Below are 57,671 nucleotides of genomic sequence, written 5' to 3'. Positions count from 1 at the left end.
CCTTCAGCGCTTCCAGATGCGCCTCGACCGCGTGCGTACGCTGGGTCAGCCCGCAATCGTTGGCAATCTGGATATTCAGCCCTGGTCGCGCATTCAGCTCGAGAATCAGCGGGCCTTTTTCCTGGTCCAGGACCATGTCCACGCCGATGTAACCCAGCCCGCACAGCTCATAACAGCCGGCGGCGAGTTTCATGAAACCGTCCCAGTAGGGCAGTTGCACGCCGTCCACCGCGTTGGTGGTGTCGGGGTGTTTGTTGATGATGTTGTTCAGCCAGGTACCGCGCAGGGTCAGGCCGGTGGCCAGATCGACACCGACACCAATCGCGCCCTGGTGCAGGTTGGCCTTGCCGCCGGACTGACGGGTCGGCAGGCGCAGCATGGCCATCACCGGGTAACCCATCAGCACGATGATGCGGATGTCTGGCACGCCTTCGTAGCTGATGCTCTTGAAGATCTGATCCGGGGTCACCCGGTATTCGATCAGTGCGCGGTCGCGGTGACCGCCCAGCGAATACAGGCCGGTGAGGATGCTCGAGATGTGGTGCTCGAGTTCTTCGTGGGCGAGGATCTTGCCCGAGACCGTGCGATAGCGGCCCTCGAAGCGGTCGGCGATGACGATGATGCCGTCACCGCCGGCGCCCTGGGCCGGCTTGATCACGAAGTCGTTGTGCCCGCCGATGATCGCGTCGAGCTTGTCGATTTCCTTCTCCGTGGAGATCACGCCGTACAGCTCCGGCACGTGAATGCCGGCAGCGATGGCGCGCTCCTTTGTGATGATCTTGTCATCGACGATCGGGTACAGACTGCGCTTGTTGTACTTGAGCACGTAGTCGGCGTTACGCCGATTGATGCCCATGATGCCCCGGGCTTCCAGCGCCTTCCAGGTCTTCCAGAAACCGAACATCAGGCGTCAGCCTTCTTCAGGAAAGCCTTGAAACGCACCAGTTCGGTCAGGCGATAACCGCGATAGCGACCCATGGCCAGCATGAAACCCACCAGAATCAGCAGGATTGCCGGGAAGGTGAACACGAAGTACACCAGCTCCGGCACGGTCATGATCAGGTGCGCCAGCGAGGCGGCGAACAGGGTGCCAATCGCCACTTTCATGGCATGGCTGGCGCCGCGTTCTTCCCAGGTGATCGACAGGCGTTCGATGGTCATGGTCAGAATCACCATCGGGAACAGCGCCACCGACAGACCGCGCTCCAGACCCAGCTTGTGGCTGAACAGACTGATGGCGGCAATCAGCACCACCACGAAGGTCAACACCACCGACAGACGCGGCAGCATTTGCAGCTTCAGGTGTTCCAGGTACGAACGTAATGACAGGCCCAGCGCGGTGATCACGGTAAACAGCAGGATGCCGAAGCCCAGCTGCGTTTCGCGGAAGGCCAGGGCGATCAGCACCGGGGTGAACGTGCCGAGGGTCTGCAGGCCGATCAGATTGCGCAGGATCAGAATCACCAGCACGCCGATCGGGATCATCACCATGATCATGAACGTTTGCTGGGTCTGCAGCGGCAGGCCATACAGCGAGTATTCGAGGAAGTTGGCGTCAGTGTTTTCGTCGGTCAGCTTGGCCAGACGAATCGCGTTCATCTCGCTGTTGTTCAGGCTGAAGGTCACGTTGGCTTTCTTCGCGCCCTCGATGGTGATCAGGTTTTCATCACCGGTCCACCACAGCAGGCGGTCGGTCGGCAGGCCTTGTTCGCCGGTTTCCGGGTTGAAGTACAGCCAGTCGTTGCCGTTGAAGCTGCGCAGCCACAGTTCCGGGGTTTGCGGTTGATCGGCGACGAGGCGGATGGTGTGGACTTTTTCCACCGGCACGTGAGCGATGGACAGCAGCAGCTCGACGATTTTCGCTTTGTGCGCGGTCGACGGGTCGCCGGCCAGCAGCAGTTTGACGTTGTCATCGTTGGCGTTGTTGACGCGTTTGATCGCCTCGCCGATGAAGGTTTCGACGTCGGCCGAGTGCTGGCGGATCGGCGCGAGCAGGGCTTCGGCGGCGATTTTTTCCGGGCCTTCGATGGCGATGCTGTCGCGGAAGGTCGGGCCTTTGATCTTGGATTTTTCCGCGGTGTAGCGCTTTGTCAGCACTAGACGGTAATAAAGGGTCTGGTTGCCCTTGGCCCGGCGCGCCGACCAGGTGACCTTGCGGTTGCCGTCGACGCGGTTGACCGCCACGCCGTAATTATTGGAGATAAAGCTTTCGTTGAGGCTGACGTAATCGCGGCTCAGCGGTGGCACGAACATCTGGACCTTCACCGGGTCCTTGGTACTGGCGACGAACTCGACTTTGGCGTCGATGTTCCACAGGTCGTCGGTGGCGTCTTCGGTCACCGGAATGCCGAGCACGAAAATCTGATAGGCCGTAACCGAAACGCCCAGGAGCACCAGAATGGTGATCAGGATTTTCAGGTGGAAGGTTAGAGAACGCATGGAAATTACTCGGCGGTATGAGCGGCGATGGTGCAGGCGGGTTTGCCGGCAGCGTATTTAAGACTGGGGTCGACCAGCGCATCGAAGCGTTTCAGCGCTTCGGAGCCGATCAAAAGCGGGTATTGGAACGCACTACGGTCGGTCAGGTTCACTTCGATGCTGCGCAGCGCCATGCCCATGCAGATATCCAGTTCGATCACCGGGCGGGCCGTGTATTGCTTGCCTTCTTCCGGGTCGTAGTCGCCGGCGCGGCGCTTGATCTTGCTGACCCGGGCCAGCGGCCGCTCGATCGGGTGCGAATGCGCAGCGTCGATCGCCAGGTAGAAGCGCACCCAGGACTCGCCGTTACGTTTGAAGCGTTTGATGTCGCGGGCACTCAGCGAGGCGGTCTTGGCGCCGGTGTCGAGTTTGGCCGCGACTTCCAGATTGATGCCATCAAGCGCTGCATATTCGTTGAGGCCGTACACGGTTTTTTCCCCCGCCGTGGCGAGGCCGGGCAGGCAAAACAGCGCAAAAAATGTGGGGAAGGGCTTGAGTCTCATAAATCCTGGTGCGCAGCGTTCCGTTTTCGGTTCAGGTTCCTGGCAAAACTGCGCAAGCTCCTTCGTGTGCCTATCAGCTTTTTATGACAAGCCGTACAAAAGGCCAGCAAATGCGGGCGGCATTCTAGCACGGTGGTTTTATGGCGCCAGCGCCCGCACCGGTCTATAACCCTTGGGGTAGTCAAGGAGGTTTATTAGACGATTGTCGACAATGCGTATTTATCCTTTGACTGATGTGGGCGAATTGGCTAGTTTTTGCCGCATTGGATTTAAAGGTGTCGACAATATGCTGGATCAACTCGATCCCCCGGTCATCAGCGGCGACGATTCCGAGACGCTCTCGGAAAACGTCTTCCGGCGCATCCAGGCGGCCATCGTCAAGGGCGAGATCGCCCCGGGCAGCAAGATCTCCGAGCCCGAGCTGGCGCGCACCTACGGCATCAGTCGCGGACCGTTGCGCGAAGCCATCCACCGACTCGAAGGCCAGCGTCTGCTGGTGCGCGTACCGCATGTCGGCGCGCGGGTGGTGTCGCTCAGTCACGCCGAATTGCTCGAACTCTACGAAATCCGCGAATCCCTCGAAGGCATGGCCTGTCGGCTGGCGGCCGAGCGCATGAGCGTCGAAGACATCGACGAATTGCGCCGGGTGCTGGAAACCCACGAGCGCGACGCCGCGTTCCAGGCCGGTGTCGGCTACTACCAGCAGGAAGGCGATTTCGACTTTCACTATCGGATCATCCAGGGCAGCGGCAACCGCACCTTGACCCAGATGCTCTGCGGCGAGCTGTACCAACTGGTGCGCATGTACCGCATCCAGTTTTCCACCACGCCAAACCGGCCGCGTCAGGCCTTCGCCGAACACCACCGGATTCTCGATGCCATCGCCGACCGTGACGGCGAGCTCGCGGAATTGTTGATGCGCCGCCACATCGGCGCCTCGAAACGCAACATCGCCCGTCATTACCAGGACGGCGCCGACAATAAGACAGCCACTGAACGAGGTGAGTCATGAGTTCCAAGCAGAACACTCCAGGCCAGCGTTTCCGCGATGCGGTCGCCAGCGAGCATCCATTGCAGGTGGTCGGCGCGATTAACGCCAACCATGCGCTGCTGGCCAAGCGTGCCGGGTTCAAAGCGATCTACCTGTCCGGTGGCGGGGTGGCCGCAGGTTCCCTCGGCGTGCCAGACCTGGGCATCACCGGCCTGGATGACGTGCTGACTGACGTGCGGCGCATCACCGACGTCTGCGACCTGCCGCTGCTGGTGGACGTCGACACCGGTTTCGGCGCCTCGGCGTTCAACGTGGCGCGCACTGTGAAGTCGATGATCAAGTTCGGCGCCGCGGCGATTCACATCGAAGACCAGGTCGGCGCCAAGCGCTGCGGCCACCGTCCGAACAAGGAAATCGTCACCCAGCAGGAAATGGTCGACCGCATCAAAGCCGCGGTCGATGCCCGCACCGATGACAGCTTCGTGATCATGGCGCGGACTGACGCGCTGGCGGTTGAAGGTCTGGAATCGGCACTGGATCGCGCCGCCGCGTGCATCGAGGCCGGCGCCGACATGATCTTCCCGGAAGCCATCACTGAACTTGAGATGTACAAGCTGTTCGCCAACCGGGTGAAGGCGCCGATCCTCGCCAACATCACCGAGTTCGGCTCGACGCCGCTGTACACCACCGAGCAACTGGCCGGCGCCGACGTGTCGCTGGTGCTGTACCCGCTGTCGGCGTTTCGCGCGATGAACAAGGCAGCGGAAAACGTCTACACCGCGATCCGCCGCGACGGCACCCAGCAGAATGTCATCGACACCATGCAGACGCGCATGGAGCTTTACGATCGCATCGACTACCACACCTTCGAGCAGAAGCTCGATGCGTTGTTTGCCGCTAAAAAATAAAGGCGAAGATCAAAAGATCGCAGCCTTCGGCAGCTCCTACATGAACCGCATTCCCCTGTAGGAGCTGTCGAGTGCAACGAGGCTGCGATCTTTTGCCAACAACACCGTAATTGCAGATTCCCTAACAAATTCAAGATTGGAGACAGCAATGGCCGAAGCAAAAGTACTCAGTGGCGCCGGGCTCCGGGGCCAGGTTGCCGGGCAAACCGCACTGTCCACCGTGGGCCAGGCCGGTGCCGGGCTGACCTATCGCGGCTACGACGTGCGTGAACTGGCAGCAGACGCGCAGTTCGAAGAAGTGGCTTACCTGCTGCTGTACGGCGAGCTGCCGACCCAGGCGCAACTCGACGCTTACCAGCAAAAGCTGAGCAAGCTGCGCGACCTGCCGCAAGCGCTGAAAGAAGTCCTGGAACGCATTCCCGCCGACGCCCACCCGATGGATGTGATGCGCACCGGTTGCTCGTTCCTCGGCAACATCGAGCCGGAGAAAGACTTCTCCGAACAGCGCGACAAGACCGACCGCCTGCTCGCCGCGTTCCCGGCGATCATGTGCTACTGGTATCGCTTCAGCCACGACGGCAAACGCATCAACTGCGTCAGCGACGAGCCAACCATCGGCGGTCACTTCCTGCACCTGCTGCACGACAAGAAGCCGAGCGAACTGCACGTCAAAGTGATGAACGTGTCGCTGATTCTTTACGCCGAACACGAATTCAACGCCTCGACCTTCACCGCACGGGTTTGTGCATCGACCCTGTCGGATCTGTATTCCTGCGTCACCGCAGCGATCGGCTCGCTGCGTGGCCCGCTGCATGGCGGCGCCAACGAAGCGGCGATGGAAATGATCGAGCGCTTCTCGTCGCCGGAAGAGGCGATCAAAGGCACCCTCGGCATGCTCGAGCGCAAGGACAAGATCATGGGCTTCGGCCACGCGATCTATAAGGACAACGATCCGCGCAACGAGGTGATCAAGGGCTGGTCGAAAAAACTCGCGGACGAAGTCGGGGACAAGGTGTTGTTTCCGGTTTCCGAAGCCATCGACAAGACCATGTGGGAGCAAAAGAAACTGTTCCCCAACGCCGACTTCTACCATGCCTCGGCGTACCACTTCATGGGCATCCCGACCAAGCTGTTCACGCCGATCTTCGTCTGCTCGCGCCTGACCGGCTGGGCCGCGCACGTGTTTGAACAGCGCGCCAACAACCGCATCATCCGTCCAAGCGCCGAGTACATCGGCGTTGAGCAGCGCAAGTTCGTGCCAATCGAACGTCGCTGAATGGTGGACCTGCCACCCGGGTAACTGGATAAACCGGGAACCAATGTGGGAGCGGGCTTGCTCGCGAATGCGGTGTATCAGTCAACAAATCCGTTGAATGACACTCCGCCTTCGGGAGCAAGCCCCCTCCCACAGTTGACCGAGTCCACTTCAGTGCCGGTGCCGGCCCCACCCTTTGAAACTACCGTGACCCGAGTCCTGACCCGATGAACACAGAATTCCGCAAAAACCTGCCCGGCAGTTCCCTGGATTATTTCGACGTCCGTGCGGCGGTCGAGGCGATTCAGCCCGGCAGTTACGACACCCTGCCGTACACCTCCCGCGTGCTGGCGGAAAACCTTGTGCGTCGCTGCGATCCGGCCACGCTCACCGATTCCCTTAAGCAACTGATCGAGCGCAAGCGCGACCTCGACTTCCCGTGGTTCCCGGCGCGCGTGGTGTGCCACGACATTCTCGGCCAGACCGCGCTGGTCGATCTCGCCGGCCTGCGCGATGCGATTGCCCTGCAGGGCGGTGACCCGGCGCAGGTCAATCCGGTGGTGCCGACGCAACTGATCGTCGACCACTCGCTGGCGGTAGAAGCGGGCGGTTTCGACAAGCAGGCCTTTGAGAAGAACCGCGCCATCGAAGACCGCCGTAACGAAGACCGTTTCCACTTCATCAACTGGACCAAAAAAGCCTTCAAGAACGTCGACGTGATCCCGCCGGGCAACGGCATCATGCACCAGATCAACCTGGAGAAAATGTCTCCGGTGATCCAGGTGCGCGACGGCGTGGCATTCCCCGACACCTGCGTCGGCACCGACAGCCACACCCCGCACGTCGATGCGTTGGGTGTGATCGCCATCGGCGTGGGCGGCCTTGAAGCCGAGAGCGTGATGCTCGGCCGCGCCTCGTGGATGCGCCTGCCGGAGAGCGTCGGCGTCGAACTGACCGGCAAGCTGCAACCGGGCATCACCGCCACCGACATGGTGCTGGCGCTGACCGAATATCTGCGCAAACAGAAAGTCGTCGGCGCCTGGCTGGAGTTCTTCGGCGAAGGCGCGTCCGCGCTGACCCTCGGCGACCGCGCGACCATCTCCAACATGGCCCCGGAATACGGCGCCACGGCCGCGATGTTCTACATCGACCAGCAGACCATCGACTACCTGAAACTCACCGGTCGCGAAGACCAGCAAGTGCAGCTCGTCGAGCAGTACGCCAAGCTCAACGGCCTGTGGGCCGATAGCCTGAAAGGCGCGCAATACGAGCGCGGCCTGAGCTTCGATTTGTCTTCGGTGGTGCGCAACATGGCCGGCCCGAGCAACCCGCATGCACGCGTCGCGGTGTCGGATCTGGCGGCCAAAGGCATCTCCGGGCAGTGGGATGACGTACCGGGGCAGATGCCCGACGGCGCGGTGATCATCGCCGCCATCACCAGCTGCACCAACACCAGCAACCCGCGTAACGTGATCGCCGCAGGCCTCCTGGCGCGCAATGCCAACAAGCTGGGCCTGACCCGCAAGCCGTGGGTCAAATCCTCGCTGGCGCCGGGTTCGAAAACCGTGGCGCTGTACCTTGATGAAGCGGGGCTGACCACCGAGCTGGAGCAACTTGGTTTCGGTGTCGTCGCGTTTGCCTGCACCACCTGCAACGGCATGTCCGGCGCCCTCGATCCGGTGATTCAGCAAGAGATCATCGACCGCGATCTGTATGCGACTGCCGTGCTCTCCGGCAACCGCAACTTCGACGGCCGCATTCACCCGTACGCCAAACAGGCGTTCCTCGCGTCGCCGCCGCTGGTGGTCGCGTACGCCATCGCCGGGACCATCCGTTTCGACATCGAGAAAGATGTGCTGGGCGTGGTCGACGGCAAGGAAATCCGCCTGAAAGACATCTGGCCGAGCGACGAAGAAATCGATGCGGTGGTGAAGTCGTCGGTGAAGCCTGAGCAGTTCCGTCAGGTCTACATCCCGATGTTCGCTGTCCATGAAGACACTGGCCCGAAAGTTACGCCGCTGTACGACTGGCGCGAGATGAGTACCTACATCCGCCGTCCGCCGTATTGGGAAGGTGCGCTGGCCGGCGCGCGGCCGCTCCAGGGCATGCGCCCGCTGGCGGTGCTCCCGGACAACATCACCACCGATCACCTGTCGCCCTCGAACGCGATCATGCTCGACAGCGCCGCCGGTGAATATCTGGCGAAAATGGGCCTGCCGGAAGAGGACTTCAACTCGTATGCCACACACCGTGGCGACCACTTGACCGCGCAGCGCGCCACCTTCGCCAACCCGAAACTGTTCAACGAAATGGTCCAGGAAAACGGCAAGGTCAAACAGGGTTCGCTGGCGCGGGTCGAGCCGGAAGGCAAGGTGATGCGCATGTGGGAAGCCATCGAAACCTACATGGAGCGCAAGCAGCCGCTGATCATCATTGCCGGCGCCGATTACGGTCAGGGTTCGTCCCGCGACTGGGCGGCGAAGGGCGTGCGGCTGGCGGGCGTGGAAGCGATCGTCGCCGAAGGTTTCGAGCGCATCCACCGCACCAACCTGGTGGGCATGGGCGTATTGCCGCTGGAGTTCAAACCGGGCACTGACCGGCACACGCTGGCCATCGACGGCAGCGAAACCTACGACGTGATCGGCGCCCGCACCCCGCGCGCCGACCTGACGCTGGTGATCCACCGCAAGAACGGCGAACGCGTTGAAGTGCCGGTGACCTGCCGCCTGGATACCGCTGAAGAGGTGTCGATCTACGAGGCCGGCGGCGTGTTGCAGCGCTTCGCCCAGGACTTCCTCGAAGAGTCGGCGGTTGCCGTTTAAATCAACTGATGTAGGCATGGGGTTTCACGCCCATGCCTTCGGTAAGGAGCATCATGGCTCACGCACCACAAATCAAAATCCCCGCCACCTACATGCGCGGCGGCACCAGCAAAGGCGTGTTCTTCAGCCTCAAGGATCTGCCCGAAGCCGCGCAGACTCCCGGCCCGGCCCGCGATGCCTTGCTGCTGCGGGTAATCGGCAGCCCCGACCCCTACGACAAGCAGATCGACGGCATGGGCGGTGCCTCCTCGAGCACCAGCAAAACCGTGATCCTGTCGAAAAGCAGCAAGGCCGATCACGACGTCGATTACCTGTTCGGTCAGGTCTCCATCGACAAGCCATTCGTGGACTGGAGCGGCAATTGCGGCAACCTCTCGGCGGCGGTCGGTTCGTTCGCCATCAGCAACGGTCTGGTGGATGCCAGCCGCATTCCGCACAACGGTGTGGCGGTGGTGCGCGTATGGCAGGCCAACATCGGCAAGACCATCATCGCCCACGTGCCGATCACCAACGGCGAAGTGCAGGAAACCGGTGATTTCGAACTCGACGGCGTGACCTTCCCGGCTGCCGAAGTGCAGGTCGAATTCATGGATCCGGCGGCGGAAGAAGAGGGCGGCGGCGGTTCGATGTTCCCCACCGGTAACCTGATCGACGAGCTGGAAGTGCCGGGTGTCGGCACGTTCAAGGCGACCATGATCAACGCCGGGATTCCGACGATTTTCGTCAACGCCGCAGACATCGGCTACACCGGCACCGAACTTCAGAACGCGATCAACGGCGATCCGAAAGCGCTGCAGATGTTCGAAACCATCCGCGCCTACGGCGCATTGCGCATGGGCCTGATTGCGAATCTGGACGAAGCGGCCAAGCGACAGCACACGCCGAAAGTCGCGTTCGTCGCCAAACCCGCGGATTACGTGGCGTCCAGCGGCAAGGCGATTGCCGCCGGTGATGTGGATCTGCTGGTGCGCGCATTGTCGATGGGCAAATTGCACCACGCGATGATGGGCACGGCGGCGGTGGCAATCGGCACGGCGGCAGCGATCTCCGGGACTCTGGTGAATCTCGCGGCGGGCGGTGTCGAGCGCAACGCGGTGCGCTTCGGCCATCCGTCCGGGACGCTGCGCGTAGGCGCCGAGGCCAGCCTGGAAAACGGTGAGTGGGTGGTGAAAAAAGCCATCATGAGCCGCAGTGCGCGCGTACTCATGGAAGGCTACGTACGCATCCCCGGCGACGCCTTCTGACCCAACACCGAACAAAACTGTGGGAGCGGGCTTGCTCGCGAAAGCGGCGTATCAGGCAATAGAGATATCGACTGACACGACGCCTTCGCGAGCAAGCCCGCTCCCACAATGGATTGCATTTCAACCGGGATAATCAATCCGCAAAGTAATGCTCGTGTGCCAGGCGATACTTTCTGACACTACACCGACCAAAACTGTGGGAGCGGGCTTGCTCGCGAAAGGGGCGTATCAGGCAACAGAGATATCGACTGACACGACGCCTTCGCGAGCAAGCCCGCTCCCACAGGGATTGCATTTCAATCATAAGAAAAATTAGTCCTGAACCGAGGTCCCATCAACGAACCACTGCAAGAGTGAATCGAACATGAGCGCCAACGTCGACCTGAACAACCGCCCCGACTACGACCGTGTCCTGCAGGACATCGCCGATTACGTCCTCACCTTCAACATCGAATCTGCCGAAGCCCTCGACACTGCCCGCAATTGTCTGATGGACACGTTGGGCTGTGGCCTGCTGGCGTTGCGGTTTCCCGAGTGCACCAAACACCTTGGCCCTCTCGTCGAAGGCACCGTGGTGCCGTTCGGGGCGCGGGTGCCGGGCACTTCCTATCGCCTCGACCCGGTGAAAGCCGCGTGGGACATCGGCTGCATCGTGCGCTGGCTCGACTACAACGACACCTGGCTCGCCGCCGAGTGGGGGCATCCGTCGGACAACCTCGGCGGAATTCTCGCGGTGGCCGATCACCTGTCGCAAAAACGCGTTGCCAATGGTGAGAAGCCGCTGACGATTCGCGATGTACTTGAAGCGATGATCATGGCCCACGAAATTCAAGGCGTGATCGCTCTGGAAAATTCCTTCAACCGCGTCGGGCTCGACCACGTGCTGCTGGTGAAAGTCGCTTCGACCGCCGTCACCGCCAAACTGATGGGGGCCAATCGCGAGCAGCTGCTGTCGGCGTTGTCCCATGCGTTTGCCGATGGTCAGGCGCTGCGCACCTATCGCCATGCGCCGAACGCCGGGTCGCGCAAGTCATGGGCGGCGGGGGATGCGACCAGTCGTGGCGTGCGTCTGGCCGACATCGCCCTGCGTGGCGAGATGGGTATTCCCGGGGTGTTGACGGCCAAACAGTGGGGCTTCTATGACGTGTCGTTCAGCCACACCAACAATGATCTGGCGCTCAAGCCCGAAGGCAAACGTGCCTTCAGTTTCTCGCGGCCCTACGGCAGTTACGTGATGGAAAACGTGCTGTTCAAGATCAGCTTCCCCGCCGAATTCCATGCGCAAACGGCCTGCGAAGCGGCGGTGACCTTGCATCCGTTGGTGCGCAACCGCTTGCACGAAATCGACCGCATCGTCATCACCACCCACGAGTCGGCGATTCGCATTATTTCCAAGGTCGGGCCGCTGGCCAACGCCGCCGACCGCGACCACTGCCTTCAGTACATGACCGCCGTGCCGCTGGCGTTCGGTAATCTGGTGGCCGAGCAATACGAGGACGATTTCCACGCCGCGCACCCGATCATCGATGTGTTGCGCGAGAAGATGGTCATCGTCGAAGACCCGCGTTTCACCCGCGAGTATCTGGAGGCCGACAAGCGCTCGATTGCCAACGCGGTGCAGGTGTTTTTCAAGGACGGATCGAGCACCGAGAACGTGGTGGTGGAATACCCGATCGGCCACCGTCGCCGCCGCGCCGATGGCATCCCGTTGCTGGAGGACAAGTTCAAGGCCAACCTGGCGACGCGTTTCACCGGCCAGCGCAGCAACGAGATCTTCACCCTGTGCAAGGATCAGCAAGCGCTCGAAGCCACGCCGGTCAATCGCTTTGTCGACCTGTTCGTGATCTAGGCCAACGCCAGAGGTGTCGCGGGCTACAGGCTGCCCTCGACATCCTCCAGGCTGAAGGTTTCGGTGTGGTCGTCGTAGGAGAAAATCTCCGCATAACGACCCCAGGCGATCACCACTTCCAGGGTTCTCTCGACGAACGCTTCGGTCAGCGAGTCCTGCAGTTCCTGCTCGAAACGCACCCGTGGCGCGCGGTGACCATTGCGCTCCAGCAACACCTGACGGATGCGCGCGGCCAGCGGTACGTGGCGAATCAGGTGTTCGGCGAACAGGGTTTTGCGTTCCTGGGTGCCGTAGTCGGCGAACAGTTTGCCGGCATCGGTCAGGGTGATGTCGGCGCCTTTGAGTTCAGCGAAACCGAGGTGCTCGATCATCTCGGCCACGGGGAACAGGTCATCGACTTCCAGCAGACGCCGTTCAGCCACGGTGGGCAGGCCGGCGTGGCCGTTGTAGGGTTCGGCGGCGATGGTTTCGATCAGACCGGCCATCAGGTTGGTCGAGACCTCAGGCAGCGGACTGCTCATTTTCAGCTCGGGCTTGCCGACGCTGGCATCGGCGCTGCGCCGGTCAGTCATCTGCGCGTAAATGTCGTCGACCATCTGCCGGAAAGCCGGATCCAGGCGGTTGCGTGGATGGGCGAACGGCACTTTGATTTCCGCCACCACCCGACCCGGGTTGGACGACAACACCAGAATGCGGTCGCACATCAGCACCGCTTCTTCGATGTTGTGGGTGACGATCAGGATCGATTTGATCGGCAGTTGCTTGCCGCTCCACAGGTCCAGCAGATCCGTGCGCAGGGTTTCGGCGGTCAGTACGTCCAGTGCCGAAAAGGGTTCGTCCATCAGCAACAGGGTCGGGTTGACCACCAGCGCGCGCGCGAAGCCCACGCGCTGGCGCATGCCGCCGGACAACTCGCGCGGGTAGGCGTTTTCGAAACCGTCGAGGCCGATCAGGTCGATCGCCGCCAGCGCCCGTTTACGCGCAGCCTTGCGTTCGACCTGCAAGGCTTGCAGGCCGGCCTCGACGTTTTCCAGCACCGTCAGCCACGGGAACAGGGCAAAGGTCTGGAACACCATCGCCACACCTTCGGCCGGGCCGTGCAGCGGCTGGCCGTTGTACAGGACATCGCCCGATGACGGTTCGATCAGGCCGGCAATGATCCGCAGCAAGGTGGATTTGCCGGAGCCGGAGCGGCCGAGCATGCCGACGATCTCGCCTTCGCGCAGGGTCAGATCCACCCCGCTGAGCACTTGCAGTTCTTCCTTGCCCTTGCCAAACACCCGGTTCACATCGCTGAGCGAGTAGATTTCGGGGCTGGCGGCGGTTTGTTCGGTATAGGTATTCATCGCAGCGAGTCCCATCAGTTCAGGCGCAGTTTGTTTTCGGCCACGGCGTACATCGGTCGCCAGACCAGACGATTGAAGGCCACGACAAAGATCGCCATGACCACCACGCCGAGGGTGATTTTCGGAAAGTCTCCGGCGGCGGTGGTCTGGGCGATATACGCCCCGAGACCGTGGGCAACGACTTTGTCCTGCCCCCAGGAGACGAATTCGGAGACGATGCTGGCGTTCCACGCACCGCCCGAGGCGGTAATGGCGCCGGTCACGTAGTAAGGAAAAATCCCCGGCAGCATGACCTTGCGCCACCACAACCAGCCGCGAATGCGGAAGTTGGCGGCGGCCTCCTTGTAGTCATTGGGGAAGGCGCTGGCCCCGGCGATCACGTTGAACAGGATGTACCACTGCGTGCCGAGCACGATCAGCGGGCTGAGCCAGATGTCCGGGTTCAACTGGTAGCGCAGGATCACGATGACGAATACCGGGAACAGCAGGTTCGCCGGAAACGCCGCGAGGAACTGCGCCAGCGGCTGGATCTTTTCCGCCAGCGCCGGACGCAGGCCGATCATCACTCCCAGCGGCACCCAGATCAGCGAAGCAATGAGAATCAGACCGGCCACTCGCAGCAAGGTAAAGAACCCCAGCAGCAATACATGGCCGACCTCGGCGAGCGTCACTTCTGTGCCGACATACAGGACGATGTGATAAAGCGCATAAGCCGTCAGCAGCGCGATCAATGTGCCCCAGATCCAGTCGATCATTTTCGATCTGCTCGGGTTGTCCGCGCTGAGGGTGTGACGCGCCGCGCGCGGCAGGTTCAAGCGCATGTTGCCCAGCCGGCTGATGGCGCGGCTGAACGGGCGCAGCAGGCGCTGGATCAATCGGGTGCGCTGGATCAGGTTCAGTACCCAGGATTCGGGCGCGGCGGTTTGCGAGGCGGTGTTTTCCATGCGGAACTTGTCGGCCCAGGCCACCAGCGGGCGGAACAGGAACTGGTCGTAGATCAGGATCACCACGATCATCGTCAGGATCACGTAACCCACCGCGTGCAGGTCTTTCTGCGCGATGGCCATGGCCAGATACGAGCCGATACCCGGCAGGGTGATGGTCTGGTCCCCCACCGTGATGGCTTCCGACGCCACCACGAAGAACCAGCCGCCGGACATGCTCATCATCATGTTCCACACCAGCCCGGGCATGGCGAAAGGCACGTCGAGTTTCCAGAAACTCTGCCAGCCGGACAGTTGCAGGTTGGTCGACACCTCCACCAGATCCCGCGGCAGCATGCGCAACGACTGATAGAAGCTGAAGGTCATGTTCCACGCCTGACTGGTGAAAATCGCAAAGATCGCGGCGAATTCCGCCCCGAGTACCCGGCCGGGAAACATCAGCAAAAAGAAGGTCACGGTGAACGAGATGTAGCCCAGCACTGGCACCGATTGCAGGATGTCCAGCACCGGCACCAGCAGTTTTTCGGCGCGACGGCTTTTCGCGGCCAGGGTGCCATAAAGCAGGGTGAACACCAGCGCCGCGACCATCGCCGCGAGCATGCGCAGGGTGGTGCGCATGGCGTATTCAGGCAGGTTGCTCGGGTCGAGGGAAATCACCTCGCTCTGCAAGGTGGCGATCGGTGCCCAGGTTTCCCGGGCGGTGATCGAGAAAAACAGCAAGAAGCCGATCACCAGCGGCATGGCGATCAGGTCCCAGCGATTGGGCAGCAAGCGCCGGGTCGTGGCCGGGATGTAGTGACGGAACACTTTCTTCATACGCAGTGATTCCAGCGGTGTCCAAAGGGGGCGCGGCAGTCTGAGCGTAGCTTCTGTCTGCACGACCCACCGAGAATGAGCGGATGCTCGTTCTTCAGGTTCAAGTGGGAGGTGAATGTTGCGGGCCCGCTGAATTCATCAGGCCAGGAGGGCTGGCGCATCCGGTTTGGGAACCGGATGCGCTGCTTGCGCGGATTGTATATTTCCAGATGTTACAAAGACGTAAAGACAGTGTCTGTTTTAAGTGAAGAAATTTTCATCCGGTAAATACCCGTCCGCCTGCGCGAAACGCAGGATTACCCGGCGATTGTTGCGGCTTTTCTTCTCGATTTTTTCGCAATACACCCGGCCGATTTCCCGGGTGTTGTGCACATGGGTGCCGCCACAGGGCTGGATGTCGACGCCGCTGACCTCGACCATGCGCAAGTCACCCTGAATGACGGGCGGCTTGACCGTCTTGCTGCCGGTCCTCTCCAGCAAGGCGGGGTACTCGGCGGCCGGCATCGACAGGGTATTGACCGTGCAGGCCTGTTCGATCAGCGCGTTGAGGTCGCGGGTGATGCTGTCCTTGTCGAGGGTCATTTCCGGCAGATCGAAATCCAGTCGGCCCTTGTCGGCGCTGATGCTGCACCCGGTGACCGGCGCATTGATCAGCGCACCGAGCAGATGCAGGCAGGTATGCATCTTCATGTGCTGATAGCGCCGCTCCCAGTCGAGGCTGGCGTTGACCAATGCGCCGGTACACAGCTGCGGCGGGCACTCCTGCACCTGATGCCAGATGATCGACGGCAGCAGGGGATCGCGCACCGTTCCGGTGACTTCGATCCGCGTGCCATCCACCAGACTGAAATGCCCGGTGTCACCCGGTTGCCCGCCACCGGTTGGGTAGAAAAGGGTGTGTTCCAGCACGACGGCCTGATCGACCACTGCGATGACTCGGGCACCAAAGGCGCGCCGGTAGGGTTCACTGTTAAACAGGCTGAGGGTTTCCATGGTGTGTACCGACATTTGAACCTCCGATGTTCAAAGTTGAGTGGTGTGTGAGCCCTTGTGCTCACCTCGGGTCGTGGGTTTCAGCGTTTGAGCGGTAGCTTGGTGATCGCGAAACCGGCGAGCAGGATTGCCGAGTACAGCATCAAGTCCCGCGAGATCGGTGTGCCTTCGTACCAGGCGCCGATGAGCAGGGCGAATGCCGGGAAGATGATGAACACGAACGACAGCAGCACCGGGCTCAGGCGTTTGAGCAGGATGAAATAGACGATAAAGCCGCCCACTGACGCCACCAGTCCGAGGTACAGCAGAGCGCCCCATGAGCGCGCGGTCACGTCCTTGAATACCGGTGCTTCCACGTTCAAGCCGACAATAAATAACATCAGCCCGGCGATGCCGATCGGCAGGGTGTTGTAGGTGATCACGCTGATCGCGCTGCCGTGCTTTTTGGTCACCACGTAGCACAGCGCATGCAGGATCGCTGCGCACAGAATCGCCAGCACGCCGAGCCATTCCGCCTGATCCAGATGCAGGCCCTGACTGCGAATGATCATGAACAGACTGGCGAAACCGATGGCGATACCGAGCATCTGTGTGGGGAGGATTTTCTCGCGCAGAAACAGCGCGGAAAAAATCAGGATAAACACCGGCATGCAACTGAACAGCAGCGCTGTCAGACCGGACGAAACGTGCATCTCGCCGTAGTTGAGCAGGTAGTACGGCAGGCTGAAGTATGCCAGCGTGACGAACACGAAAAACCAGCGGCTCTGTCGCGGGAACAACAGCGGTTCCCTGCGCAGCACGGCAAAGCTCAGGAACAGCGGAAAGGCGATCAGAAAGCGCAGACCGGCGGCAGTCAGTGGCGGCACGCTTTCCACGGCAATCTTGATCCCCAGCCACGTGGTGCCCCAGCTCAGGCAGACGATCAGAAACAAGGTGCTGGTGAGCAATCCGGCGAGCCAGGGTTTGCTGATGTTCAGCGGTGCGCTGATGGCAGTCGACATGCTTGGTGCTCCGCAGCAAAGGAATTGACCCGGTTGTTGAAAAGGGCTATCCCTGATTGAACCTGTTTTCAGCACGCTATTCGGGGCGACAATGACTGTCAAAGTAAGTATTGCCATGGTGTCAATCCTCCGCGACGGCCTCGCCAACGGGGTGGGGGTGAAGTACAAGCGCCTGGCGGATGCGGTGCAGCAGGCCATCGCCGAAGGCGTGATTGCGGCGGGAGCGAAATTGCCGCCGCACCGGCTGTTGGCCGATAGCCTGGGCGTGACCATCGGCACCATCAGTCGCGCCTATGGCGAACTGGAGCGGGTCGGTCTGGTGGTGGCCCGGGTCGGCGATGGCACTTATGTGCGTGAGCGCGGGATGGAGCGGCCGCAGGACAAGGGCTTTCGCAATGTCAGCGATGAGCCGCGTGCCTGTTTCGACATGAGCCGCAATCAGCCGATCCCCGGGCAGGAAGCGGCGTTCATGAGCCAGACCCTGCACAGCCTCGCCAGTGATCCGCGCGGCTTGCAGCAGTTGACCGGTTACACCGTCGAAAGCGGTTTGCTGCAGCATCGGCAGGCGGGGGCGCGCTGGTTGAGTCATGGCGCGTTTCAGCCGCACGCCGATCAGGTGTTGTGCGTCAATGGCGGCCAGCATGGCTTGCTGTGCGCCTTGATGGGCCTGCTCAAGGCCGGCGACACGTTGGTTACCGAGCATCTGACTTACCCGGGGCTGATCAGCGTCGCGCGCCAGTTGGGGATCAAACTCATCGGTGTTGCAATGGATGACGAAGGGCTGCTGCCGGCAGCGCTGGACGACGTCTGCCGGCAGCACCGTGTCTCGGCGCTGTACTGCACGCCGACGATTCAGAACCCGACGGCGGCAGTCATGTCGGTGCCACGGCGCGAGGCGATTGCCGACATCTGTCGCCAACACAATCTGCTGATTTTCGAAGACGACGCACATGCGGTGCTGGCCCGCCAGCGACCGTTGCCGCTGAGCCATTTCGCCGCCGAGCGTGCGGTGTTGATCGGCAGTCTGAGCAAGGCCGTTTCAGCCGGTCTGCGGGTCGGTTATCTGCATGCACCGCAAGCGCTGATCGGACGCCTGAGTGCGGCCATTCGTGGCACCTGCTGGATGGCCAATCCGCTGGCGATGGAGTTGGCGAGCCGCTGGATCGACAACGGCATGGCCGAGCGTTTGCTGGATGAGCAGATCAGCGAAATCGGCCGGCGCAAGGCGCTGGTCGCGCCGGTGTTGGCGGGGCTCAATTACAAGGCGGATGCGCATAGCCCGCACTTCTGGATCGAGGTGCCGGAGCTGTGGCGCGCATCGCAGATTGCGGCGGAGCTGAAGGAAAACAACTACTTGGTGGCCACCGCCGAAGCATTCGCGGTCGGGCATGCGGCGGTGCCGCAGTTCATTCGAGCCAGTGTGTGCAATGCGGTGGGGGATGACCGGTTGTTGCTGTCCGGGTTCGAGGCTCTGGCAAACGCCCTGATACAACATCATCCCCTGTAGGAGCTGCCGCAGGCTGCGATCTTTTGATTTTGATCGTTAACAGCAAGAGCAAAAGATCGCAGCCTGCGGCAGCTCCTACAGGAGGGGAGTGGTGTTATTTGAACCGCCGCTCCACGCCTTTCTCCACCAGAATCTTCGCCGAAATCTCTTCCACCGAAAAATGCGTGGAGTTGATGTGCGGGATGTTCTCGCGGCGGAACAGGTTTTCCACTTCACGCACTTCGAATTCGCACTGGGCGTAGCTCGAATAACGGCTGTTGGGCTTGCGCTCGTTGCGGATCGCGGTGAGGCGATCCGGGTCGATGGTCAGGCCGAACAGCTTGTGCTGATGCGCGCGCAGGGCGGTCGGCAGGGTCAGGCGCTCCATGTCGTCTTCGGTCAGCGGGTAGTTGGCCGCGCGAATGCCGAATTGCATCGCCATGTACAGGCACGTCGGCGTCTTACCACAACGCGACACGCCCACTAGTATCAGATCGGCCTTGTCGTAATAGTGGGTGCGCGCGCCGTCGTCATTGTCGAGAGCGAAGTTCACCGCCTCGATCCGCTCCATGTAATTGGAGTTGTGCCCGATCGAATGCGACTTGCCGACGGTATAGGAAGAGTGCTCAGTCAGTTCCTGCTCCAGCGGGGCGAGGAAGGTCGAGAAAATGTCGATCATGAAACCATTGGAGGTCGCGAGAATCTCACGGATGTCCTGATTGACGATGGTGTCGAAGATGATCGGGCGCATGCCGTCGGTTTCAGCGGCTTTGTTGATTTGTTGTACCATGGCCCGCGCTTTGTCCGCGTTGTCGATATACGGCCGCGTGACTTTGCTGAAGGTAATGTTTTCGAACTGCGCCAGAAGGCTTTGACCCAGGGTTTCGGCAGTGATGCCGGTGCCATCGGAGATAAAGAAAGCAGATCGTTTCATTTGCACCTTGGGCCTTAAGCTAGTCATCAATCTTGGATATGATAGGCGCGATTGCCGGCCGCCAATGGCCCGCATTCTCACTTATTTTCCAGGTCCAGGCCATACAGCCGGCCAACGCTCCCCCGAGCTGCCGGTTTCTGAGCTTTTCCAACACAGTTAGTGGAGAGATCACCTTGGTAGAGTACGTAGTTTCCCTCGATAAGCTCGGCAAACACGATGTTGAGCATGTGGGGGGCAAGAACGCATCCCTGGGCGAGATGATCAGCAACCTGGCGGGTGCCGGTGTGTCGGTCCCCGGCGGCTTTGCCACCACCGCGCAGGCCTATCGCGACTTTCTCGAACTGAGCGGCCTCAACGATCAGATCCACAAGGCTCTCGACGCCCTGGACGTCGATGACGTCAATGCACTGGCCAAGACCGGTGCGCAGATCCGTCAATGGATCATGGACGCCGAATTCCCTGAAAAACTCAATGCCGAGATCCGCACCGCGTTCGCCGCGTTGTCGGTTGGTAACCCTGATGTGGCCGTGGCCGTGCGTTCTTCCGCCACCGCCGAAGACTTGCCGGACGCCTCGTTCGCCGGTCAGCAGGAAACCTTCCTGAACATCCGTGGCGTGGAAAACGTTATCCGCGCCGCCAAAGAGGTGTTCGCTTCGCTGTTCAACGACCGGGCGATTTCCTACCGCGTGCACCAGGGCTTCGACCACAAACTGGTCGCCCTGTCGGCCGGCGTGCAGCGCATGGTGCGTTCGGAAACCGGCACTGCCGGCGTGATGTTCACCCTCGATACCGAATCCGGTTTCCGTGACGTGGTGTTCATCACCGGCGCCTACGGCCTGGGCGAAACCGTTGTTCAAGGCGCGGTGAACCCCGACGAATTCTATGTGCACAAGGGCACGCTGGAAGCCGGTCGTCCGGCGATCCTGCGTCGCAACCTCGGCAGCAAGGCGATCAAGATGATCTACGGCGACGAGGCCAAGGCCGGTCGTTCGGTGAAGACCGTCGAGGTCGACAAGGCCGAGCGTGCGCGTTTCTGCCTGACCGACGTCGAAGTCAGCGAGCTGGCCAAGCAGGCGATGATCATCGAGAAGCACTACGGCTGCCCGATGGACATCGAGTGGGCCAAGGACGGTGACGACGGCAAGCTGTACATCGTGCAGGCCCGTCCGGAAACCGTGAAGAGCCGCACTCAGGCCAACGTCATGGAACGTTACCTGCTGAAAGAAACCGGCACCGTGCTGGTGGAAGGTCGTGCCATCGGCCAGCGCATCGGCGCCGGTAAGGTGCGGATCATCAAGGACGTCTCGGAAATGGACAAAGTCCAGGCCGGCGATGTATTGGTCTCCGACATGACCGACCCGGACTGGGAACCGGTGATGAAGCGCGCCAGCGCCATCGTCACCAACCGTGGCGGGCGTACCTGTCACGCGGCGATCATCGCCCGTGAACTGGGGATTCCGGCGGTTGTGGGTTGCGGCAACGCCACCCAACTGCTGAAGGATGGCCAGGGCGTGACCGTGTCCTGCGCCGAAGGTGACACCGGTTACATCTTCGAAGGCGAGCTGGGCTTCGACGTCAAGAAGAACTCCGTGGACGCCATGCCGGAGCTGCCGTTCAAGATCATGATGAACGTCGGCAACCCGGACCGCGCCTTCGACTTCGCGCAGTTGCCGAACGCCGGTGTCGGCCTGGCCCGTCTGGAATTCATCATCAACCGCATGATCGGCGTGCACCCGAAAGCACTGCTGAACTACGACGGCCTGCCGCAGGAAATCAAGGACAGCGTCGACAAGCGCATCGCCGGTTACGACGATCCGGTCGGCTTCTACGTCGAAAAACTGGTTGAAGGCATCAGCACCCTCGCTGCTGCGTTCTGGCCGAAGAAGGTCATCGTGCGGCTGTCGGACTTCAAGTCCAACGAGTACGCCAACCTGATCGGCGGCAAGCTCTACGAGCCGGAAGAAGAAAACCCGATGCTGGGTTTCCGTGGCGCTTCGCGTTACATCAGCGAAGCGTTCCGCGATTGCTTCGAACTCGAGTGTCGCGCACTGAAACGCGTACGCAACGAGATGGGCCTGACCAACGTCGAAATCATGGTGCCGTTCGTCCGTACCCTCGGCGAAGCCAGCCAGGTGGTCGATCTGCTCGCCGAGAACGGCCTGGCCCGTGGCGACAACGGCCTGCGCGTGATCATGATGTGCGAACTGCCATCCAACGCGATTCTCGCTGAAGAATTCCTCGAATTCTTCGACGGTTTCTCGATCGGTTCCAACGACCTGACTCAGCTGACCCTGGGCCTGGACCGTGACTCCGGGATCATCGCGCACCTGTTCGACGAGCGTAATCCGGCGGTCAAGAAGCTGTTGGCCAACGCGATTGCCGCGTGCAACAAGGCCGGCAAATACATCGGTATCTGCGGTCAGGGCCCTTCGGACCACCCGGATCTGGCCAAATGGCTGATGGAGCAGGGCATCGAAAGCGTGTCGCTGAACCCGGATTCCGTACTGGAAACCTGGTTCTTCCTCGCGGAAGGTCAGGCCCAGGCCTGATCCATATGTGAACGGCCCGTTCCCCTTGTGGGAGCGGGCTTGCTCGCGAAGACGGAATAATATCCGCCACAAATGTTGGCTGATACACCGCTTTCGCGAGCAAGCCCGCTCCCACAAAGGTCGGGGGCTTTGAGATTGAAGTAGGGCGGGCTCCTGTAGATGCCGCCCTTTTTTGTGCAAGAGCATTATGCAAAGCAGCAGCAACCTGTTTCCTGTCGCCCTGATCAGCGCCGAACGTCGCGGTGATCTGAGCGAAGATGTGTATCGATTGAAACCCGGCAACAGTCCCGACTGGTCCGTGGAAATCGCCGTGACCCGCTTGGGCATGGCCGATGACACGACACCGCGCGGCGTGCCGGTGATTTTGCTGCACGGCAGCTTTTCCAACCGGCGCTTCTGGTTTTCCCCCAAGGGCCTTGGGCTGGGCGCGTACCTGACGCGTCTGGGTTTTGATGTATGGATTCCGGAGATGCGCGGCCATGGACTGTCGCAGCGCAACCAGGACTACCGCCGCAACCGCGTGGCTGACTACGCCCGGTACGATCTGCCGGCGATTGCCGCGTTCGTGCGCGAGCAGAGCGGGCAGGTGCCACACTGGATCGGCCATTCGCTGGGCGGCATTACCCTGGCGGCGGCGCTGGGTGGCGAATACCTTGGCGAGCCAGCCGTGGCTTCCGCGGCGTTTTTCGGCACGCAGGTCAGTCGCACGTACTGGCCGCTGAAGATTCCACCGGTGGAGTGGAGCGGGCGCTTCATTCTCAAGCGTTTCGCGCAATTGTCCGGCTCACGCCTCAAGCGCGGCCCGGAGGACGAGCCGATCGGCCTGGCGCTGGAAAGCATGCGCTGGTACGGCTTGTTTGGACGTTTTGGTGACAAGGACAAGGATTGGTGGGCCGGCTTGGCCGAGGTTCAGGTGCCGGTGCTGGCCGTGACGGCAGCGGGCGATCATCAGGATCCGGCGTGGGCCTGTCGCAAGCTGTTCGAGCAGATCGGTTCCGAACGCAAGCAATTCGTCAATCTGGGGCGTGAGCAGGGCTTCAGTGACAATTTCGGTCACGTCGAGATGCTGGTGAGCAAGGCTGCACAGGCCGAAGTCTGGCCGCTGGTGGCGCGCTGGCTGCAGGACCAGCAGACGCCATTGCTCGGCGACAAGCCGGATCTGGCGGCCGCGGGTTGAGGCCAAGGCTCTGAAAAGGGCATTTCGCTCAGGTCGGCTTGCGGCTAAGATATGACGCATTGTGCGGTTCTGGTCATAATTGGTGGCTGTTTAGCTATTACGTTTCAGCGTATGTTCAGGTTCATTCAGCGAACATTGCATGAATCAGGGTAAACAGCGACTGCCGGAGCTCGTCTCAAAAGAATGCGGCATCCTAGATCGTCTTCCTTTAACAGGAGTTTCTCGATGAACCATTACCTCACGCCTGACCTGTGCGACGCCTATCCGGAGCTGGTGCAGGTGCTGGAACCGATGTTCAGCAATTTCGGCGGCCGTGATTCTTTCGGCGGCGAAATCGTGACCATCAAATGTTTCGAAGATAACTCGCTGGTCAAAGAGCAAGCCGAACTCAAGGGTGACGGCAAAGTGCTGGTGGTCGATGGCGGCGGTTCGCTGCGTCGCGCGCTGTTGGGCGACATGATCGCCGAGAAAGCCGCGAAAAACGGTTGGGAAGGGCTGGTGATCTACGGCTGCATTCGTGACGTTGACGTCATCGCCCAGACCGATCTCGGAGTCCAGGCCCTGGCCAGCCATCCGATGAAAACCGAAAAACGCGGTCTCGGCGACCTTAACGTACCGGTGACTTTCGCCGGCGTGACGTTCCACCCGGGCCAGTACATTTATGCGGACAACAACGGCGTGATCATCTCGCCGAGCCCGCTGAAGATGCCTGAATAAACAGCGGCAGAACAAAGGGATGCGGATGTTCGAGGAAGAAAACGCGCAGTGGGGGCTGGTGCATGCCCTGGTGCTGGACGGTAAGGGCGGTGCGCGTTCGATAGCCAGGACCGAGCTCGACGATCTGCAGCTACAGGCCCATGAGAGTCTGTGGCTGCATTGGGATCGCAGTCATCCGCAAACCCAGACCTGGCTGCGCAAATCCAGCGGCCTGAATGAATTCGCCTGCGACCTGCTGCTGGAAGAGAACACTCGGCCGCGCCTGTTGCCATTGCCCGATGCCGAACTGCTGCTGTTTCTGCGCGGGGTCAACCTCAATCCAGGTGCCGAGCCGGAGGACATGGTTTCGGTGCGGATTTTCGCCTCGGCGCAACGGGTCATTTCCCTGCGTCTGCGCCCGCTGCGCGCCACCGATGAGTTGTTGGCGCTGTTGAGCGAGGGCAAAGGCCCGAAAACGTCCTCCGAACTGATCCTGTATCTGGCGCAATTCCTTACCCACAAGGTGCAGGATCTGGTCACGTGCCTGTCGGAACTGGTCGATGAAGAGGAAGACCGGCTGGATGCCGACGAACGGTATACCCCCGAGCATGGCTCGATTTTGCACATCCGCCGCCGGGCTGCCGGACTGAAGCGTTTCCTCGCGCCGCAGCGGGATATTTTCGGACAGCTGACGCGGATAAAACTGCCGTGGTTTGTCGACGATGACGCCGACTACTGGAACGAATTGAACAACAGCCTGACCCGCTATCTCGAAGAGCTCGAATTGACCCGAGAGCGCATGGGGCTTGTGCTGGAGGCTGAAGACCGGCGTTTGAACGTGCGCATGAATCGCACGATGTATCGCTTCGGCATCATCACCTGCATTTTTTTGCCGATGAGTTTTCTCACCGGTCTGTTGGGCATAAACGTGGGCGGAATTCCGTTCTCGAGCAGCCCTTACGGCTTCCTGATCGCCTGTCTGACGGTGTTGGCGATGGCCTTTGGTCAATGGTGGTTATTCCGCCGTTTGCGCTGGGTATGAATATGCAATATGTGACCCGACCAAATTTGCCCGCGTCTTTCACAGACATCACGAGAGGTGCGTATGCACGATCCGTTTGAACAGTCTTTGCGCGACATGCTCAACGCCTCGCCGTCCAGCCGTGACGACGATGCATGCCTGGGTCGCGTGCTCAAAACCGCCAACCGCCAGGTTGGCGCCGGTGATCTGTTCAGCCTGCTGGGCCGCTGGCTGCCCGCGCTGATGATCGCCCTGAATAATGGATCGGCCCACGTTTCGCCGGTTTCCCGTCTTCGTAAAACTACCGCTCGCACTGCTGATAAGGCTGATTGAATATGGAACTTGATCTCTGGACTCAGAGCCTCGTCACTGCAATGACTGCGTTGTGGACCAAAGTCGCTAATTTCATTCCGAACCTGTTCGGCGCACTGGTGGTGCTGCTGTTGGGTTTCGTGGTGGCCAAGCTGCTCGATACCTTGCTCTCCAAATTGCTCGCCAAACTGGGCCTTGATCGCCTGATGGGCGGTACCGGACTGACCAAGTTGATGTCGCGCGCCGGGCTTCAGGTGCCGATCTCGACCTTGATCGGCAAGATCGTCTACTGGTTCGTTTTGCTGATTTTTCTGGTTTCCGCGGCAGAGTCCCTTGGACTTGAGCGAGTTTCAGCTACGCTGGACATGCTGGCGTTGTATTTGCCGAAAGTTTTCGGCGCCGCGCTGGTGTTGCTGGTGGGCGTATTGCTTGCGCAACTGGCCAACGGGCTGGTGCGCGGCGCGGCAGAAGGCGTAGGGCTGGACTACGCTTCAGGTTTGGGCCGAATTGCCCAGGGGCTGGTGATCATCATCAGCATCTCGGTCGCGATCAGTCAGCTTGAAGTCAAGACCGACCTGCTGAACCATGTGATTGTCATTGTATTGATTACCGTTGGTCTGGCGGTTGCGCTGGCGATGGGATTGGGAAGCCGGGAAATTGCCGGTCAGATTCTTGCGGGAATCTATGTGCGTGAGTTGTATCAGGTTGGGCAACAAGTGCGTGTTGGCGAGGTCGAAGGCCAGATCGAAGAGATCGGCACGGTTAAAACCACATTGCTGACCGATGACGGTGAGCTAGTCTCACTCTCCAATCGGATCCTGCTGGAACAGCATGTGAGTAGCCGCTAACCCGGCAAACCCTGCTAATGTATGCCGCCGCAAAATGCCCTGAGAGGGTAGCGGCGGACATTGACCTGACTGTCGGCACGACTTGTTTTGAATAAAGCCCAAACGCTATCCACGCGCTATGACCCCCGTGAGCTCTCTGATGAGGAGTTGGTCGCGCGCTCGCATACCGAGCTGTTTCACGTAACGCGCGCCTATGAAGAGCTGATGCGGCGTTACCAGCGAACATTATTTAACGTTTGTGCGAGATATCTTGGGAACGATCGCGACGCAGACGATGTCTGTCAGGAAGTGATGCTGAAGGTGCTGTACGGCCTGAAGAATTTCGAGGGGAAATCGAAGTTCAAAACCTGGCTGTACAGCATCACTTACAACGAATGCATCACGCAGTATCGGAAAGAACGGCGAAAGCGTCGCTTGATGGACGCCTTGAGTCTGGACCCCCTGGAAGAAGCGTCGGAAGAAAAGGCGCCGAAACCCGAGGAGAAGGGCGGACTCGATCGCTGGCTGGTGTATGTGAACCCGATTGACCGTGAAATTCTGGTGCTGCGATTTGTCGCAGAGCTTGAATTTCAGGAAATCGCAGACATCATGCACATGGGTTTGAGTGCGACAAAAATGCGGTACAAACGTGCTCTAGACAAATTACGTGAGAAATTTGCAGGCATTGCTGAAACTTAGTTCAGCGCAAATATCTCTTACGTGTAGGCAAGTTCTGATAGACTTGCCGCCGAGTTGTCCCCCGGTTTGCGGGACTGCTTCACAATCACCAGATGGGGATTTAACGGATGAAACTGAAAAACACCTTGGGCTTGGCCATTGGTTCTCTTATTGCCGCTACTTCGTTCGGCGCATTGGCACAAGGCCAAGGCGCAGTTGAAGGCGAGATCAACTACAAGAAGCAGTACAACGACAGCGTTGACCATGTCGAAGACGGCTTCAACCCAGGCGCCAAAATCGGTTACTTCCTGACCGACGACGTCTCGATCAACTTCGGCTGGGATCGTAACAACCACACCCGTTCGAACGACGGTACCGGTAGCCAGAAACTGCGCGGCGACAACTTCGGTCTGACCGCTCAGTACCACTTCAACAACGCTGGCGACGCTCTGCGTCCATACGTTGAAGGTGGCGTTAAGCACGGCACCCTGACCAACGTTGCAGACGACGGTCACACTGGTCGTGACCAGTCGACTTTCCTGACTGCTGGCGCTGGCGTTAAGTACTACTTCGCTGAAAACTTCTTCGCCCGTGCTGGCGTAGAAGCTGACTACAAACTGGACAACGGCCGTTGGGACTACGCTCCATCGGTTGGTCTGGGTGTGAACTTCGGTGGTGGCGGCAAGCCAGCTCCGGCTCCAGTTCCAGCTCCAGAGCCAGTTGCAGAAGCTCCAGTTGAAGCTCCAGTTGCTGAAGTTGTTCGTGTTGAGCTGGACGTCAAGTTCGACTTCGACAAGTCGGTCGTCAAGCCTAACAGCTACGCTGACATCAAGAACCTGGCTGACTTCATGAAGCAGTACCCAGCGACCCACACCACTGTTGAAGGTCACACTGACTCCGTCGGTCCTGACGCTTACAACCAGAAACTGTCTCAGCGTCGTGCAGACGCTGTTAAGAAAGTTCTGACTCAGCAGTACGGTGTTGAATCGTCCCGCGTTCAGTCGGTTGGCTACGGCAAAACCCGCCCAGTTGCTGACAACAGCACTGAAGCTGGCCGCGCTGTAAACCGTCGCGTAGAAGCGCAGGTTGAAGCTCAAGCTAAGTAATTAGCTCGCCGCTTTGAGAAAAGCCCGGCCTAGGCCGGGCTTTTCTTTGTCTGCGATTTGGTGTTGAAGCCATAAGCCCGGCTATAATCGCCACCTCTTTTCGCCGCCCGAGTCATCGCCGCCCATGTACACCCTGGCCCGTCAGCTGTTGTTCAAACTTTCTCCGGAAACCTCCCACGATCTGTCGCTTGATCTGATCGGCGCGGGTGGGCGTTTGGGCCTCAACGGCTTGCTGTGCAAGAAGCCGGCGAATGTGCCGGTGACGGTCATGGGCCTGGACTTCCCGAACCCGGTGGGTCTGGCGGCCGGTCTGGACAAGAACGGCGCGGCCATCGACGGCTTCTCGCAGTTGGGTTTCGGTTTCGTCGAAATCGGCACCGTGACCCCGCGTCCGCAGCCGGGCAACCCGAAACCACGGATCTTCCGCCTGCCGGAAGCCGAGGCGATCATCAACCGCATGGGCTTCAACAACCAGGGTGTGGATAACCTGCTGGCGCGGGTCGCCGCGGCCAAATACACGGGCGTGCTGGGGATCAACATCGGCAAGAACTTCGACACCCCGGTCGAGCGTGCAGTGGATGACTACCTGATCTGCCTGGACAAGGTGTATGCCCACGCCAGCTATGTCACGGTCAACGTCAGCTCGCCGAACACCCCGGGCCTGCGCAGCCTGCAGTTCGGTGATTCGCTCAAGCAGTTGCTGGCGGATCTGGCCACGCGCCGCGCCGAACTGGCCCTGCGCCACGGCAAGCACGTACCGCTGGCGATCAAGATTGCCCCGGACATGACCGACGAAGAAACCGCGCAGGTTGCCCAGGCACTGATCGAAACCGGGATGGATGCGGTGATCGCCACCAACACCACCCTGAGCCGCGTTGGCGTCGAAGGCATGGAGCATGGTGACGAGGCGGGCGGTCTGTCCGGCGCTCCGGTGCGCGACAAGAGCACGCATACCGTTAAGGTACTGGCGGCAGAGCTGGGTGGTCGGTTGCCGATCATCGCGGCTGGGGGCATCACCGAGGGCAAGCACGCGGCTGAGAAGATCACCGCCGGTGCGAGCCTGGTGCAGATTTACTCCGGGTTCATCTACAAAGGTCCGGCGCTGATTCGCGAATCGGTCGACGCCATCGCCGCGCTGCGCTGAGGTTTTCTGAGGGCTCTGTGGTGAGGGAGCTTGCTCCCGCTGGGTTGCGAAGCAGCCCCAAGTTTGTCAGGTATAGCGAGGATTAAGGATTTGCGACTGCTGCGCAGCCGAGCGGGAGCAAGCTCCCTCGCCACAGGGGATTGCATTTTCAGGCATAAAAAAGGGCTCCTCGAAGGAGCCCCTGGGCCGCAGCCCGCCGTCCGGGAAGGACGTGCATGGTAAGTCGCTATAAATTCAGATTGTCGTATTGCAATAAGTGCCCTGTGTTAGCCGACGGCGTGAAGTTCGTTGAGTCTGTGGATCCCCGCAGTGCCGGTCATACCGTCCCAGTTGTCGCCGCGTCCTTCTCGCCAGCCGTTGATCCAGGCTTGGCGTACCGACGGTAGAGTAAATGGGCAAAGCTCGCGGGATTTGCCACCAACGCCATATTGATATCCGCGCAAAAATGCTCTTTCCAACGGATCACGCTTAAGTCTTCTCATAGGGTGTTTCCCTCACTTGTTGACTGTTTTTGTCGCGTTGACCTCAACCGAGGTCTGGCAGAAAAAACTCTGCCGTTGGGCGGCTCGCTGCCGGCGTGGCGAGCCAAGGTGTTGACGCCGTTGCGACGTCAACCTGTGTCCAGTTCTAACCAATGAGTCACATTGAGGGAATGATCGTTTTGTCATAAGGACGTAACGAAAATAGTGCTACAGCCATAAGTAAAGAGTGGTTTCATGAACGAATTTTCACCAAACCCCGGTATGATCGGCCCCGCGCTGGATGATGGGGTTAATCCTTTAGTGAGAATGACCCACGTTTACGCTCGGTTACTAAGCGACGAAGGGTCGCTTTAAGACTTTTTGTTTCATCAACTTTTTTATCTGTCCCGGCATCTAAGCTCTTTTAACCCGAGCAGCGGGGATGGAACGGCACACCTTCGTGCCACGCGGGCGCTCTTTTAGAAAAGCGCCTGATTGAAAACCGGATCGGCAATGCGTTGTCGATTCACTAGCCAAAGGCTCTGGAAATACCATGTCCGATCGTTTCGAACTCTTCCTCACTTGCCCCAAAGGCCTTGAAGGCCTGCTTATCGAGGAAGCCGTCGGGCTTGGCCTTGAAGAAGCTCGCGAGCACACCTCCGCCGTGCGTGGCGTGGCCACCATGGAAACCGCTTATCGCCTGTGCCTGTGGTCGCGTCTGGCCAACCGGGTGCTGCTGGTGCTCAAGCGCTTCCCGATGAAAGACGCTGAAGACCTGTACCACGGCGTGCTCGACGTCGAGTGGCAGGATCACATGCTCTCCGACGGCACCCTGGCCGTTGAATTCAGCGGCCACGGTTCGGGTATCGACAACACCCACTTCGGCGCACTGAAAGTCAAAGACGCCATCGTCGACAAACTGCGTACCCCGCAGGGCGACCGCCCAAGCATCGACAAGCTCAACCCGGATCTGCGCATTCACCTGCGCCTGGATCGCGGCGAAGCGATCCTGTCCCTCGACCTTTCCGGCCACAGCCTGCACCAGCGCGGTTACCGCCTGCAGCAGGGCGCGGCGCCGCTGAAGGAAAACCTCGCGGCAGCGATCCTGATCCGTTCCGGCTGGCCGCGCATTGCGGCCGAAGGTGGCGCGCTGGCTGACCCGATGTGCGGTGTCGGTACGTTCCTCGTCGAAGCCGGGATGATCGCCGCCGACATGGCGCCGAACCTGCGCCGTGAGCAGTGGGGCTTCACCGCATGGCTGGGCCACGTCCCGGCGCTGTGGAAAAAACTCCATGAAGAAGCGGTTGAGCGCGCCGCTGCCGGTCTGGCCAAGCCACCGCTGTGGATTCGTGGTTACGAAGCCGACCCGCGCCTGATTCAACCGGGCCGCAACAACGTCGAGCGCGCCGGTCTGAGCGAGTGGATCAAGATCTATCAGGGCGAAGTCGCGACCTTCGAGCCGCGTCCGGATCAGAACCAGAAAGGTCTGGTGATCTGCAACCCGCCGTACGGCGAGCGTCTGGGCGACGAAGCCAGCCTGCTTTACCTCTACCAGAACCTTGGCGAGCGTCTGCGTCAGGCCTGCCTGAACTGGGAAGCGGCGGTGTTCACTGGCGCGCCGGATCTGGGCAAGCGCATGGGCATTCGCAGCCACAAGCAGTATTCGTTCTGGAACGGCGCGCTGCCGTGCAAGCTGCTGCTGATCAAAGTGCTGCCGGATCAGTTCGTCACGGGCGAGCGGCGTACCCCGGAACAGCGTCAGGCCGAGCGTGAGCAAGCGGCTTACGATCAGACCCCGAACGAGCCGCAAGAGCGCAAGTTCAACAAGAACGGCAACCCGATCAAACCGACGCCCGCCCCGGCGCCAGTGATCGAGCAGCCGCGCCTGAGCGAAGGCGGGCAGATGTTTGCCAACCGCCTGCAAAAGAACCTCAAGGCGCTGAGCAAGTGGGTCAAGCGCGAAGGCATCGACTGCTACCGCGTCTATGATGCCGACATGCCGGAATACGCCATGGCCATCGACCTGTATCACGACTGGGTGCACGTGCAGGAATACGCGGCGCCGAAGTCGATCGATCCGGAAAAGGCCTCGGCGCGCATGTTCGACGCGTTGGCGGCGATCCCGCAGGCGCTGAACGTCGACAAGAGCCGCGTGGTGGTCAAGCGCCGCGAGCGTCAGAGCGGTACCAAGCAGTACGAGCGTCAGGCGGCTCAGGGCAAGTTCAATGAGGTCAGCGAAGGCGGCGTCAAGCTGCTGGTGAACCTCACCGACTACCTCGACACCGGTCTGTTCCTCGACCACCGGCCGATGCGCATGCGCATTCAGAAAGAGGCTGCCGGCAAGCGCTTCCTCAATCTGTTCTGCTACACCGCGACCGCCAGTGTGCACGCGGCCAAGGGCGGTGCGCGCAGCACCACCAGCGTCGACCTGTCGAAGACTTATCTGGACTGGGCGCGACGCAACCTGTCGCTGAACGGTTTCTCCGACAAGAACCGTCTGGAGCAGGGCGACGTGATGGCGTGGCTGGAAAGCTGCCGTGAAGAGTACGACCTGATCTTCATCGACCCGCCGACCTTCTCCAACTCCAAGCGCATGGAAGGCATCTTCGACGTGCAGCGTGATCAGGTGCAGTTGATCGATCTGGCCATGGCGCGCCTGGCCCCGGGTGGCGTGCTGTACTTCTCGAACAACTTCCGCAAGTTCCAGTTGGAGGAGAACCTGGCCGAGCGTTACGCGGTCGAGGAAATCAGCGCGCAGACCATCGATCCGGATTTTGCCCGCAACACCAAGATTCACCGCGCCTGGAAAATCACGGCTCGTTGACGCTTGACCTGGTTGGATCCACAGAGCCTTGATTTTAAAAGGCTCTTGGATCCGATCAGAGCTAGCCAAATTAATGGCTAATAGCTATAACTCAACTCATGGCCAATGGGGTTTTTCCCTGAAACAGTGGCGTCGTGAGTTGCCCCTATGTCGTTGCACCCCGTGCGCCCAAAGATACTGGGTTTTATCAGCGAAGAAGTCTCGGCCTGGCTGGTCGCGCTGCTGGTATTGCTCGCCGGCGGGATTCTCACGGGGCTGCTCGCCTGGGCCACCCTCACTCAGTTTCATCATCAACTGCATCAACGCTTTCAGCTGCTGGCCAATGAGCGTTACAGCCGCATCGAAGAACGTTTCCAGGATCAGGAGCAGCGCCTCGACGGCCTGCGCCGCTTCTTCGCCAACTCCGATTCGGTCTCACGCAGCGAATTCGATGGCTATGCCAAACCTCTTTTATTACGCACCCAGGCCTATTCCTATGCGCCGCGGGTCAGCCGTGCCCAGCGCCCGGCGGTTGAGCAAGCGGTGCGCAACGAAGGTTTCAGCACCTTTACCTTTCGTGAACTGACCGCTGACGACCAGCTCCAGGCAGCCGGTGGTCGCCCCGAATATGTGCCGGTGATCTACACCCAGAGTCAGAGCCACTTGCCTACGCCACTGGGTTACGACCTGCTGGCGCAACCCCTGCGCCGGGCGACACTGGAGCGCGCCGACCGTACCGGGCACATGGTGGTGTCCCAGCCGTTACATCTGGTGGGCGTTGATCCGGCGTATGCCCGGGGCGTATTGCTGGTGGCGCCGGTCACTCGCGAAGGGGCACCGAAAAGTCCGCCGGAAGGCTATGTAATGGCGGTGATCAGCATGCAGCAGTTGCTGGCCGACGGGTTGCCCGAAGACAACCAGGATTTCCTCAGCGTACGCATTCTCGACCTGTCCACCGACGACCAGCATGAAGTGCTTTACGAGTCGGCTAACAAAGCCGGGGCCAGTGATCTGTCGGCCACGCAGTTGTTGCGCATGGCCGACCATGACTATCAGGTGGACATACAGCCCAGCGAAGCCTTTCTGCAGGCCAACCATTCGTCAATCAGCAGTCTGGTGGTGCTGGGCGCGCTGCTGAGTGTGTTGCTCAGCGCATTGCTCTATGTGTTGGTGAGCCAGCGTCAACGCGCCTTACGCATGGTCGAACTGCGCACACAGGAACTGCACGCCCGGGAGCAGGAATTACGCGGCACCCACGGCCAGTTGCGCGGCGTGCTGAATGCCGCGACGCAGGTGGCGATCATTGCCACCGACCTGCGCGGGGTGATCAACACCTTCAACCCTGGCGCCGAACAGATGCTCGGCTACAGCAGCGCTGACGTGGTCGGCCATATGACGCTGGAAAACCTGCATCTGCCGCGAGAGCTGGCCGCGCGTTCGGCGGAGTTGAGTGCGCGTTACGGCAAGAGCATTCCGACTTGCCACGCGATGCTGGTCGAGGGCGGCGAGGTCGGCGGTCATGAGGCGCGCGAGTGGACGCTGGTACGCAGCGACGGCAGTCATCTGCCGGTGAACATGCTTGCCACCCCGGTGCTCGATGAGCAAGGACTGTGGGTCGGTCATCTGGCGATCTGCATCGACATCACCGAGCGCAAGCGTGTGCACGAAGCACTGGCGGCGCGCGATGTACTGCTGAAAAAACTCAGCGCCCACGTGCCCGGCGGCATCTATCAATTCAAGATGGAATTCGACGGGCGCTTCAGCGTGATCTACGCCAGCGACGGCATCCGCGAGATCTACGAGCTGGAGCCGGACGTGCTGCTGCTCAATGCCGAGGCGATTTTCACCCGTATCCATCCGCAAGACATCACCCGCGTGCGCACCTCGATCCGCGCCTCGGCGGACAATCTCAGCCCGTGGCGCGAGGAGTACCGCGTGCAGTTGCCCGAGCGCGGCCTGCGCTGGGTGCGCGGCGAGGCGACGCCGGAAGAACTGCCGGGCGGCGGCGTGCTGTGGCACGGCTACATCTCCGACATTTCCGATCTGAAGCGGGTCGAAGAGGAGCTGCGGGCGCTGTCGGTCACCGACTCACTGACCGGCATTCACAACCGCCGCTACTTCCAGGAACGCCTGACCACCGAGATGGCCCGGGTCGAACGTGGCGGCGGCGAGCTGTCGGTGATCATGCTCGACATCGACCACTTCAAGCGCATCAACGACCAGTACGGCCATGCCGTGGGCGACCGGGTGCTGCAGGCGGTGTGCGAACGCATCGCTCATCGCTTGCGCCGAACCGATGTGTTCTGCCGCCTGGGCGGTGAAGAGTTCATGGTGTTGTGCCCGGACATCGACGGCGAGCACGCGTACATCCTCGCCATGGAGCTATGGCAAGGCCTGCGCAGTGCGCCGGTGGATGTGGTCGGGGTGGTGACGGCCAGTTTCGGCATCGCCAGCTGGCGCCCGGGGGAGGGCGCGGATGCGCTGCTGCTGCGGGCGGATTCGGGGGTGTATGCGGCGAAGCAGGGCGGGCGCGACCGGGTGGAGCAGATGAGCTGAGCCGTTACGCCAATCCCCTGTGGAACCCTGTTTTGTGGCGAGGGAGCTTGCTCCCGCTGGGCAGCGAAGCTGCCCCAAAAATCTTGTGAGCGCTGCGCACTCAAGTGGGAGCAAGCTCCCTCGCCACAAAGGTCCGGCTTTTACTTGGTGCTTACAGCGCCGAAGCCGTCTGCGGCAGGCGCGGCTGCTTGTACAGATCCAGCAGCACCTGATCCAGTACCGACGACGCGCCGAACGGGGCCTTGTCGTTGAGGATCGCCACCACCGCCCAGGTGTTGCCGTTGACGTCGCGGCTGAAGCCGGCGATTGCCCGTACGGTGTTCAGGGTACCGGTCTTGACGTGGGCTTCGCCGCGCATCGCGGTGGTCTTCAGGCGTTTGCGCATGGTGCCGTCCATGCCGGCAATCGGCAGCGAGCTGATGTACTCGGCGGCGTACGGGCTATGCCAGGCGGCTTGCAGCATGTTGGCCATCTCGCGGGCGCTGACGCGTTCGGCGCGCGACAGCCCGGAGCCGTTCTCCATCACCAGGTGCGGCGCGGTGATGCCTTTCTTCGCCAGCCACTGGCGAACCACGCGTTGCGCAGCCTTGGCGTCATCACCGTCGGCTTCGTTGCGGTACTTCTGACCGAGGCTCAGGAACAGCTGCTGAGCCATGGTGTTGTTACTGTATTTGTTGATGTCGCGAATGATTTCCGCCAGATCCGGCGAGTAGGCGCGGGCCAGCAGCTTGGCGCTGCTCGGGGTCGCGGCGAGGCGATCCTTGCCCTGGATGCTGCCGCCCAGTTCTTTCCAGATCGCGCGCACGGCACCGGCGGTGTAGGTCGCGTGGTCGAGCAGCGACAGATAGGTCTGCGAGCTGCAGCCCTCGCCCAACTGACCGGCGACGGTAACAGTGACGCTGCCGTCCGCCTGGGTCACCGGGTTGTAGCGCACGCCACCGGTGCACTGCTTGGAGTTGAGCGCCTTGACCGTGTTTTCGATGCGCACGCTGGCAATCGGCGGCTCCACCGAGATCAGCACCCGGCCACTGTCATTACGTGCAACGAAGCGCAGGGCCTTGAGGTTGACCAGCAGCGAGTCCGGTTTGACCAGGAACGGTTTGTTCTCGTCGTTGCCGTCGTCGTTGAATTCGGGCAGTTGTGGCTGGATGAAGAAGCTGCGGTCGAGGATCAGATCACCGGTGACCTGGGTCACGCCGTTGGCACGCAGGTCGCGCATCAGCAGCCAGAGTTTTTCCATGTTCAGCTTCGGATCGCCGCCACCCTTGAGGTACAGGTTGCCATTGAGGATGCCGCCGCTCAGGTCGCCGTCGGTGTAGAACTCGGTTTTCCACTGATGGTTGGGGCCGAGCATTTCCAGCGAGGCGTAGGTGGTCACCAGTTTCATGGTCGAGGCCGGGTTGACCGAGACGTCGGCGTTGTACACGGTCGGATTGCCCGGGCCGTCGAGCGGAATCATCACAAGCGACAGCGCGGTTGGCTGCAGTTTGCTGGCCTTGAGGGCTTTTTCGACGTTGGGGGTGAGGGCGGTGTTGATGGTGGCAGCGGCAACCGGCAGGGCCAGGGGCAGAAGAAGGCCGGCGAGAAAGAGAGGACGCAACGATTTGATCATATGAAATAGAACCCTGCAGAAGAGGGGGAAAATAACGAAGGCATGAATGAAAAAGCCCTCAGTGGTCATGAAAGTGTCGGCATTATGCCCCAAGGTGTAACAGCTTGTGCCTTGCCCGAGGCGGCCATTTCGTTATTTTTTTTACAGGCGGTCGGCCACCGCGCCCAGAGAGTCGGGCAATTGACCGCTTAAGCTGGTAAAGTGCCGGCCGTTATTACTTAAGAGGATTGTTCCAATGGCGACTAACCGTTCCCAGCGTCTGCGCAAAAAACTGTGCGTTGATGAATTCCAAGAGCTGGGTTTCGAACTGAACCTGGACTTCAAAGAAGACTTGTCCGAAGAAGCCATTGACGCTTTCCTCGAAGCATTCATCAAAGAAGCCATGGAAGCCAACGGTCTGGGTTATGTTGGCGGCGATGACTTCGGTCTGGTTTGCCTGCAGAAGCGTGGCTCGGTCAACGAAGAGCAGCGCGCTGCCGTTGAAGCCTGGCTGAAAAACCGTAGCGAACTGACCGGCATGACCGTCAGCCCGCTGCTGGACGTCTGGTATCCGGAAAAGCCGATCAACGCGGCTAAGTGATACTGAAAAAAACGGCGACCTGAGGTCGCCGTTTTTTTATGCCTGGGTTTTGCGCCAGTTGAGGATCAGCAAGGTCAGTACCCCCGCGACAATCCCCCAGAACGCCGAACCAATGGAAAACAGCGTCAGCCCCGACGCCGTGACCATGAAGGTGATCAGCGCCGCCTCGCGTTCCTTGACCTCGGTCATGGCGATGCTCAGGCCATTGATGATCGAGCCGAACAGCGCCAGCGCGGCAATCGACAGCACCAGTTCCTTCGGCAGCGCGGCAAACAGCGCCGCCAATGTAGCGCCGAACACCCCGGCGATTCCGTAGAAAATCCCGCACCACACCGCAGCGGTGTAGCGCTTGTTGCGATCTTCATGGGCGTGCGGCCCGGTGCAGATCGCCGCGCTGATTGCCGCGAGGTTGATGCCGTGGGAACCGAACGGCGCCAGCAGCAGCGAGGCGATGCCGGTGGTGGTGATCAGCGGTGAGGCCGGCACGTTGTAGCCGTCGGCCCGCAGCACGGCGATGCCGGGCATGTTCTGCGAGGTCATCGCCACCACGAACAGCGGAATGCCGATGCTGATGGTCGCGGCCAGCGAGAAGTGCGGAGTGGTCCACACCGGCGTCGCCACTTCCAGATGGAAACCGCTGAAATCCAGCAGCCCCATGAAACCTGACAGCGCGGTGCCGATCAGCAGCGCCGCCAGTACCGCGTAACGCGGCGACAGGCGTTTGACCACCAAATAGGTGAAGAACATCCCCAACACCAACCCGGTGCGGTGCTGCGCGGCGACGAAGATTTCGCTGCCGATCTTGAACAGAATCCCCGCCAGCAGCGCCGCTGCCAGCGACGCCGGGATCTTTTTCACCAGGCGTTCGAAGCTGCCGGTCAGGCCGCAAATCGTCACCAGCACCGCGCAGGTGATGTAGGCGCCGATGGCCTCGCCATAGGTGACGCCGCCCAGGCTGGTGATCAACAAGGCTGCACCCGGTGTCGACCAGGCAATGGTGATCGGTGTGCGATAGCGCAACGACAGGCCAATCGAGCACACCGCCATGCCGATCGAGATCGCCCAGATCCACGAGGAAATCTGCGCGCTGCTCAAACCCGCCGCTTGCCCGGCCTGGAACATCAGCACCAGCGAACTGGTGTAGCCGGTCATCATCGCGATGAAACCGGCGACGATCGCCGAGGGCGAAGTGTCGGCGAGGGGGCGCAGGCGGGTGTAGGTGGCGTCGTTCATGACGGCGGTGTTCCTTATACAGATGGAGATGTCCGTAGCAACGCTGAACCCAGTGGGAGCGGGCTTGCTCGCGAAAGCGGTGGGTCATTCAAGGCAGATGTCGCCTGACACACCGCCTTCGCGAGCAAGCCCGCTCCCACAGGGGGATTTTTGTTCTGGCAGCGGATTCTGCGATCAAGCCTAAACTCAATCGTAACGGATCGTTGCAATACAGCCGTGGACACAAACAGCCATACAGTCGTGTTGCCACCATCCATTGTGTACAATCGCGCTGTTTTTTACGCGATACTTGCCAGCGACCTACTGTGCCGTATTACAGTCACGGTCTATTCGCCGCAGTTCTCCCGACTCGAGTGCCCATGAACGAACAGTTGCAACCCCTCAAGAAACAACCGCGAGCAGGCAAAGCCGGCCGCAGCGGAACCCAGGACGATATTGTCTACGCGCATATCTTCGAGGCCATCCTCGAACAGCGTCTGGCGCCCGGCACAAAATTGAGCGAAGAAGCGCTGGGGGAAATCTTCGGGGTCAGCCGCACCATCATTCGCCGCGCGCTGTCGCGTCTGGCTCATGAAGGCGTGGTGCTGTTGCGGCCGAACCGTGGCGCGGTCGTCGCCAGCCCGAGCGTTGAAGAAGCGCGTCAGGTGTTCATGGCCCGCCGTCTGGTGGAGCGCGCGATTACCGAACTGGCCGTGCAGCACGCCACTGCCGAGCAGATCGCCGAATTGCGCCAGATGGTCAACGACGAACGCGACAGTTTCTCCCGTGGCGATCGCGGCGCCGGTATTCGTCTGTCGGGCGAATTCCACCTGAAACTGGCCGAAGCGGCGAAAAACGCGCCACTGATCAGCTTCCAGCGCAGCCTGGTCTCGCAGACCTCGCTGATCATCGCCCAGTATGAAAGCGGCAATCGCTCGCATTGCTCCTACGACGAGCACACCCAGTTGATCGACGCCATCGAAGCGCGCAACGGTGAGCTGGCGGTGGACCTGATGATGCATCACATGGATCACATCGACAGCAAGCTCAACCTCGATGAGGAAAGTGCGTCGGATGATTTGCATGCGGTGTTCTCGCATTTGTTGCAGACCAAGAAGCCTGGGCGCCCTGCGGCGAAACTCTGACTGATACCGAGTCGCGGCCTTCGCGGGCAAGCCCGCTCCCACATTGGATCTTCAGTGAATATAAAATTTGGCATCGACTGAGATCCCCTGTGGGAGCGGGCTTGCTCGCGAATACGGTCTGACAGGCAACAAAAATCCCCCGGGGCTAACACCGCCGGGGGATTTTTTATGCCTCGGGAAAACTCAGCGCTGATGCACCAAAGCCCCTGCCGCATAAGTCTGCTGCACCGTGCGGTCATCGCCCAGTGTCATCAGCACAAACAACGTTTCAGCAATGTTGTTGGCTTGTTTCAGGCGATAGCTGAGCAGTGGCGTGGCGTTGTAATCCAGCACCAGGAAGTCCGCATCAGAACCCGGCTGCAGGTTGCCGATCTTGTCTTCCAGGCGCAGTGCCCGCGCACCGCCCAGGGTCGCCAGGTACAGCGACTTGAACGGACTCAGCCGCGCACCCTGCAGCTGCATGACTTTGTAGGCTTCGTTCAGCGTTTGCAGCAGCGAGAAACTGGTGCCGCCACCGACATCAGTGCCGAGGCCGACGTTGAGCTTGTGCTTCTCGGCCATCGGCAGATTGAACAAACCACTGCCGAGGAAGAAGTTCGAGGTCGGGCAGAACGAGATTGCCGAGCCGGTTTCCGCCAGTCGCGCACATTCGTCGTCGCACAGGTGTACGCCGTGAGCGAACACCGAGCGTTCGCCGAGCAGTTGGTAGTGGTCGTAAACGTCGAGGTAACCCTTGCGCTCCGGGAACAGTTCCTTGACCCACTCGATTTCCTTGAGGTTTTCGCTGATGTGGGTCTGCATGTACAGATCCGGGTATTCGGTCAGCAGTTGGCCGGCGAGAGTCAGTTGCTCCGGGGTGCTGGTCGGGGCGAAGCGCGGGGTGACCGCGTAGTGCAGGCGACCCTTGCCGTGCCAGCGTTCGATCAGCGCCTTGCTCTCGACGTAGCTCGATTCGGCGGTGTCGGTCAGGTAGTCCGGGGCGTTGCGGTCCATCATCACCTTGCCGGCGATCATCCGCAGATCAAGTTTCTCGGCGGCCTCGAAGAACGAGTTCACCGACTGCGGGTGCACGCTGCCGAACACCAGTGCGGTAGTGGTGCCGTTGCGCAGCAGTTCCTTGATGAAAATGTCCGCGACTTCATCGGCGTGGGCTTTGTCACCGAACTGGCTTTCGCAGGGGAAGGTGTAGGTGTTGAGCCAGTCCAGCAGTTGCTCGCCGTAGGCGCCGACCATGCCGGTTTGCGGCAGGTGGATGTGGGTGTCGATGAAGCCCGGGGTGATCAGCGCGTCCTGATAGTGGGTGATCTCGATGTCCGACGGCAGGGTCGGCAGCAGTTCGCTGGCGTGGCCGAGGGCGCTGATCTTGCCGCCATCGACCACCAGCAGGCCGTCCTCGAAATATTCGTAGGAGGCTTCGATCCCGACTTCGGCGGGGTCGGCGATGCTGTGCAGGATGGCGGCGCGGTAGGCTTTGCGAGTCAGAGGCATGAGGGTTCTCTAATCAGTTTGAGGCTTTGAGTTTGGCGGCCTGACTGCGCCGGGAGACCGGCAGCAGTTTGGCAATCGGTTCGGCGCTGGCGGTGTGCTGGCCGAAATTGGCGTTATAGGTGGCGATGATTTCGCCGGCGATGGAGATGGCGATTTCCACAGGCAGTTTGCCTTTGACTTCGCCGATGCCCATCGGGCAGCGCATGCGTTGCACGACGCCGCTGTCGAAACCGCGATCACGCAGGCGATGTTCGAACTTGGCCCGTTTGGTCTTCGAGCCGATCAGGCCGAAGTAGGCGAAGTCGTTGCGCTTGAGAATCGCGGCAGTGAGTTCCAGGTCCAGCTGATGGTTGTGGGTCATGACGATGCAGTAGCTGCCGACGGGCAGGTCATCGATTTCATCCACAGGCTCTTCGGCGACGATTTTACGCACGCCGTGGGGGATCTGTTCGGGGAATTCCTCTTCCCGCGAGTCGATCCAGCGTACCCGGCACGGCAGGCTGGCGAGTAACGGCACCAACGCCCGGCCGACATGCCCGGCGCCGAATACGGCGATTTGCGCCTGCACCTGGCCCATCGGTTCGAACAGCAACACGGTCGCGCCGCCGCAGCACTGGCCAAGGCTGGCACCGAGGCTGAAGCGCTCCAGATGGGTGTCCTGCTTGCCGCTGGCGAGCATCTCGCGGGCGATTTGCATGGCTTTGTATTCCAGATGCCCGCCACCGATGGTGTCGAAGGTCTGTCTGGCGCTGACGACCATTTTCGAACCGGCGTTGCGCGGGGTCGAGCCGAGTTCTTCGATGATCGTCACCAGAACACAGGGTTCGCCCTGGTTCTGCAGGTCGGCGAGGGCGTCGATCCAGTTGTACATAGTTCACCCCTACAACATCGTTGTCTGTTCGGGCCTATTCGCGAGCAAGCTCGCTCCCACATTTTTGATCTCTGTCTTCCACAAAATCTGTGCCCACTGAAGATCTACTGTGGGAGCGAGCCTGCTCGCGATAGCCGCACCTCGGTCCCTAGAGCGGAGCCAATTCGGTTTCAGCCTCGACCGCTTTCACAGTCTTGAGCTGACGCATCTGCTCACACCCCCACAACACCCGCTCCGGGGTCGCCGGCGCGTCGATCTTTGGCTGATGCTTATAGTCACCGAGGCTCGCCACCGCATCCTTGATCGCGCACCACGCGGCAATCCCGAGCATGAACGGCGGCTCACCCACAGCCTTGGAATGGAACACCGTGTCTTCCGGGTTCTTGCGGTTCTCGACCAGCTTCACCCGCAGGTCCAGCGGCATGTCGGCCACGGCCGGGATCTTGTAGCTGGCCGGGCCGTTGGTCATCAGCTTGCCCTTGTTGTTCCAGACCAGCTCTTCCATGGTCAGCCAGCCCATGCCCTGGACGAAGCCGCCCTCGACCTGACCGATGTCGATCGCCGGGTTCAGCGAGGCGCCGACGTCGTGGAGGATGTCGGTACGGAGCATCTTGTACTCGCCGGTCAGGGTGTCGACGATCACTTCGCAGCACGCCGCGCCGAAGGCGAAGTAGTAGAACGGCCGACCACGGGCCTGGCTGCGGTCGTAGTAGATTTTCGGGGTCTTGTAGAAGCCGGTGCTCGACAGCGAGACCTGATTGAAATACGCCAGTTGGATCAACGCTTCGAAGGTCATGATGTGGTCACGCACGCGCACATGGCCGTTGTGGAATTCCACATCTTCTTCGCTGACCTTGTAGTGCCGCGCAGCGAATTCCACCAGACGCTGCTTGATGATCTCGGCGGCGTTCTGCGCAGCCTTGCCGTTGAGGTCGGCACCGCTGGAAGCCGCAGTCGGCGAGGTATTCGGAACTTTGTCGGTGTTGGTCGCGGTGATCTGCACCCGATCCATTTCCACCTGGAACACTTCGGCCACCACCTGTGCGACCTTGGTGTTGAGGCCCTGGCCCATTTCCGTGCCACCGTGGTTCAAGTGGATGCTGCCATCGGTGTAGACGTGGATCAGCGCGCCGGCCTGGTTCAAGAAGCTGGCGGTGAAGGAAATACCGAATTTCACCGGGGTCAGCGCCAGGCCCTTTTTCAGGATCGGGCTGTTAGCGTTATAGCGGCGGATCGCTTCGCGGCGCTCGGCGTACTGGCTGCTTTCTTCCAGTTCGGCGGTCATCTCTTCGAGCATGTTGTGCTCGACGGTCTGGTAGTAGTGGGTGACGTTGCGCTCGGTCTTGCCGTAGTAGTTGGCCTTGCGCACCGCCAGCGGATCGAGGTTGAGGTGACGGGCAATCGCGTCCATCACTTCTTCGATCGCAACCATGCCCTGCGGGCCGCCGAAACCACGGTAAGCGGTGTTCGACGCGGTGTTGGTCTTGCAGCGGTGACCGTTGATGGTCGCGTCACCGAGGTAGTACGAGTTGTCCGAGTGGAACATCGCCCGGTCAACGATCGACGCCGACAGGTCTGGCGAACAGCCGCAGTTGCCGGCCAGGTCCATGGCGATGCCGTGCAGGCGCCCGGAGCTGTCGAAACCGACGTCGTACTCGACATAGAACGGGTGGCGCTTGCCGGTCATCAGCATGTCTTCGACCCGTGGCAGACGCATCTTGGTCGGCTGACCGGTGAGGTGCGCGATGACCGCGCACAGGCACGCCGGGCTGGCGGCCTGGGTTTCCTTGCCGCCGAAACCACCGCCCATGCGGCGCATGTCGACGACGATCTTATTCATCGACACGTCAAGCACTTCGGCCACCAGTTTCTGCACTTCGGTGGGGTTCTGCGTCGAGCAGTAGACGATCATGCCGCCGTCTTCGGTGGGCATTACCGAGGAGATCTGCGTCTCCAGATAAAAGTGTTCCTGACCGCCGATGTGCAGCGTGCCTTGAATGCGATGTTCGGCGGTGGCCAATGCCGAAGCCGAATCGCCGCGCTGATGGGTGTGGCTGTCGAGCACGAAGTGGCGTTTGCGCAAGGCTTCGACCACGTCCAGCACCGGTTCGAGATCCTCGTACTCGATGATCGCCGCCATCGCCGCTTTGCGCGCGGTTTCCAGGTCTTTCGCGGCCACGGCCAGCACTGGCTGACCGACGAATTGCACGTCGTCAATCGCCAGCAGCGGATCGCCCGGCAGCAGCGGGCCGATGTCTTTCAGGCCCGGCACGTCTTCATGGGTGATCGCAATGCGCACGCCTTCGAAGGCGTAGCAGGGCTTGGTGTCGATGCTGATGATTTTCGCGTGGGCGCGGTCCGACAGCCGTGCGTAAACGTGCAGCTGATTGGGAAATTCCAGACGATCATCGATGTACTGCGCTTCACCGGACACATGCTTGGCGGCGCTGTCGTGCTTGACGCTGCGGCCGACACCGGTGGTCAGGTCCTTGGCAAACAGTTCCGCCAATTCGGCTTGGGTCTTCTCTACGGCGTGATGGTTAGACATAAGCGGTCACCCGAGTCTCGATGTGCGGTGTTTGCAGTTCGATGAAGTATTTGCGCAGCAGGTTCTGTGCGCTGAGCAGGCGGTATTCCTTGCTGGCGCGGAAGTCCGAGAGCGGCGTGAAGTCTTCGGCCAATGCTGCGCAGGCGCGTTCGACCACGGCGTTGTTGAACGGCTGACCGAGCAGCACGGCTTCGCAATGGGCGGCGCGTTTCGGGATCGCGGCCATGCCGCCGAATGCCATGCGCGCGTCGGTGATCACACCGTTTTCCACACGCAGGTTGAACGCGGCGCAGACGGCGGAGATGTCATCGTCCAGACGCTTGGAGACTTTGTAGGCGCGGAAGCGCTGTTCGGCGGTGGCACGCGGGACGATGATCTTCTCGATGAATTCGCTTTCCTGGCGGGCGGTGACCTTGTAGTCGATGAAGTAATCTTCCAGGTTCAGCGTGCGCCGGGTTTCACCTTTGCACAGCACCACCTGCGCGCCGAGGGCGATTAGCAGCGGTGGCGAGTCACCGATTGGCGAGGCGTTGCCGATGTTGCCGCCGAGGGTGCCCTGGTTGCGGATCTGCAGTGAGGCGAAACGGTGCAGCAGTTCGCCGAAGTCCGGGTATTCAGCCGTCAGTGCTTCGTAGCAGTCGGAGAGGGCGGTGGCGGCGCCGATTTCGATACGGTCTTCAAAGGTTTCGATGCGCTTCATTTCGGCGACGTTGCCGACGTAGATCATCACCGGCAAGGTGCGGTGGAACTGAGTGACTTCCAGTGCCAGATCGGTGCCGCCGGCCAGCAGCCGGGCTTGTGGGTAAGCGTCGTAGAGGTCGGCCAGATCGGCGACGGTCAGCGGCACCAGGCAACGCTTGTCGCCACTGTTGAGTTCACCGATATCGGTCGGGGCGATGGCTTTGAGGCGGGCGATGGTCTCGGCTTCGCGGGCATCGAACTGGTCCGGTTGCTTGCCACAGCAGGATTGCTCGGCGGCGGCGAGGATCGGCCGGTAGCCGGTGCAGCGGCAGAGGTTGCCGGCCAGCGCTTCGTGCGCCTTGGCCTGATCCGGTGCATCGCTGTTCTTTTGCAGGGCAAACAGCGACATGACGAAACCGGGGGTGCAGAAGCCGCACTGCGAGCCGTGGCACTCGACCATGGCTTTCTGCACGCTGTGCAATTCGCCCTGGTGCTTGAGGTCTTCGACGCTGATCAGTTGTTTGCCGTGCAGCGACGAAACAAAGGTCAGGCACGAGTTGAGGCTGCGATAGCGAATGTGTTCGCGGCCGTCGTCATCCGTTTGCAACTCGCCGACCACCACGGTGCAGGCGCCACAATCGCCGCTGGCGCAGCCTTCTTTGGTGCCGGATTTGCCCACGTGTTCGCGCAGGTAATTGAGCACGGTCAGATTCGGGTCCAGGGCGTGCTCGCTACGGAGTTCCTGGTTAAGTAAAAACTGGATCACGGAAGGCCTCGCAGACTCATTATTGTTGTTAACCGACTTCAACCGAATTTAGCAGGTCTGACTTTTCGGTCAATGGTTTTCTGACTTAAAGGTCAGGAAAAACGGTTTTGTCGATTAACGCGTGCTCTATTGAGTATTGACCCTGAGCGGATCCACTGCTTTTTTGCTTGAATCGTGCCAAAAAGCGCCGTGCGGGCACTCCGCCATGTACTTGCATTTGCGCTACACTGCGCCGCTTGTGCAGATCGAAGAGTTTGAAGGACAACCATGACGTTCAAGGCGCCGGACAGCCTCGCCGAGCAAATTGCTCACCACCTCGCCGAGCGCATCATTCGCGGCGAAATGAAGCCGGGAGAGCGCATTCAGGAACAGAAGGTCACGCTGGCCCTCAATGTCAGCCGCGGATCGGTCCGCGAAGCCCTGCTGATCCTCGAACGCCGCCACCTGATCGCGATCCTGCCGCGACGTGGCGCCCATGTCACCGAACTCACCGCACACAAGGTGCAGAGCCTGTGCACGCTGATGAGCGAGCTGTACATCCTGCTCGGCAATGCGGTCGCCAATGGCTGGCAGACCCAGGCCGACATGGCGCCGTTCGTGCAGATCCAGCAGCGCCTGGGCGCCAGCTACGAGCGTCAGGACATCCGCACCTTCGTCGACGACAGCTTCGCCGTGATGCGCGCTGCGTACCCGTTTGCCAACAACCCGTACCTGCAAGAGACCGTCGAGAACCTGCAGCCGGCCATGAGCCGTGCGTACTTCCTCGCCCTCGAACAGCGCAAGGCCGAAATGAGCGAGTTCCTCGAACTGTTCGAACGCCTGCTGGCCGCTGTGCTCGCCCGTGACTTGCCGCAGATCCGCATCGTGCTGACGGCTTACGCCCAGCGCAGCTGCGATCTGGTGGTTTCCGCCCTGACGGTTGCCTGAGCGTGCGGCTAAAGTGCATCAAACTGGCGGGGTTCAAGTCCTTCGTCGATCCGACCACGGTGAACTTCCCCAGTAACATGGCGGCGGTCGTCGGGCCGAACGGTTGCGGCAAGTCGAACATCATCGACGCCGTACGCTGGGTGATGGGCGAAAGTTCGGCGAAGAACCTGCGTGGCGAGTCGATGACCGACGTCATCTTCAACGGCTCGACCAGTCGCAAACCGGTGAGCCAGGCAAGCATCGAGCTGGTGTTCGACAACTCCGCCGGCACGCTGTTGGGCGAATACGCGGCTTACGCGGAGATTTCCATCCGTCGTAAGGTGACCCGCGACAGCCAGACGACTTATTACCTCAACGGCACCAAATGCCGTCGTCGCGACATTACCGATATCTTTCTCGGCACCGGTCTGGGCCCGCGCAGCTACTCGATCATCGAGCAAGGGATGATCTCCAAGCTGATCGAGTCCAAGCCTGAAGACTTACGCAACTTCATCGAAGAAGCGGCGGGCATCTCCAAGTACAAGGAGCGCCGGCGCGAGACCGAAAACCGCATCCGCCGCACCCACGAAAACCTGGCGCGTCTGACCGACCTGCGCGAAGAGCTCGAACGCCAGCTCGAACGCCTGCACCGTCAGGCCGAATCCGCCAGGAAGTATCAGGAATACAAGAGCGAAGAGCGTCAGCTCAAGGCGCAACTGTCGGCCCTGCGCTGGCAGGATCTGAACGATCAGGTCGGCCAGCGCGAGTCGATCATCGGCACGCAGGAAGTCAGTTTCGAAGCGCTGGTCGCCGAGCAGCGCAATGCCGATGCCGCCATCGAGCGCCTGCGCGACGGGCACCATGAACTGTCCGAGCGCTTCAATCTGGTGCAGGGGCGCTTCTATTCGGTCGGTGGCGATATCGCCCGGGTCGAGCAGAGCATCCAGCACGGCCAGCAGCGCTTGCGCCAGTTGCAGGACGATCTGAAGGAAGCCGAGCGCGCGCGTCTGGAAACCGAATCGCACCTGGGCCACGACCGCACGCTGCTGCTGACCCTCGGCGAAGAGCTGGACATGCTCACCCCCGAGCAGGAAGTCACCAGCGCCGCCGCCGAAGAAGCTGCTGCTGCGCTGGAAGAAGCCGAGCTGACCATGCACGGCTGGCAGGAGCAGTGGGACACCTTCAACCTGACCGCCGCCGAACCACGGCGCCAGGCCGAAGTGCAGCAGTCGCGGATCCAGCAGCTGGAAACCAGCATGGAGCGTCTGGCCGATCGGCAAAAGCGTCTTGCTGAAGAGCGCGATTTGCTTTCCGCCGACCCGGAAGACGCGGCGATCATGGCGCTCAACGAGCAGCTCGCCGAATCCGAAGCGACCCTCGAAGATTTGCAGACCAGCGAAGAAGCGCAGGTCGAAAAGCTGGAACAGCTGCGTCAGGAACTGCAGCAGGCACTGACCGCGCAGCAACAGGCGCAGGGCGATTTGCAGCGTCTCAACGGGCGACTGGCCTCGCTGGAAGCCTTGCAGCAAGCCGCGCTCGATCCGGGCACCGGCACTGCCGAATGGCTGCGCGAACAGAATCTCGCCGAGCGCCCGCGTCTGGCCGAAGGGCTGAAGGTCGAGGCCGGTTGGGAGCTGGCAGTGGAAACCGTGCTCGGCGCCGATCTGCAAGCGGTGCTGGTGGACGACTTCAACGGCTTCGATCTGTCCGCGTTCACCCAAGGTGATCTGCGCCTGCTCAGTCCCGCCAGTGATGGTGTGCGAGTGGCGGGCAGTTTGCTGGACAAGGTCGAGGCGCAGATCGATCTGTCGCCGTGGCTCGGCCAGGTCAAACCGGTCGACAGCCTCGAACAGGCGTTGGCTCTGCGCGGCCAGTTGAGTGCCGGGCAAAGTCTGATCAGTCGCGACGGTTACTGGGTCGGTCGGCACTTTCTGCGTGTGCGTCGCGCCAGTGAAGCTGAAAGCGGCATGCTCGCCCGTGGCCAGGAAATCGAGACGCTGCAGGCCGAGCGCGAAGAGCGCGAAGCCACGGTCGAAGCCATGGAAACCCGGTTGCAGACCCTGCGTGCGCAACAGCGGCAGCAGGAAAACGGTCGCGAACATTTGCGCCGCTTGCTGCAGGACGAAGCGCGTTCCCAAGGTGAATTGAAAGCCCAGTTGTCCGCCGGTAAAGCCAAGGCCGAACAACTGATGCTGCGCCGCACGCGGCTTGATGAGGAACTGATCGAACTCGGCGAGCAACGCGAGCTGGAACACGAACAAGTCGGCGAAGCGCGCATGCAATTGCAGGAAGCGCTCGACGCCATGGCGCTGGACACCGAGCAGCGCGAGTTGCTGCTGGCCCAGCGCGACAGCCTGCGCGAACGCCTCGACCGCGTGCGTCAGGAAGCCCGGCAACACAAGGATCACGCCCACCAACTGGCGGTGCGCCTCGGTTCGTTGCGCGCGCAACATGACTCCACGCGGCAGGCGCTGGAGCGGCTGGAAATGCAGGCCGAGCGTCTGACCGAAAAGCGTGAGCAGTTGAGCCTGAATCTGGAGGAGGGCGAGGCACCGCTGGAAGAGCTGCGCCTGAAACTCGAAGAACTGCTCGACAAACGCATGACCGTCGACGAAGAACTGAAGACCGCGCAGATCGCGCTGGAAGACGCCGACCGCGAACTGCGCGAAGCGGAAAAGCGCCGAACCCAGGCCGAGCAGCAATCGCAAATGATCCGTGGCCAGCTCGAACAGCAACGCATGGAATGGCAAGCGCTGACCGTGCGGCGCAAGGCGCTGCAGGATCAATTGCTCGAAGACGGCTACGATCTCAATGGCGTGCTCGCGACGTTGACGCCCGAGGCCAGTGAACGCGCCGCCGAAGAAGAACTCGAACGGATCAATGCGCGGATTCAACGCCTGGGCGCGATCAACCTCGCGGCCATCGACGAATACACGCAACAGTCCGAACGTAAACGTTATCTGGATGCGCAGGACGCCGATCTGGTGGAAGCACTGGAGACCCTGGAAAACGTCATCCGCAAGATCGACAAGGAAACCCGTAATCGCTTCAAAGATACCTTTGATCAGATCAATGGCGGTTTACAGGCACTTTTCCCGAAAGTTTTCGGTGGCGGGCGCGCGTATTTGGAACTGACGGGCGAAGATCTACTCGATACAGGGGTAACGATCATGGCGCAGCCGCCAGGGAAGAAGAACAGCACCATCCATTTGCTCTCCGGCGGGGAAAAAGCCCTGACCGCGCTGGCACTGGTTTTTGCGATCTTCAAATTGAATCCGGCGCCGTTCTGCATGCTCGATGAAGTTGACGCGCCACTGGATGACGCTAACGTTGGACGCTACGCACGATTGGTTAAAGAGATGTCGCAGACCGTGCAGTTCATCTATATCACCCACAACAAGATCGCCATGGAAATGGCCGATCAACTGATGGGCGTGACGATGCACGAGCCGGGTTGTTCGCGACTGGTTGCAGTGGATGTCGAGGAGGCGATGGCGATGGTGGACGCCTGAGTCAGCGTGGTGTCGGAAGGGTATTGATGTTCTGTAGGACTTTTTTACCGACTTCGACTTGCTGGCCAATCGACATATTCGCGCAAGCCAATGTGACAGACGGTGTAAAGTTGTCTTTGGTCGTGCTAGTTTAATGTCAATTTTTCGTATACGTGGGCAAAACGCCTGTCAGAACATAGAGTTGGCGCCACGTTTTAAAGCGGTTTGCAAAATGTAAACCCCTTATTTTTCAGCATTTTTTATAGAGGCACGGGATTACATGGAAATCGGTCTGCGCGAGTGGCTGATCGTCATCGGCATCATTGTGATAGCCGGTATTCTTTTCGATGGCTGGCGCCGTATGCGCGGCGGCAAGGGAAAACTGAAATTCCGTCTTGACCGAAGTCTGTCCAACCTGCCGGACGAGGACACCAGCGCTGAGCTGTTGGGCCCGGCCCGCGTGCTGGATACGCATAAAGAACCGCAACTGGACGAACACGATCTGCCGTCGGTGAGCATGCCGGCCCGCGAAGCTCGCGAGCCTCGCGAATCCGGTTCGAAACGTGGCAAGCGCGGCAGCAACGGTCCGGCCCAGGGCGACCTGAACCTCGACCTGGACCTGGACGGCGGCCCGAGCTTCAGCAGCCGTGATGATGACTTCGTCGAAGACATCAAGCCGTCGCCAGCGGTGGTCGACAAGGATCAGCCGCAAGCCGAAGAAGTGCTGGTGATCAGCGTGATCTGCCGCGACGCCGCCGGCTTCAAAGGCCCGGCCCTGCTGCAGAATATTCTCGAAAGCGGTCTGCGTTTTGGCGAGATGGATATTTTCCACCGTCACGAAAGCATGGCCGGCAACGGTGAAGTGCTGTTCTCCATGGCCAATGCGGTCAAGCCGGGCATCTTCGATCTGGACGATATCGACCATTTCAGCACCCCGGCGGTAAGCTTCTTCCTCGGCCTGCCAGGCCCGCGTCATCCGAAGCAGGCTTTCGACGTGATGGTCGCGGCAGCGCGCAAGCTGTCGCAGGAACTGAACGGCGAGCTGAAAGATGACCAGCGCAGCGTACTGACCGCGCAGACCATCGAGCACTACCGTCAGCGCATCGTCGAATTCGAACGCCGCGCCCTGACCCAGAAGCGCTAAGGCCAAGATCAAAAGATCGCAGCCTTCGGCAGCTCCTACAGAGGAACGCGATCCCTGTAGGAGCTGTCGAGTGCAACGAGGCTGCGATCTTTGAATGATGAAACTGGAGCAGCCTCGGCTGCTCTTTTGCTTTATGAGAGAACACCCATGACCGCCGCCAAAAACCGCATCCTAGAGCTGCGCGCTGAACTTGATCAGCACAACTACCGGTACCACGTCCTCGACGAGCCGAGCATTCCGGACGCCGAGTACGATCGGTTGTTCCACGAGCTCAAGGCACTGGAAGCGGCCAATCCGGAACTGATCACCAGTGACTCGCCTACCCAGCGTGTCGGCAGCGTGGCACTGACCGCGTTCACCCAGGTGCGTCACGAAGTGCCGATGCTCAGCCTCGGCAACGCCTTCGAAGAAACCGACATGCGCGAGTTCGACCGCCGGGTGACCGAAGGTCTGGATCTGCCGGCCGGTGATCTGTTCGGTGGCGGCGCCGCGGTGGAATACAGTTGCGAGCCGAAACTCGATGGCCTGGCGGTCAGCCTGCTGTATCAGGACGGCGTGCTGGTGCGTGGCGCCACCCGCGGCGATGGCACCACCGGTGAAGACATCAGCGTCAACGTGCGCACCGTGCGCAACATCCCGTTGAAGCTGCATGGCGAGGGTTGGCCGGCGACCCTGGAAGTGCGCGGTGAAGTGTTCATGTCCAAGGCCGGTTTCGAGCGCCTCAACGCCTCGCAACTGGAAGTCGGCGGCAAGACCTTCGCCAACCCGCGCAATGCCGCTGCCGGCAGCCTGCGTCAGCTGGATTCGAAGATCACCGCCAACCGCCCGCTGGAGTTCTGCTGCTACGGCATCGGTCAGGTTTCCCACGATATTTCCGACACCCACATTGGCAACCTCAAGCAATTGCAGAAGTGGGGCATGCCGATCAGCCACGAGCTGAAACTGGCCAAAGGCATCGACGAGTGCCTGGATTACTACCGTGACATCGGCGAACGGCGTAACGCGCTGGCCTACGAAATCGACGGTGTGGTGTTCAAGGTCAACAGCATCGCCGATCAGCGTGAGCTGGGCTTCCGTGCCCGCGAACCGCGTTGGGCGATCGCGCACAAATTCCCGGCCATGGAAGAACTCACCGAACTGCTCGACGTGGAATTCCAGGTCGGCCGTACCGGCGCCGTCACTCCGGTGGCACGGCTGAAACCGGTTAAGGTCGCAGGTGTCACCGTGGCCAACGCCACCCTGCACAACATGGACGAAGTGGCGCGCCTGGGCCTGATGATCGGCGACACGGTGATCATCCGCCGCGCCGGTGACGTGATCCCGCAGGTGGTGCAAGTGGTCACCGAACGCCGTCCCGAGAATGCACGTCCTGTAGCGATTCCGGAGAACTGCCCGGTCTGCGGCTCCCATGTCGAGCGCACGCAACTGGTCAAGCGCAGCAAGGGCAAGGAAACCATCAGCGAAGGTGCGGTGTACCGCTGCGTCGGCCGTCTGGCCTGTGGCGCGCAACTGAAGCAGGCGATCATTCACTTTGTCTCGCGCCGGGCGATGGACATCGAAGGCCTCGGCGACAAGAGCGTCGAGCAACTGGTCGACGAAGGTCTGGTCAGTTCGCCGGCCGATCTGTATGCGTTGAAGTTCGACGACATTGTCGATCTGGAAGGCTTCGCCGAAGTCTCCAGCAACAAGCTGCTGGCAGCCATCGAAGACAGCAAGCAACCGGGTCTGGCGCGGTTCATTTACGCCCTCGGCATTCCCGATGTCGGCGAGGAGACGGCCAAGGTTCTGGCACGCTCGCTGGGGTCGCTGGAGCGCGTGCAGCAGGCGTTGCCGCAAGTGCTGACCTACCTGCCGGACATCGGCCTGGAAGTGGCGCACGAGATTCACAGCTTCTTTGAGGATGCGCATAACCAGCAAGTGATCACCGAGTTGCTCGGGCATGGCCTGCAGATTCAGGATCAGGGTGAACTCGGCGCCGAATTTGCCGCCAGCACCACGCTCGGCGGCTTGCTCGACAAACTGCACATCCCTTCGGTTGGCCCGGGCGGTGCGCAGAAACTGGCGGACAAATTCGGCTCGCTGGACGCGGTAATGAATGCTGATTGGCTGGACATGCGTCAGGCGTTGCCGGAGAAGCAGGCCAATTCTGTTCGCGAGTTTTTTGCTGTGCCTGAGCATCGGCAAATCGCCGAGTCTGCCGAAAAACAGCTGCGTGATTTCGGTATGCACTGGCTGAGCGAGAAGAAAGTCGTCGAAGGCCTGCCACTGTCCGGCGAGACCTGGGTGCTGACTGGCAAGGTCGAGTTGATGAGCCGCGACGTAGCCAAAGAACACCTGGAGAGCCTCGGCGCCAAAGTCGCCGGCTCGGTCTCGGCCAAGACCCACTGCGTGGTGGCGGGGCCGGGGGCTGGCTCGAAGCTGACCAAGGCCAATGAGCTGGGCGTGAAGGTGATGGATGAAGAGGCGTTTATCGCGTTCCTCAAAACCCACGGTATTTCTGCCTGATAGGGCTCAAACCTGTAGTGAGGGGATTTATCCCCGACCGGCTGCGCAGCAGTCGTAAAACCTGAGCACACGGTTTGTCTGATTCAACTGAGTGGTAGGGTTTCGGGGCTGCTTCGCAACCCGGCGGGAGCAAGCTCCCTCGCCACATCGGCAGTGTCACTCAGTAGCTGCGCTGTATTCGGGAACATTGTTGTCTTCAGGATGATCTAGTCTTGGCAAGCCCCAGGGAGAGATCGCCATGTACCGCTTTTTCGAGCAGCTCAGTTCTCGCATCGTCGCGCCGTTCATGGGCGAGTCTTCACGCAACAGCAAAATCTGGCCGTGCCGCTGCGGCCAGTCGCTGTTCTTTCGCAACAGTCAGTGCCTGGCGTGCAGCGCCATGCTGGGCTATCAGCCTGAAGAAAGTCGCCTGACCTCGCTGCAACCGGGGCCGCAGGACGGTCGCTGGACACTCGATGCCGATCCCGGCGCCGGACTGTTTCGCCGCTGCGCCAACCTCGACACGCCCGCCGCGTGCAACTGGCTGCTGCCGGATAACGGTCACGACAGCCTGTGCATCGCCTGCAGCCTCAATCGCACCATCCCCGATCTCTCGGTGCCGGAAAACCCCGAACGCTGGCGCAAGGTCGAAATCGCCAAGCGCCGACTGGTGGCGCAACTGATCACCCTCGGCCTGCCGGTCATCCCGAAAACCGTGGACGAAGCGACCGGTCTGGCTTTCGACTTCATCGGCGTCGACCTCGAAGGCAACGCGCCGATGACCGGCCACGCCAACGGCCTGATCACCCTCGACATCAAAGAAGCCGACGACGCTCATCGTGAGCAGGTGCGGGCGGCAATGCATGAACCCTATCGCACGTTGCTCGGGCATTTTCGGCATGAGGTCGGGCATTACTACTGGGACCGCTTGATCGCCAACGGCCCGTGGCTCGAGTCGTTCCGCCAGCTGTTCGGCGACGAGCGCGCCAGTTACGCCGAAGCACTAGACCGTCATTATCAGCAAGGTGCCCCGCTGGACTGGCCGCATCACTACGTCAGCGCCTACGCGACCATGCACCCGTGGGAAGACTGGGCGGAAACCTGGGCGCATTACCTGCACATGATGGACGCGGTGGACACCGCGCTGGGTTTCGGCATGAGCGCGCGGGAAATGGATTTCGACTACCAGCCGTTCCCGCCCAGCACGCTGTACGACCCGGAGCACCCCGGCGGCGCGGCGTTCCTGTCGTTCGTCAACGCCTGGATCGAACTGGCGGGCATGCTCAACGAGCTGTCACGCAGCATGGGTCAGCCGGATTTCTACCCGTTCGTGCTGCCGGCGGCGGCGATTGCCAAGTTGCACTTCATCCATCTGGTGATCCAGCAGGCGGGCGGCAAGGCGGACGAGGTGTTGCAGGCGCAATAGCAAGTGCTTGAAGCCCTTCATGTTTTTTATCTGAAACCAACGGTTGTAACTTCGCTTCAGATAGGTACAATGGCGCGGCTCGCCGACAGGTGAGTGTCGTTATGGTGACCCCATCGGTCCCCCCGCAACGATTACCCGTGAACCTGGTCAGAGCCGGAAGGCAGCAGCCACAGCGGGAACATTGTGTGCCGGGGTGTGGCTGGTGGGGTTACCACCTTAACGAACAACCAAGGCTTCAACAGAACTGCATGGGTTTCGCCCACTGCGGTTTTTTTATGCCTGCGATTCGAGCTGTCACGCCAGCCCCTGTGGGAGCGAGCCTGCTCGCGAAGGCTGCCCCCCGATGCCTGTTCAGTCACCAAGGCTGAACAGTGGCATACTCCACCGTCTTGCTGCGCGCGTCGTTGACAAGTTCGCGCCCTGGCTACGAGGTTGTATGCACCCGGAACATCACGATTTATCCACCGCCGTGTACTTGCCTGTGACGGACGAGACCTGCGCGAGCCTGTTGCAGCCCGAGGGCGCGAAAATCCTCGGCGAGTTGACGGATGCGCAATTGGCCGCCGTGCTGGTCATCCAGAATCTGGCCCAGGCCGCCGAAAAGGATCTCACCGCCACGGCGGCGGAGAAGGTGCTGGCGCGGCTGATCGCCTGGGCGGTCGATGGCGGGGCAGGGCTGCTGTCCGAGGCGCAGCGGCTGTTCGATCCGCGCCAGTTGTACTTCGGCCTGAACGCCATCAGGGGATTGAACCTGCGTTTGCTGTTGGCCGAAGAGGTGTCGGCGCAGGATTATCTGCTGCCCGATGGCAAGTGGGATGACGAGTTCAAGACGCGCCACCACGCGGTCAACAATCCGTTCAGTCAGCAGATGATCAGCCCGGCGCACCGCGAGCGCTGGCTCAGCGCTGCGCAAGACAAACTGGTCAGAACCTTCCGCGCCAACCTCGATGAAGACCTGCACGTTCAAGGCTACGCCGGGATCGGCAAGAGCCATCTGGTCGGCGCGTTGACCGAGTGCCTGCGCCCAGAGAAAACCCTGCTGCTGGCACGCACCCCGGAAAAACTCGCGACCCTGTGCCAGCGCATGGGCGTAGGCAGTGAGCGCAAGCCCGGCATCACCTTTGAGGCGTTCGCGCGCGGGCTGATTTATGGGCGCAAGCCACAGCCGGCAAGCGCCGCCGGCCGAGTCGCGAGCAAACAGAGTCTGGCGCAGGAGCTGAACATCCTCGGCTTTCGCGAGCATGACGCGCAAAGAACCCTCAACGTCTGCCTGGAAACCCTCGAGCGCTATTGCCACTCCCGGGACTACAGCCTGTCGGCGCATCATCTGCCGTATTTCAAACTGTCCTTGTCCAGCCTTGAGTCCAAGGTGCTGCTGGAATATTCGAGCCGCGTGTGGACTTACCTCGAGGCCAACCCGGCGTGGGGCCGGCAGAGCGGCTTTGAAGCCTTGTTGCTGATCAAACGGGCAAGCCTTGCGGGCTGCGTGGTGCCACCGCGCTACACCCACGTGCTGATCGACGAGAGCCAGGACATTCCTGCTTCGCTGCTGCAGATTATCGAGCGCGGCCGGCAGGTGCTGATCACGCTGGGCGATGAGTATCAGCATGCCGAGCGCGATCTGGTGAAAAGAAAGCGTGAAGTGCGCCAGAGCGATATCACCTATTCGGTGCGCTCGGGGCGCAACGTCGAGCGTCTGGTCAATCCGCTGATTTCCCGGCACTCGGAAAAGAGCAAGGTGCCTTTCGAAGGCGCGCGTGAGGCGGACGTCGGCATCGAGTTTTACCCACAGGGCTTTGTCCCGCCGGAAGGTTGTGTGGTGCTGACGGCGTCCCCGTGGGACACCATGAAGTGGGCCATGCAACTGCACGATGCCAATTGCCTGTTCTGCTTCACCGACATGCAGGCGCAGCGCGACCTTGAGCACTTCATGACCAGCGCCATCGAGTTGTTCAAGGTGGATTACTACAGTTCCACGCACAGCGAGAAGGGCCCGCATCGCTATTTCAGCGACTTGCCGAAGTGGCAACAGGTGCGCGATGCCAATCAGTTCGACGAGGCGTTTCTGTGGGTCGAGGCCGAGCTGGAGAAAGGCTTCAAGGTCGCTGACCTGACCCGGCTCAACCGGATGATCGGCGGCCCCGGCAAGAGCTGCCTGCTGATGCAGGCGCAGGAGGCGGGCGGCATGGAGTTCGACCGCGTTCTGCTGACGCCTGAACTGCTGACCAATGTGCAGTTCAAGGACGCCTACCAATTCGACCAGCGGATCTGCGCCGTGTACATCGCCATCTCCCGCGCCCGGCAGCAGCTTTACCTGCCGTACGATGTGGTCGAGTGGATCGAGTTTCACGACTACCAGAAATTCCGCGAGTCGCACGGTTACTGAATAATTCTCCGTCGGAAATGTCCTCCTGTGG

Annotated in this window: 41 protein-coding genes and 1 other RNA gene (1 of these 42 running past the window's edge); 27 read left to right on the top strand and 15 right to left on the bottom strand. The window is 60.8% G+C overall.

The window, feature by feature from the left end; all coding sequences use genetic code 11:
- The 3 genes in view from NTD85_RS21110 to NTD85_RS21100 are tightly spaced (at most 5 nt apart) and all read right to left on the bottom strand, a layout consistent with a single transcriptional unit that may run on beyond the window.
- Positions 1 to 904, bottom strand: partial view of an alpha-L-glutamate ligase-like protein gene (locus tag NTD85_RS21110; RefSeq protein WP_003223264.1) — the 5' portion only. It extends 83 nt beyond the left edge of the window; the window shows 904 of its 987 coding nt (coding positions 1-904); it begins with the start codon at positions 902 to 904; the stop codon falls past the left edge of the window.
- Complete coding sequence (locus NTD85_RS21105) at positions 904 to 2,439, bottom strand: inactive transglutaminase family protein (RefSeq protein ID WP_003223266.1); 1,536 nt, start codon at positions 2,437 to 2,439, stop codon at positions 904 to 906. The genes NTD85_RS21110 and NTD85_RS21105 overlap by 1 nt, the downstream gene beginning before the upstream one ends.
- A gap of 5 nt (positions 2,440 to 2,444) precedes the next feature.
- On the bottom strand, positions 2,445 to 2,981 hold the full coding sequence (locus NTD85_RS21100; RefSeq protein WP_262143123.1) for an ATP-dependent zinc protease: 537 nt from the start codon (positions 2,979 to 2,981) through the stop codon (positions 2,445 to 2,447).
- 289 nt (positions 2,982 to 3,270) lie between these two features.
- Here NTD85_RS21100 and NTD85_RS21095 point away from each other — a divergent pair, with 289 nt between their 5' ends.
- From NTD85_RS21095 to prpD, 6 genes are all read left to right on the top strand, one after another.
- Positions 3,271 to 3,993, top strand: coding sequence for a GntR family transcriptional regulator (locus tag NTD85_RS21095; protein WP_174377155.1), 723 nt, complete (start codon positions 3,271 to 3,273; stop codon positions 3,991 to 3,993).
- On the top strand, positions 3,990 to 4,880 hold the full coding sequence (gene prpB, locus NTD85_RS21090) for a methylisocitrate lyase (RefSeq protein WP_041067638.1): 891 nt from the start codon (positions 3,990 to 3,992) through the stop codon (positions 4,878 to 4,880). The genes NTD85_RS21095 and prpB overlap by 4 nt, the downstream gene beginning before the upstream one ends.
- Before the next feature lie 148 nt (positions 4,881 to 5,028).
- Positions 5,029 to 6,156 carry a 2-methylcitrate synthase gene (gene prpC, locus NTD85_RS21085; protein WP_262143122.1) on the top strand — a complete coding sequence of 376 codons (1,128 nt, stop codon included), beginning with the start codon at positions 5,029 to 5,031 and terminating at the stop codon, positions 6,154 to 6,156.
- Between the two features lie 206 nt (positions 6,157 to 6,362).
- On the top strand, positions 6,363 to 8,957 hold the full coding sequence (gene acnD / locus NTD85_RS21080; protein ID WP_262143121.1) for a Fe/S-dependent 2-methylisocitrate dehydratase AcnD: 2,595 nt from the start codon (positions 6,363 to 6,365) through the stop codon (positions 8,955 to 8,957).
- Between the two features lie 53 nt (positions 8,958 to 9,010).
- Entirely contained in the window at positions 9,011 to 10,201 is a 1,191-nt protein-coding gene (prpF, locus tag NTD85_RS21075) for a 2-methylaconitate cis-trans isomerase PrpF (RefSeq protein ID WP_262143120.1), read from the top strand.
- A 364-nt stretch (positions 10,202 to 10,565) separates the two neighbouring features.
- Positions 10,566 to 12,050 (top strand): 2-methylcitrate dehydratase, encoded by a 1,485-nt coding sequence (gene prpD / locus NTD85_RS21065; RefSeq protein WP_262143119.1) that lies wholly within the window; start codon positions 10,566 to 10,568, stop codon positions 12,048 to 12,050.
- A 23-nt stretch (positions 12,051 to 12,073) separates the two neighbouring features.
- Here prpD and NTD85_RS21060 read toward each other — a convergent pair whose 3' ends face one another.
- The 4 genes from NTD85_RS21060 to NTD85_RS21045 form a co-directional block, all read right to left on the bottom strand.
- Positions 12,074 to 13,396 (bottom strand): AAA-associated domain-containing protein, encoded by a 1,323-nt coding sequence (locus NTD85_RS21060; protein ID WP_103484626.1) that lies wholly within the window; start codon positions 13,394 to 13,396, stop codon positions 12,074 to 12,076.
- A 14-nt stretch (positions 13,397 to 13,410) separates the two neighbouring features.
- A complete protein-coding gene (locus NTD85_RS21055) occupies positions 13,411 to 15,156 on the bottom strand; it encodes an ABC transporter permease (protein WP_201138288.1) in 1,746 nt (581 codons plus the stop codon).
- A gap of 240 nt (positions 15,157 to 15,396) precedes the next feature.
- On the bottom strand, positions 15,397 to 16,164 hold the full coding sequence (locus NTD85_RS21050) for an alanyl-tRNA editing protein (protein ID WP_262143118.1): 768 nt from the start codon (positions 16,162 to 16,164) through the stop codon (positions 15,397 to 15,399).
- Positions 16,165 to 16,229: 65 nt separating this feature from the next.
- On the bottom strand, positions 16,230 to 17,150 hold the full coding sequence (locus tag NTD85_RS21045) for a DMT family transporter (RefSeq protein ID WP_262143117.1): 921 nt from the start codon (positions 17,148 to 17,150) through the stop codon (positions 16,230 to 16,232).
- 91 nt (positions 17,151 to 17,241) lie between these two features.
- Between NTD85_RS21045 and NTD85_RS21040 the strand changes: the two genes are divergently transcribed.
- On the top strand, positions 17,242 to 18,657 hold the full coding sequence (locus NTD85_RS21040) for a PLP-dependent aminotransferase family protein (RefSeq protein ID WP_262143116.1): 1,416 nt from the start codon (positions 17,242 to 17,244) through the stop codon (positions 18,655 to 18,657).
- Positions 18,658 to 18,751: 94 nt separating this feature from the next.
- On the opposite strand, the gene NTD85_RS21035 is transcribed toward NTD85_RS21040, so the two are convergent.
- Positions 18,752 to 19,570, bottom strand: coding sequence for a pyruvate, water dikinase regulatory protein (locus NTD85_RS21035; RefSeq protein ID WP_003223283.1), 819 nt, complete (start codon positions 19,568 to 19,570; stop codon positions 18,752 to 18,754).
- Between the two features lie 173 nt (positions 19,571 to 19,743).
- Between NTD85_RS21035 and ppsA the strand changes: the two genes are divergently transcribed.
- The 9 genes from ppsA (at position 19,744) to NTD85_RS20990 (ending at position 29,080) form a co-directional block, all read left to right on the top strand.
- On the top strand, positions 19,744 to 22,119 hold the full coding sequence (ppsA, locus tag NTD85_RS21030; protein ID WP_262143115.1) for a phosphoenolpyruvate synthase: 2,376 nt from the start codon (positions 19,744 to 19,746) through the stop codon (positions 22,117 to 22,119).
- Between the two features lie 187 nt (positions 22,120 to 22,306).
- Positions 22,307 to 23,296 (top strand): alpha/beta fold hydrolase, encoded by a 990-nt coding sequence (locus NTD85_RS21025; RefSeq protein ID WP_003223286.1) that lies wholly within the window; start codon positions 22,307 to 22,309, stop codon positions 23,294 to 23,296.
- 225 nt (positions 23,297 to 23,521) lie between these two features.
- The gene (gene rraA / locus NTD85_RS21020; RefSeq protein WP_226500316.1) at positions 23,522 to 24,013 is read left to right on the top strand and encodes a ribonuclease E activity regulator RraA; all 492 of its coding nucleotides are present in this window, start codon (positions 23,522 to 23,524) and stop codon (positions 24,011 to 24,013) included.
- 25 nt (positions 24,014 to 24,038) lie between these two features.
- Entirely contained in the window at positions 24,039 to 25,034 is a 996-nt protein-coding gene (locus NTD85_RS21015; protein ID WP_262143114.1) for a zinc transporter ZntB, read from the top strand.
- 63 nt (positions 25,035 to 25,097) lie between these two features.
- Positions 25,098 to 25,346, top strand: coding sequence for a hypothetical protein (locus NTD85_RS21010; protein WP_003223293.1), 249 nt, complete (start codon positions 25,098 to 25,100; stop codon positions 25,344 to 25,346).
- A 2-nt stretch (positions 25,347 to 25,348) separates the two neighbouring features.
- Positions 25,349 to 26,173 carry a mechanosensitive ion channel family protein gene (locus NTD85_RS21005; RefSeq protein WP_003223294.1) on the top strand — a complete coding sequence of 275 codons (825 nt, stop codon included), beginning with the start codon at positions 25,349 to 25,351 and terminating at the stop codon, positions 26,171 to 26,173.
- 87 nt (positions 26,174 to 26,260) lie between these two features.
- On the top strand, positions 26,261 to 26,851 hold the full coding sequence (gene sigX, locus NTD85_RS21000) for an RNA polymerase sigma factor SigX (protein ID WP_011333251.1): 591 nt from the start codon (positions 26,261 to 26,263) through the stop codon (positions 26,849 to 26,851).
- Positions 26,852 to 26,958: 107 nt separating this feature from the next.
- On the top strand, positions 26,959 to 27,936 hold the full coding sequence (locus NTD85_RS20995; RefSeq protein WP_003223296.1) for an OmpA family protein: 978 nt from the start codon (positions 26,959 to 26,961) through the stop codon (positions 27,934 to 27,936).
- A gap of 124 nt (positions 27,937 to 28,060) precedes the next feature.
- Positions 28,061 to 29,080, top strand: coding sequence for a quinone-dependent dihydroorotate dehydrogenase (locus NTD85_RS20990; protein ID WP_262143113.1), 1,020 nt, complete (start codon positions 28,061 to 28,063; stop codon positions 29,078 to 29,080).
- Between the two features lie 266 nt (positions 29,081 to 29,346).
- Here the strand turns inward: NTD85_RS20990 and rmf are convergent, their stop codons facing one another.
- On the bottom strand, positions 29,347 to 29,562 hold the full coding sequence (gene rmf, locus NTD85_RS20985) for a ribosome modulation factor (RefSeq protein ID WP_003223300.1): 216 nt from the start codon (positions 29,560 to 29,562) through the stop codon (positions 29,347 to 29,349).
- A 532-nt stretch (positions 29,563 to 30,094) separates the two neighbouring features.
- Between rmf and rlmKL the strand changes: the two genes are divergently transcribed.
- Together rlmKL and NTD85_RS20975 are read left to right on the top strand one after the other, a co-directional pair.
- Positions 30,095 to 32,365 carry a bifunctional 23S rRNA (guanine(2069)-N(7))-methyltransferase RlmK/23S rRNA (guanine(2445)-N(2))-methyltransferase RlmL gene (gene rlmKL / locus NTD85_RS20980; RefSeq protein ID WP_003223303.1) on the top strand — a complete coding sequence of 757 codons (2,271 nt, stop codon included), beginning with the start codon at positions 30,095 to 30,097 and terminating at the stop codon, positions 32,363 to 32,365.
- Positions 32,366 to 32,512: 147 nt separating this feature from the next.
- Positions 32,513 to 34,900 carry a diguanylate cyclase gene (locus NTD85_RS20975; protein ID WP_262143112.1) on the top strand — a complete coding sequence of 796 codons (2,388 nt, stop codon included), beginning with the start codon at positions 32,513 to 32,515 and terminating at the stop codon, positions 34,898 to 34,900.
- A gap of 151 nt (positions 34,901 to 35,051) precedes the next feature.
- Here NTD85_RS20975 and dacB read toward each other — a convergent pair whose 3' ends face one another.
- Positions 35,052 to 36,512 (bottom strand): D-alanyl-D-alanine carboxypeptidase/D-alanyl-D-alanine-endopeptidase, encoded by a 1,461-nt coding sequence (gene dacB / locus NTD85_RS20970; RefSeq protein ID WP_103484611.1) that lies wholly within the window; start codon positions 36,510 to 36,512, stop codon positions 35,052 to 35,054.
- A 235-nt stretch (positions 36,513 to 36,747) separates the two neighbouring features.
- On the opposite strand from dacB, the gene NTD85_RS20965 reads away from it, so the two are divergent.
- Entirely contained in the window at positions 36,748 to 37,092 is a 345-nt protein-coding gene (locus tag NTD85_RS20965) for a YggL family protein (RefSeq protein ID WP_003223308.1), read from the top strand.
- Positions 37,093 to 37,128: 36 nt separating this feature from the next.
- Here the strand turns inward: NTD85_RS20965 and NTD85_RS20960 are convergent, their stop codons facing one another.
- Positions 37,129 to 38,325, bottom strand: coding sequence for a benzoate/H(+) symporter BenE family transporter (locus tag NTD85_RS20960; RefSeq protein WP_262143111.1), 1,197 nt, complete (start codon positions 38,323 to 38,325; stop codon positions 37,129 to 37,131).
- Positions 38,326 to 38,684: 359 nt separating this feature from the next.
- Between NTD85_RS20960 and NTD85_RS20955 the strand changes: the two genes are divergently transcribed.
- Positions 38,685 to 39,449 carry a GntR family transcriptional regulator gene (locus tag NTD85_RS20955; protein WP_007961054.1) on the top strand — a complete coding sequence of 255 codons (765 nt, stop codon included), beginning with the start codon at positions 38,685 to 38,687 and terminating at the stop codon, positions 39,447 to 39,449.
- A 183-nt stretch (positions 39,450 to 39,632) separates the two neighbouring features.
- Here the strand turns inward: NTD85_RS20955 and guaD are convergent, their stop codons facing one another.
- The 4 genes from guaD to xdhA form a co-directional block, all read right to left on the bottom strand.
- On the bottom strand, positions 39,633 to 40,937 hold the full coding sequence (gene guaD / locus NTD85_RS20950) for a guanine deaminase (protein ID WP_262143110.1): 1,305 nt from the start codon (positions 40,935 to 40,937) through the stop codon (positions 39,633 to 39,635).
- Positions 40,938 to 40,950: 13 nt separating this feature from the next.
- The gene (gene xdhC / locus NTD85_RS20945; RefSeq protein WP_003223314.1) at positions 40,951 to 41,808 is read right to left on the bottom strand and encodes a xanthine dehydrogenase accessory protein XdhC; all 858 of its coding nucleotides are present in this window, start codon (positions 41,806 to 41,808) and stop codon (positions 40,951 to 40,953) included.
- A gap of 148 nt (positions 41,809 to 41,956) precedes the next feature.
- The gene (gene xdhB, locus NTD85_RS20940; RefSeq protein WP_262143109.1) at positions 41,957 to 44,356 is read right to left on the bottom strand and encodes a xanthine dehydrogenase molybdopterin binding subunit; all 2,400 of its coding nucleotides are present in this window, start codon (positions 44,354 to 44,356) and stop codon (positions 41,957 to 41,959) included.
- Positions 44,349 to 45,803, bottom strand: coding sequence for a xanthine dehydrogenase small subunit (gene xdhA / locus NTD85_RS20935; RefSeq protein WP_262143108.1), 1,455 nt, complete (start codon positions 45,801 to 45,803; stop codon positions 44,349 to 44,351). Before xdhA ends, xdhB begins: the two co-directional genes overlap by 8 nt.
- A gap of 267 nt (positions 45,804 to 46,070) precedes the next feature.
- On the opposite strand from xdhA, the gene NTD85_RS20930 reads away from it, so the two are divergent.
- The 7 genes from NTD85_RS20930 to NTD85_RS20900 all read left to right on the top strand — a co-directional run bounded on the left by NTD85_RS20930 (position 46,071) and on the right by NTD85_RS20900 (position 57,640).
- Positions 46,071 to 46,730, top strand: a complete 660-nt coding sequence (locus NTD85_RS20930; protein WP_045122360.1) for a GntR family transcriptional regulator — start codon at positions 46,071 to 46,073, stop codon at positions 46,728 to 46,730.
- A gap of 2 nt (positions 46,731 to 46,732) precedes the next feature.
- Positions 46,733 to 50,221 (top strand): chromosome segregation protein SMC, encoded by a 3,489-nt coding sequence (gene smc, locus NTD85_RS20925; protein ID WP_003223321.1) that lies wholly within the window; start codon positions 46,733 to 46,735, stop codon positions 50,219 to 50,221.
- A 259-nt stretch (positions 50,222 to 50,480) separates the two neighbouring features.
- Positions 50,481 to 51,344: a cell division protein ZipA gene (gene zipA / locus NTD85_RS20920; RefSeq protein ID WP_103484605.1), complete on the top strand. Its 864-nt coding sequence runs from the start codon at positions 50,481 to 50,483 to the stop codon at positions 51,342 to 51,344.
- Positions 51,345 to 51,491: 147 nt separating this feature from the next.
- Positions 51,492 to 53,849, top strand: coding sequence for an NAD-dependent DNA ligase LigA (gene ligA, locus NTD85_RS20915; protein ID WP_262143107.1), 2,358 nt, complete (start codon positions 51,492 to 51,494; stop codon positions 53,847 to 53,849).
- 238 nt (positions 53,850 to 54,087) lie between these two features.
- On the top strand, positions 54,088 to 55,254 hold the full coding sequence (locus NTD85_RS20910) for a putative zinc-binding metallopeptidase (RefSeq protein ID WP_262143106.1): 1,167 nt from the start codon (positions 54,088 to 54,090) through the stop codon (positions 55,252 to 55,254).
- 111 nt (positions 55,255 to 55,365) lie between these two features.
- An RNA gene (ffs, locus tag NTD85_RS20905) (signal recognition particle sRNA small type) lies at positions 55,366 to 55,462 on the top strand.
- 228 nt (positions 55,463 to 55,690) lie between these two features.
- Positions 55,691 to 57,640, top strand: a complete 1,950-nt coding sequence (locus NTD85_RS20900; RefSeq protein WP_262143105.1) for a hypothetical protein — start codon at positions 55,691 to 55,693, stop codon at positions 57,638 to 57,640.
- Positions 57,641 to 57,671: the final 31 nt, after the last annotated feature.

It is taken from the genome of Pseudomonas sp. 13B_3.2_Bac1, assembly GCF_025466205.1.
Lineage (GTDB): Bacteria > Pseudomonadota > Gammaproteobacteria > Pseudomonadales > Pseudomonadaceae > Aquipseudomonas > Aquipseudomonas fluorescens_H.
The sequence above is the reverse complement of the archived record's forward strand: the minus strand, read 5'-3'. Positions and strand labels throughout refer to the sequence as shown.

What these genes read in the sequence shown, in the direction of transcription:
- NTD85_RS20910 (WP_262143106.1), top strand. Translation starts at nt 54,088, where the DNA reads ATGTACCGCTTTTTCGAGCAGCTCAGTTCTCGCATCGTCGCGCCGTTC.
- prpD (WP_262143119.1), top strand. Translation starts at nt 10,566, where the DNA reads ATGAGCGCCAACGTCGACCTGAACAACCGCCCCGACTACGACCGTGTC.
- NTD85_RS20960 (WP_262143111.1), bottom strand. Translation starts at nt 38,325, where the DNA reads ATGAACGACGCCACCTACACCCGCCTGCGCCCCCTCGCCGACACTTCG.
- acnD (WP_262143121.1), top strand. Translation starts at nt 6,363, where the DNA reads ATGAACACAGAATTCCGCAAAAACCTGCCCGGCAGTTCCCTGGATTAT.
- dacB (WP_103484611.1), bottom strand. Translation starts at nt 36,512, where the DNA reads ATGATCAAATCGTTGCGTCCTCTCTTTCTCGCCGGCCTTCTTCTGCCC.
- NTD85_RS20965 (WP_003223308.1), top strand. Translation starts at nt 36,748, where the DNA reads ATGGCGACTAACCGTTCCCAGCGTCTGCGCAAAAAACTGTGCGTTGAT.
- xdhB (WP_262143109.1), bottom strand. Translation starts at nt 44,356, where the DNA reads ATGTCTAACCATCACGCCGTAGAGAAGACCCAAGCCGAATTGGCGGAA.
- NTD85_RS20995 (WP_003223296.1), top strand. Translation starts at nt 26,959, where the DNA reads ATGAAACTGAAAAACACCTTGGGCTTGGCCATTGGTTCTCTTATTGCC.
- zipA (WP_103484605.1), top strand. Translation starts at nt 50,481, where the DNA reads ATGGAAATCGGTCTGCGCGAGTGGCTGATCGTCATCGGCATCATTGTG.
- NTD85_RS21105 (WP_003223266.1), bottom strand. Translation starts at nt 2,439, where the DNA reads ATGCGTTCTCTAACCTTCCACCTGAAAATCCTGATCACCATTCTGGTG.
- NTD85_RS21100 (WP_262143123.1), bottom strand. Translation starts at nt 2,981, where the DNA reads ATGAGACTCAAGCCCTTCCCCACATTTTTTGCGCTGTTTTGCCTGCCC.
- xdhC (WP_003223314.1), bottom strand. Translation starts at nt 41,808, where the DNA reads ATGTACAACTGGATCGACGCCCTCGCCGACCTGCAGAACCAGGGCGAA.
- prpB (WP_041067638.1), top strand. Translation starts at nt 3,990, where the DNA reads ATGAGTTCCAAGCAGAACACTCCAGGCCAGCGTTTCCGCGATGCGGTC.
- rlmKL (WP_003223303.1), top strand. Translation starts at nt 30,095, where the DNA reads ATGTCCGATCGTTTCGAACTCTTCCTCACTTGCCCCAAAGGCCTTGAA.
- NTD85_RS21050 (WP_262143118.1), bottom strand. Translation starts at nt 16,164, where the DNA reads ATGTCGGTACACACCATGGAAACCCTCAGCCTGTTTAACAGTGAACCC.
- NTD85_RS20930 (WP_045122360.1), top strand. Translation starts at nt 46,071, where the DNA reads ATGACGTTCAAGGCGCCGGACAGCCTCGCCGAGCAAATTGCTCACCAC.
- rmf (WP_003223300.1), bottom strand. Translation starts at nt 29,562, where the DNA reads ATGAGAAGACTTAAGCGTGATCCGTTGGAAAGAGCATTTTTGCGCGGA.
- NTD85_RS21040 (WP_262143116.1), top strand. Translation starts at nt 17,242, where the DNA reads ATGACTGTCAAAGTAAGTATTGCCATGGTGTCAATCCTCCGCGACGGC.
- prpF (WP_262143120.1), top strand. Translation starts at nt 9,011, where the DNA reads ATGGCTCACGCACCACAAATCAAAATCCCCGCCACCTACATGCGCGGC.
- NTD85_RS21025 (WP_003223286.1), top strand. Translation starts at nt 22,307, where the DNA reads ATGCAAAGCAGCAGCAACCTGTTTCCTGTCGCCCTGATCAGCGCCGAA.
- NTD85_RS20955 (WP_007961054.1), top strand. Translation starts at nt 38,685, where the DNA reads ATGAACGAACAGTTGCAACCCCTCAAGAAACAACCGCGAGCAGGCAAA.
- NTD85_RS21015 (WP_262143114.1), top strand. Translation starts at nt 24,039, where the DNA reads ATGTTCGAGGAAGAAAACGCGCAGTGGGGGCTGGTGCATGCCCTGGTG.
- NTD85_RS20975 (WP_262143112.1), top strand. Translation starts at nt 32,513, where the DNA reads ATGTCGTTGCACCCCGTGCGCCCAAAGATACTGGGTTTTATCAGCGAA.
- NTD85_RS21035 (WP_003223283.1), bottom strand. Translation starts at nt 19,570, where the DNA reads ATGAAACGATCTGCTTTCTTTATCTCCGATGGCACCGGCATCACTGCC.
- prpC (WP_262143122.1), top strand. Translation starts at nt 5,029, where the DNA reads ATGGCCGAAGCAAAAGTACTCAGTGGCGCCGGGCTCCGGGGCCAGGTT.
- ligA (WP_262143107.1), top strand. Translation starts at nt 51,492, where the DNA reads ATGACCGCCGCCAAAAACCGCATCCTAGAGCTGCGCGCTGAACTTGAT.
- NTD85_RS21005 (WP_003223294.1), top strand. Translation starts at nt 25,349, where the DNA reads ATGGAACTTGATCTCTGGACTCAGAGCCTCGTCACTGCAATGACTGCG.
- rraA (WP_226500316.1), top strand. Translation starts at nt 23,522, where the DNA reads ATGAACCATTACCTCACGCCTGACCTGTGCGACGCCTATCCGGAGCTG.
- NTD85_RS20900 (WP_262143105.1), top strand. Translation starts at nt 55,691, where the DNA reads ATGCACCCGGAACATCACGATTTATCCACCGCCGTGTACTTGCCTGTG.
- NTD85_RS21055 (WP_201138288.1), bottom strand. Translation starts at nt 15,156, where the DNA reads ATGAAGAAAGTGTTCCGTCACTACATCCCGGCCACGACCCGGCGCTTG.
- NTD85_RS20990 (WP_262143113.1), top strand. Translation starts at nt 28,061, where the DNA reads ATGTACACCCTGGCCCGTCAGCTGTTGTTCAAACTTTCTCCGGAAACC.
- NTD85_RS21060 (WP_103484626.1), bottom strand. Translation starts at nt 13,396, where the DNA reads ATGAATACCTATACCGAACAAACCGCCGCCAGCCCCGAAATCTACTCG.
- NTD85_RS21045 (WP_262143117.1), bottom strand. Translation starts at nt 17,150, where the DNA reads ATGTCGACTGCCATCAGCGCACCGCTGAACATCAGCAAACCCTGGCTC.
- NTD85_RS21010 (WP_003223293.1), top strand. Translation starts at nt 25,098, where the DNA reads ATGCACGATCCGTTTGAACAGTCTTTGCGCGACATGCTCAACGCCTCG.
- guaD (WP_262143110.1), bottom strand. Translation starts at nt 40,937, where the DNA reads ATGCCTCTGACTCGCAAAGCCTACCGCGCCGCCATCCTGCACAGCATC.